Origin of the sequence: Terriglobus roseus DSM 18391 (assembly GCF_000265425.1) — a bacterium.
GTDB classification, from domain to species: domain Bacteria; phylum Acidobacteriota; class Terriglobia; order Terriglobales; family Acidobacteriaceae; genus Terriglobus; species Terriglobus roseus.
In genome coordinates, this window is record NC_018014.1 from 3743911 (window position 1) to 3801581 (window position 57671).

The 57671-nt window shown below is 55.8% G+C and carries 50 protein-coding genes (2 of these 50 only partly in view); 20 read left to right on the top strand and 30 right to left on the bottom strand.

Features of this window, described 5'->3' with window-relative positions:
* The 15 genes from drmD to TERRO_RS15280 form a co-directional block, all read right to left on the bottom strand.
* Positions 1–2514 carry the 5' portion of a DISARM system SNF2-like helicase DrmD gene (gene drmD / locus TERRO_RS15215; protein ID WP_014786587.1) on the bottom strand. Its footprint begins 681 nt before the window's first position, so only the first 2514 of its 3195 coding nucleotides appear in the window; the start codon lies at positions 2512–2514; the stop codon falls past the left edge of the window.
* A 142-nt stretch (positions 2515–2656) separates the two neighbouring features.
* Positions 2657–2902 carry a DUF4113 domain-containing protein gene (locus tag TERRO_RS23970; protein WP_081490652.1) on the bottom strand — a complete coding sequence of 82 codons (246 nt, stop codon included), beginning with the start codon at positions 2900–2902 and terminating at the stop codon, positions 2657–2659.
* 438 nt (positions 2903–3340) lie between these two features.
* Positions 3341–4408: a carbohydrate kinase family protein gene (locus tag TERRO_RS23230; RefSeq protein WP_014786588.1), complete on the bottom strand. Its 1068-nt coding sequence runs from the start codon at positions 4406–4408 to the stop codon at positions 3341–3343.
* Complete coding sequence (locus TERRO_RS15225) at positions 4383–5447, bottom strand: hypothetical protein (RefSeq protein WP_041592633.1); 1065 nt, start codon at positions 5445–5447, stop codon at positions 4383–4385. Before TERRO_RS15225 ends, TERRO_RS23230 begins: the two co-directional genes overlap by 26 nt.
* Positions 5448–5479: 32 nt before the next feature.
* Complete coding sequence (locus tag TERRO_RS15230) at positions 5480–7363, bottom strand: hypothetical protein (protein ID WP_014786590.1); 1884 nt, start codon at positions 7361–7363, stop codon at positions 5480–5482.
* Complete coding sequence (locus tag TERRO_RS15235) at positions 7364–8476, bottom strand: phosphoribosyltransferase-like protein (RefSeq protein ID WP_014786591.1); 1113 nt, start codon at positions 8474–8476, stop codon at positions 7364–7366. It lies immediately after the preceding gene.
* Positions 8473–10131 (bottom strand): hypothetical protein, encoded by a 1659-nt coding sequence (locus TERRO_RS15240; RefSeq protein WP_157178389.1) that lies wholly within the window; start codon positions 10129–10131, stop codon positions 8473–8475. The genes TERRO_RS15235 and TERRO_RS15240 overlap by 4 nt, the downstream gene beginning before the upstream one ends.
* A gap of 891 nt (positions 10132–11022) precedes the next feature.
* Positions 11023–11313 (bottom strand): tyrosine-type recombinase/integrase, encoded by a 291-nt coding sequence (locus TERRO_RS23235; RefSeq protein ID WP_342612451.1) that lies wholly within the window; start codon positions 11311–11313, stop codon positions 11023–11025.
* A gap of 1110 nt (positions 11314–12423) precedes the next feature.
* A complete protein-coding gene (locus TERRO_RS15255) occupies positions 12424–12828 on the bottom strand; it encodes a DUF6334 family protein (RefSeq protein ID WP_014784704.1) in 405 nt (134 codons plus the stop codon).
* 77 nt (positions 12829–12905) lie between these two features.
* Positions 12906–13382 carry a hypothetical protein gene (locus TERRO_RS23240; RefSeq protein ID WP_157178390.1) on the bottom strand — a complete coding sequence of 159 codons (477 nt, stop codon included), beginning with the start codon at positions 13380–13382 and terminating at the stop codon, positions 12906–12908.
* A gap of 240 nt (positions 13383–13622) precedes the next feature.
* On the bottom strand, positions 13623–15194 hold the full coding sequence (locus TERRO_RS22785) for an ISL3 family transposase (protein WP_014786594.1): 1572 nt from the start codon (positions 15192–15194) through the stop codon (positions 13623–13625).
* Between the two features lie 592 nt (positions 15195–15786).
* Positions 15787–16731, bottom strand: coding sequence for an ImmA/IrrE family metallo-endopeptidase (locus TERRO_RS15265; protein WP_041592637.1), 945 nt, complete (start codon positions 16729–16731; stop codon positions 15787–15789).
* A gap of 9 nt (positions 16732–16740) precedes the next feature.
* Positions 16741–17229 carry a helix-turn-helix domain-containing protein gene (locus tag TERRO_RS15270; RefSeq protein WP_014786596.1) on the bottom strand — a complete coding sequence of 163 codons (489 nt, stop codon included), beginning with the start codon at positions 17227–17229 and terminating at the stop codon, positions 16741–16743.
* 8 nt (positions 17230–17237) lie between these two features.
* Positions 17238–17849 carry a hypothetical protein gene (locus TERRO_RS15275; protein ID WP_014786597.1) on the bottom strand — a complete coding sequence of 204 codons (612 nt, stop codon included), beginning with the start codon at positions 17847–17849 and terminating at the stop codon, positions 17238–17240.
* Complete coding sequence (locus TERRO_RS15280) at positions 17846–18052, bottom strand: transcriptional regulator (RefSeq protein ID WP_014786598.1); 207 nt, start codon at positions 18050–18052, stop codon at positions 17846–17848. The genes TERRO_RS15275 and TERRO_RS15280 overlap by 4 nt, the downstream gene beginning before the upstream one ends.
* A gap of 103 nt (positions 18053–18155) precedes the next feature.
* On the opposite strand from TERRO_RS15280, the gene TERRO_RS15285 reads away from it, so the two are divergent.
* Genes TERRO_RS15285 through TERRO_RS15300 form a run of 4 tightly spaced genes read left to right on the top strand, consistent with a single transcriptional unit; the run spans position 18156 to position 22122 of the window.
* Positions 18156–19121: a CBASS oligonucleotide cyclase gene (locus TERRO_RS15285; RefSeq protein WP_014786599.1), complete on the top strand. Its 966-nt coding sequence runs from the start codon at positions 18156–18158 to the stop codon at positions 19119–19121.
* 12 nt (positions 19122–19133) lie between these two features.
* Positions 19134–19652: an HORMA-1 domain-containing protein gene (locus tag TERRO_RS15290; protein ID WP_014786600.1), complete on the top strand. Its 519-nt coding sequence runs from the start codon at positions 19134–19136 to the stop codon at positions 19650–19652.
* A 2-nt stretch (positions 19653–19654) separates the two neighbouring features.
* Positions 19655–20590 (top strand): AAA family ATPase, encoded by a 936-nt coding sequence (locus TERRO_RS15295; protein WP_014786601.1) that lies wholly within the window; start codon positions 19655–19657, stop codon positions 20588–20590.
* Entirely contained in the window at positions 20587–22122 is a 1536-nt protein-coding gene (locus TERRO_RS15300; RefSeq protein WP_014786602.1) for an SAVED domain-containing protein, read from the top strand. Before TERRO_RS15295 ends, TERRO_RS15300 begins: the two co-directional genes overlap by 4 nt.
* Positions 22123–22725: 603 nt before the next feature.
* Here the strand turns inward: TERRO_RS15300 and TERRO_RS15305 are convergent.
* Positions 22726–24411 carry a hypothetical protein gene (locus TERRO_RS15305; protein ID WP_014786604.1) on the bottom strand — a complete coding sequence of 562 codons (1686 nt, stop codon included), beginning with the start codon at positions 24409–24411 and terminating at the stop codon, positions 22726–22728.
* Positions 24412–24486: 75 nt separating this feature from the next.
* A complete protein-coding gene (locus TERRO_RS15310) occupies positions 24487–25425 on the bottom strand; it encodes a tyrosine-type recombinase/integrase (protein ID WP_014786605.1) in 939 nt (312 codons plus the stop codon).
* A gap of 123 nt (positions 25426–25548) precedes the next feature.
* On the opposite strand from TERRO_RS15310, the gene TERRO_RS15315 reads away from it, so the two are divergent.
* Positions 25549–26097, top strand: a complete 549-nt coding sequence (locus TERRO_RS15315) for a hypothetical protein (RefSeq protein ID WP_014786606.1) — start codon at positions 25549–25551, stop codon at positions 26095–26097.
* A 423-nt stretch (positions 26098–26520) separates the two neighbouring features.
* On the opposite strand, the gene TERRO_RS15325 is transcribed toward TERRO_RS15315, so the two are convergent.
* The 3 genes from TERRO_RS15325 to TERRO_RS15335 all read right to left on the bottom strand — a co-directional run bounded on the left by TERRO_RS15325 (position 26521) and on the right by TERRO_RS15335 (position 30179).
* Positions 26521–27219, bottom strand: a complete 699-nt coding sequence (locus tag TERRO_RS15325) for a ParA family protein (RefSeq protein ID WP_014786607.1) — start codon at positions 27217–27219, stop codon at positions 26521–26523.
* A 306-nt stretch (positions 27220–27525) separates the two neighbouring features.
* Positions 27526–29061, bottom strand: a complete 1536-nt coding sequence (locus TERRO_RS15330) for a replication initiator protein A (RefSeq protein ID WP_014786608.1) — start codon at positions 29059–29061, stop codon at positions 27526–27528.
* 881 nt (positions 29062–29942) lie between these two features.
* On the bottom strand, positions 29943–30179 hold the full coding sequence (locus TERRO_RS15335) for a hypothetical protein (protein WP_014786609.1): 237 nt from the start codon (positions 30177–30179) through the stop codon (positions 29943–29945).
* Between the two features lie 963 nt (positions 30180–31142).
* Between TERRO_RS15335 and TERRO_RS15340 the strand changes: the two genes are divergently transcribed.
* Together TERRO_RS15340 and TERRO_RS15345 are read left to right on the top strand one after the other, a co-directional pair.
* Positions 31143–31553 carry a plasmid mobilization protein gene (locus TERRO_RS15340; protein ID WP_014786612.1) on the top strand — a complete coding sequence of 137 codons (411 nt, stop codon included), beginning with the start codon at positions 31143–31145 and terminating at the stop codon, positions 31551–31553.
* Positions 31554–31702: 149 nt separating this feature from the next.
* A complete protein-coding gene (locus TERRO_RS15345) occupies positions 31703–33517 on the top strand; it encodes a type IV secretion system DNA-binding domain-containing protein (protein WP_157178391.1) in 1815 nt (604 codons plus the stop codon).
* 48 nt (positions 33518–33565) lie between these two features.
* On the opposite strand, the gene TERRO_RS23975 is transcribed toward TERRO_RS15345, so the two are convergent.
* From TERRO_RS23975 to TERRO_RS15360, 3 genes are all read right to left on the bottom strand, one after another.
* Positions 33566–34612 (bottom strand): tyrosine-type recombinase/integrase, encoded by a 1047-nt coding sequence (locus TERRO_RS23975; protein WP_081490655.1) that lies wholly within the window; start codon positions 34610–34612, stop codon positions 33566–33568.
* Entirely contained in the window at positions 34537–35415 is an 879-nt protein-coding gene (locus tag TERRO_RS22790) for a site-specific integrase (RefSeq protein WP_157178392.1), read from the bottom strand. The genes TERRO_RS23975 and TERRO_RS22790 overlap by 76 nt, the downstream gene beginning before the upstream one ends.
* 435 nt (positions 35416–35850) lie before the next feature.
* Entirely contained in the window at positions 35851–37725 is a 1875-nt protein-coding gene (locus TERRO_RS15360; RefSeq protein ID WP_014786616.1) for a radical SAM protein, read from the bottom strand.
* Positions 37726–38126: 401 nt separating this feature from the next.
* On the opposite strand from TERRO_RS15360, the gene mobF reads away from it, so the two are divergent.
* Both mobF and TERRO_RS15370 read left to right on the top strand, forming a co-directional pair.
* A complete protein-coding gene (gene mobF, locus TERRO_RS15365; RefSeq protein WP_245536115.1) occupies positions 38127–40874 on the top strand; it encodes a MobF family relaxase in 2748 nt (915 codons plus the stop codon).
* 594 nt (positions 40875–41468) lie between these two features.
* Complete coding sequence (locus TERRO_RS15370; RefSeq protein ID WP_157178393.1) at positions 41469–41771, top strand: hypothetical protein; 303 nt, start codon at positions 41469–41471, stop codon at positions 41769–41771.
* 135 nt (positions 41772–41906) lie between these two features.
* Here TERRO_RS15370 and TERRO_RS15375 read toward each other — a convergent pair whose 3' ends face one another.
* Entirely contained in the window at positions 41907–43418 is a 1512-nt protein-coding gene (locus tag TERRO_RS15375; protein WP_014786620.1) for a UvrD-helicase domain-containing protein, read from the bottom strand.
* 523 nt (positions 43419–43941) lie between these two features.
* Here TERRO_RS15375 and TERRO_RS15380 point away from each other — a divergent pair.
* Together TERRO_RS15380 and TERRO_RS15385 are read left to right on the top strand one after the other, a co-directional pair.
* Positions 43942–44154 (top strand): hypothetical protein, encoded by a 213-nt coding sequence (locus tag TERRO_RS15380; protein ID WP_014786621.1) that lies wholly within the window; start codon positions 43942–43944, stop codon positions 44152–44154.
* Positions 44139–44357: a hypothetical protein gene (locus TERRO_RS15385; protein ID WP_041592639.1), complete on the top strand. Its 219-nt coding sequence runs from the start codon at positions 44139–44141 to the stop codon at positions 44355–44357. Before TERRO_RS15380 ends, TERRO_RS15385 begins: the two co-directional genes overlap by 16 nt.
* Positions 44358–44485: 128 nt before the next feature.
* On the opposite strand, the gene TERRO_RS15390 is transcribed toward TERRO_RS15385, so the two are convergent.
* Complete coding sequence (locus tag TERRO_RS15390; RefSeq protein ID WP_014786622.1) at positions 44486–45469, bottom strand: AraC family transcriptional regulator; 984 nt, start codon at positions 45467–45469, stop codon at positions 44486–44488.
* A 121-nt stretch (positions 45470–45590) separates the two neighbouring features.
* Here TERRO_RS15390 and TERRO_RS15395 point away from each other — a divergent pair, with 121 nt between their 5' ends.
* The 3 genes from TERRO_RS15395 (at position 45591) to TERRO_RS15405 (ending at position 47528) form a co-directional block, all read left to right on the top strand.
* Positions 45591–46340, top strand: coding sequence for a glucose 1-dehydrogenase (locus TERRO_RS15395; RefSeq protein WP_014786623.1), 750 nt, complete (start codon positions 45591–45593; stop codon positions 46338–46340).
* Positions 46340–47032, top strand: coding sequence for an NADPH-dependent F420 reductase (locus TERRO_RS15400; protein ID WP_281047903.1), 693 nt, complete (start codon positions 46340–46342; stop codon positions 47030–47032). Before TERRO_RS15395 ends, TERRO_RS15400 begins: the two co-directional genes overlap by 1 nt.
* 85 nt (positions 47033–47117) lie before the next feature.
* The gene (locus TERRO_RS15405; RefSeq protein ID WP_014786625.1) at positions 47118–47528 is read left to right on the top strand and encodes a nuclear transport factor 2 family protein; all 411 of its coding nucleotides are present in this window, start codon (positions 47118–47120) and stop codon (positions 47526–47528) included.
* Positions 47529–47667: 139 nt separating this feature from the next.
* On the opposite strand, the gene TERRO_RS22215 is transcribed toward TERRO_RS15405, so the two are convergent.
* Positions 47668–48582 (bottom strand): LysR family transcriptional regulator, encoded by a 915-nt coding sequence (locus TERRO_RS22215; protein ID WP_217164370.1) that lies wholly within the window; start codon positions 48580–48582, stop codon positions 47668–47670.
* 97 nt (positions 48583–48679) lie between these two features.
* Here TERRO_RS22215 and TERRO_RS15415 point away from each other — a divergent pair, with 97 nt between their 5' ends.
* On the top strand, positions 48680–49681 hold the full coding sequence (locus TERRO_RS15415; protein WP_014786627.1) for an amidohydrolase family protein: 1002 nt from the start codon (positions 48680–48682) through the stop codon (positions 49679–49681).
* Between the two features lie 417 nt (positions 49682–50098).
* Here the strand turns inward: TERRO_RS15415 and TERRO_RS15420 are convergent, their stop codons facing one another.
* Both TERRO_RS15420 and TERRO_RS15425 read right to left on the bottom strand, forming a co-directional pair.
* Entirely contained in the window at positions 50099–51028 is a 930-nt protein-coding gene (locus TERRO_RS15420; RefSeq protein WP_014786628.1) for a LysR family transcriptional regulator, read from the bottom strand.
* Positions 51028–52110: a sulfite oxidase gene (locus TERRO_RS15425; protein ID WP_014786629.1), complete on the bottom strand. Its 1083-nt coding sequence runs from the start codon at positions 52108–52110 to the stop codon at positions 51028–51030. The genes TERRO_RS15420 and TERRO_RS15425 overlap by 1 nt, the downstream gene beginning before the upstream one ends.
* Before the next feature lie 501 nt (positions 52111–52611).
* Here TERRO_RS15425 and TERRO_RS15430 point away from each other — a divergent pair.
* The gene (locus TERRO_RS15430; RefSeq protein WP_014786631.1) at positions 52612–53316 is read left to right on the top strand and encodes an LVIVD repeat-containing protein; all 705 of its coding nucleotides are present in this window, start codon (positions 52612–52614) and stop codon (positions 53314–53316) included.
* Positions 53317–53428: 112 nt separating this feature from the next.
* Complete coding sequence (locus tag TERRO_RS15435) at positions 53429–53809, top strand: YidH family protein (RefSeq protein ID WP_014786632.1); 381 nt, start codon at positions 53429–53431, stop codon at positions 53807–53809.
* A 452-nt stretch (positions 53810–54261) separates the two neighbouring features.
* Here the strand turns inward: TERRO_RS15435 and TERRO_RS22795 are convergent, their stop codons facing one another.
* Positions 54262–54552, bottom strand: coding sequence for a YXWGXW repeat-containing protein (locus TERRO_RS22795; protein WP_014786633.1), 291 nt, complete (start codon positions 54550–54552; stop codon positions 54262–54264).
* 123 nt (positions 54553–54675) lie between these two features.
* The gene (locus TERRO_RS15440; protein WP_014786557.1) at positions 54676–55032 is read right to left on the bottom strand and encodes a hypothetical protein; all 357 of its coding nucleotides are present in this window, start codon (positions 55030–55032) and stop codon (positions 54676–54678) included.
* A 291-nt stretch (positions 55033–55323) separates the two neighbouring features.
* Here TERRO_RS15440 and TERRO_RS15445 point away from each other — a divergent pair, with 291 nt between their 5' ends.
* The 3 genes from TERRO_RS15445 to TERRO_RS15455 form a co-directional block, all read left to right on the top strand.
* Entirely contained in the window at positions 55324–56742 is a 1419-nt protein-coding gene (locus TERRO_RS15445; protein ID WP_157178394.1) for a sensor histidine kinase, read from the top strand.
* Complete coding sequence (locus TERRO_RS15450; protein WP_014786635.1) at positions 56742–57386, top strand: response regulator; 645 nt, start codon at positions 56742–56744, stop codon at positions 57384–57386. Before TERRO_RS15445 ends, TERRO_RS15450 begins: the two co-directional genes overlap by 1 nt.
* 162 nt (positions 57387–57548) lie before the next feature.
* On the top strand, positions 57549–57671 hold the 5' portion of the coding sequence (locus TERRO_RS15455; RefSeq protein WP_041592640.1) for a hypothetical protein. Its footprint extends 117 nt past the window's final position; 123 of the gene's 240 nt are visible here — the first part of the coding sequence; its start codon is at positions 57549–57551; the stop codon falls past the right edge of the window.

The following is a 57671-nucleotide window of genomic DNA, read 5'->3' on the forward strand; positions in this document are numbered from 1 at the left end:
AAGACGCTGAACCACTCTCTGTTCAAGATGAAGCTGAACGACTTCGTCGGTCACAATCCCCGGATCTTCAAAGACGATGGGACGAATCGGAGAGGTTCGACGCCATTCAAAAAGCCGTTGATCGCGAGGTTTGGGTATGCGGAGGCTATCCATCGTCTCAGCCCAGGAGGATTGGGTATCGTCCAATTTCGGCAAGACGAATTTCCCATTGCCGGTCGCAACCAGCGGCGGTGCGTTCAACAATTCCAGGGCGCAGGATATGGCCGCTCGGAAATGGTCCTCATCGAGACCCACTTCTCTTTGCGAACGCTCCATCATTGACCGGAGTTGGTCGATTGATACCCGCAGCTCGTTTTGGCGTTCCCTGGTTGATTCAAGCTCTTCATTGATGTTCCCCGACTTCTCATCGTCGAGTTGAGCTGATTCGATCTCGCGTTCGAGCTGATCGATTTCTCTGCGCCTTATGCCATGCTTCAGGAGTTCGTCCAACTCGTCATCGATGACCTGCGAGAGACTGCCGAGTTCCTCTCGGATCGTCTTCGTCTTTCGGACGACCGTTTCAAGGATGCGGTCTTCGGGACGCTGCTCGTATACAAAGTAGTAGCAATAGACCTCCGACGCCGGCTGCAACTTGCGGTCGATGCGGCCGTTCCGTTGCTCCATTCTGCTCGGATTCCACGGGACATCGAAGTGAAACAGGTGACTGCAATGTGCCTGGAGGTTCAACCCCTCACGGGCAGCATCGGTAGCGATCAGAATCCGGACCGGGTGAGTGTCGGGGTCCGCATTGAACGCTTTCTTGATTTGATCGCGCTCATCGCTTGGAGTTGAGCCTCGGAAGGTTCTGATACGCGGGAGGGGATCGTCGGTATCTGCGATTGCCGCACGGAGCGATTGCTCTAGGTAACGAAGTGTGTCTTCATACTCGGTGAAGATGATGATTCGTGTTCGGTTCCAAATTCGCCGTGAACACATCTTCGACCTTATCCATTCGATCAGCGTCTTAACTCGGGCGTCTGGAACGAACCTGTGCGCTTCGGCCAACTCTGACATCTGTCTGAGAAGATCTTGTTCGCGCGAGTCCTCCTGAGCCGGGAGAACAGCGGCAGTCGCTTTCTCGAATTGCAACTCCTCTTCAGCCGCGAGATCCGGTCCGTTGACGAGTGCCCTTTCGTCGTCGCTACTGACTCCGCCTTTCAGCAGGTCAAGATCACTCCGCCCAGGGTTTGAGGTCGGCATTAGGTTCTTCCGCTGCTTCTCCACAGTCCGCTGATGGACCTTAAGCGTCCGCGCGAATGCTTCGATAGAGGAGAAAAGTCTTTGCTGCAACCCGCAAATGAGAAGTCCGGACGCTGCTTGCGCCTTCTTGGTGTGATTCACAAGGCGTGCCTCTCGGGCCTCTTGGTATTCCGAAAGGAGAGCTGCGAGTCGGAGTTCTGGAGTATCGAGGGGCAGGTCACGGAGCGTGATTTGATCAACGATCCGCTTTGGAAAGCCTCCTTGGATCTCTCGAAGGTCTTCTTTGATCCTCCTCACCATGACGTCTTCGCGATTCTGCTTTGTGACCTTCACTCCACGGCAAAAACGCTGAGGATCGAGGATCTCCAGAAGTGCCGAGAAACTGTTTGAATGCCCGTTGTGCGGTGTAGCGGAAAGGAACAACCGGTGTTCGAAACACGGCGCGAGAGCCCGAACTGCGTGGGTAGTTTGAGAGTCGATGGCATATTTCTGCCCGCCAGCAGGCGCCGCATGATGCGCTTCGTCAAGTATGAGCATTGTCCCAGGCCGAAAGGTCCCGAGCCAGTCACGGAGGCTTGCCGTGTACGCCTCGTCAATGAGCAGACGGTGGGAAATGAGAAAACGAGAGTGTGTAGACCAGGGATTGACACTGAATCCCCGCTCCCTTCGGACTTTCTGGACATACTCTTTGTCGAGGATCTCGAACTGAAGACCGAACCTGGAGGCCAATTCTTCCTGCCATTGCAGCAGCATCGAAGGGGGACAACTGACGACTATCTCCCTTATTTTCTTTCGCAGAAGCAGTTCACGTGCAATCAGTCCAGCCTCAATCGTCTTGCCGAGTCCCACGTCGTCCGCTATGAATAGGTTGACCCTTGGCAAACGTAGAGCTTTCCGAAGCGGTTCCAATTGGTACGGGTCTAATGTGATCCCGGCCCTAAAGGGGGATTGCAGGAGCCTTGGATCGGTCGAAGTGACGCAGTTCCACCGCAACGTATTAAGGTATGCCGCGAAGCGGGGGGCCGGATCAAAACCTCGATCAGCTATTTGCGACCAGTTCTCAGCACTCCGTATCTCAGCATCTAGTTCGTTCTCCCAGAGGACGTTCAGCAATTGTCCCTGAGCGTCGTCATCAACGCACGACATCTTTACAAGAGTGGCTTCATCTTGTGCTGGCGGGCCGATTACCTGTTCTACAAGATAGAGCCGTTGACGAACATGGACGATTTGCCCGATCTCCGGAAGAGTCTGAGACTGGCTGAAAGGAACATTCATCACGATTGGAGGAAGAGATGGCTTCGGCTGGAAGCGTTGAGACGTTTAGGCGTTAACACTGTTTCTCCTCTGCTCTCGTGCTACAGGGTGGGTACCGGAGTTCATCGCAAACTCCGTTTCTCAACGCTTCAATCGTGTCACATTAACTGTTTCTTCGGCTATGACTCATTTGGCACGGGCTTTTAGAGAGTTCATCCCACCGAGTTGTCCATCTCGGCAAGCGATGCTCCGCTCTGAGCTTCCAGGCCGCCTCCTTTGAAACGGCACCGAGAATGCGGATGGTATTGAGCCCGAGGGTCGCATTGAACCAGTCCGTGGCTCTCCACGCCCGTTCTCGCTTTTCACGGTCCAGCGTCTCCCTCATCGGCTGCCAAGACGTTACCGGCATCGCAAGCTGCCAATTGTAGTTTGAGGAATTCTCTGTCGCGAAATTGAGGTGCTATTTGTCGCTTCCACTGCAGCTTCATGCCTGGCTAACGAGTCCGGCATAGGCTTTGAACGCCTCTGATCACGCATTCACGCGCTCAGCGGCGATCCATTCCCCTTCAGCCTGCGACAGAGAGCGCCACAAACTTCCGACAACCCAGCACCTCACGCTACAGATCTGAAGCAGCGAAGAGTCATCGACCTGCTACCGGATCGTGAGGCCGGGACCGTTGCGCGCTGGTTGGAACAGCATCCTGGAGCAGAGATCGTCAGCAGGGACCGGGCCAGTGCTTACCGGCGAACGGCTGCCGCGTTATCCCATTGGCTATCGGGTGGTCAAGGCGATTCCGTCAGTCTGATGACTTTGGCGCACAGGACGCATACCAGCCGCAGCACGATTTCAGCCTCGTCTACGCACAGAAGCTTCATTCTCGTTGCAGATCCGGCACGCCCGGGTCCCATCTAAATGGGCCCGTGGCATGTCCATCGTCGGCATAGTTAATGTTTGGGACGGAGCTAGTGCCCTGATCTCTCGGAGCAGCTCGGGCTTCGACATTGCATACATGGCCCCTCGAGCACCGGCGAAGCCGCAGTTCCAGCTGCCCAGCTTCTGGGCGAATGCGAGAGCTTCAAGCACTTTTGCTTTCGTCAACGCCTGCAACCCTGACAGCCCGTTCTGGCAGGTGAGTTCAACGAGCCCTGCGGTTGCCCAGTCGCCGGCACCACACGTGTCCACCACAGTGTCGCGCTTTGGGGCATGCAGATGATACCAAGAACTTGGTGAATCCTTCTGCTTGTATCGGAACCGCAGTCCACCACGGCCCAGTGTTTGGAGTTCTAGCATACGAACTGCAGGCCAGTAGGTCTCCTCCAATTCAGGGAAGCGTTCATGGGAGTACTTTACGATATTCGAGACGGCCAGCATCTTGTAGAACAAATGATCGATCTTGCTCGTCGATGGTTCGAAGACCACAATCTTGCCAGCGTCATGGAATCGATTAGCAACTTCTACCGCACCAGGAGATGCTCGATCTACGAACAGAACATCGCTCGTAAGGATCGCTGGCATATGTTCCTGTAATGAAGAAATGGTCACAGGCTGGTACGAAGGCAACCGTTCCCCGCAGAATGGGCAGGCGAACGAAAATGAGTGGAAGGGGATGCCTGCGGAATCTAACCGCAAGCGCTCCACTATGACCGGAGCGGCGGCAGTCGGGCTGATGTTAAGCAACGGAAGCTTGACACCCCAGGCTTGAAGGTCTTTCGCAATGAGATCTGAACTCTCGTCCCGTTGGAGGCGGCCGATCGGTGTTGCATTCCAACCCAACGTGGCCAGAATGGCAAGAACATTACCACAAGTTCCGCCAGCGGACGGACGGGGGTGCTCCTGGCCCTCTGGGACAAGAAGATCAAGCGCTATCAGGCCTATCCCAGCGATCTTCTTAGACTTTCGCGTTCGCGGCGCCATATGCTTCTCCCTCCAGCCAAAGGTGGACGAGCCGATCTCCCGCGAACTCTTGATTCGCGACGCTCGGTGTGAATTTGTAGTTTAGCGCTTCTACGTAAACGACGGGAAAGTCGCGTTCGATTGCCGCCATTAGGGCGCCCAGTGAAAGCAGCTTGCTCCCGATCGGTGAAAGCACAAGCAAAGAGCCGCCCGTCTCCTTGAACACCTGACCTCTCTCATCGTCGATTCGGAGGATGGAACGGTAGAGATCGAGGGGGTTTGATTCCGACGCGAAGACCACGTTCCTCGGATCGACGCCCCAAGTACTTTCCAGCTCCACTGAGTATTCTGTGATCAACAGCTCGGGCTTCCGTAGGTCGCGCGAAGGAAAAGGCAGGATTGGACATATGTCGTGTGGCTTTGGCTCCAAGCTTGAATGAATCTTCGAGAGAGAGTCTTTATGACCTGGCACAAGCTGAGGAAGCCAAAGAACAGCAGAATGCTGGCTGCTTTCGAGTCCTAGCCTACCTCGAAACCCGTGCATCGTAGAAGCGCGCTCCGCTGGCTCCGCTACGATCCCGTCATCAAGGCTTGCGTTATCAATCACGAGTAGGTGAAGGTTCACAGGAGTGCTCGAAATTTCGAGAATCGAACGCACTAGAGGAAAAATAACGCCGCGGGAAAGTGCGCTGCAATCCACGACGATATCTGTAGCATTCTCCCAATCGATAGCTTTAGCGATTTTCGCTGCTTGGCGGCCTCCAACAAGCGCAAGATCGTTGTCAGCAAAAATATCTATGTCCCGAATCTGCAGATTGGGGATCAATTGAAGCAACTCTGCGATGTTTTTCTCAGCTCCGGCAAGAAGATGAGCAGGGGCCAGCGGTCGATGCTCTCTGATAAGAATTCCCGTGATCGCACACTTGGCTAAGTGCTTCAAGAAGCGCGCCACTGCCGTCGAGCGCGGATCGAAACCGGCGCCTCCAATGAAGAATGCTTTCTTCGATTCTGACGAGAACCATTCGCGCAGAAACTGAGGAGCCTGACCGTCGCGATGCATGATGCATCTCGCCCAGCGGGGTGAGGGATAGCTCATGCGAGCCCATCCGAAAACTCAGTGATTGTGCTCTTTATAAACCCACCCCGTTTGAGGGTCAATCCGTAGCTCAGACAAGGGATACCACCCAATTCGATCAGGCACCAGACTTTCCCTTGGCAATCGTAGTTAGGGACGAGTGAAAAGGCGTTATAGGCCATCCCGTACTTCAGCACATTCGAAAGATCTGGATAAGATTTCGTGATCTGATCAAACTCCTCTTGCAAGATCCCAAAAGCGTTGGCGCCGCTCCCAATCCATGCTGTCGGGCGTAACGACTCCAACACGCATCGTGAACCAATCAGTTCGACCAAAGTTCGTACCTGCTGGTAATACGGGAAGCTCCACGACTTCATATATTCCGAAGCACGTTCACGTAGAAGACTCGTTTGTTGCTCACAGCTCAAAGTGGCGCTCTGGTTGCGAATGAGACGAGTTGCAATGGAGTCCACTAGGATCGCCGACAATCTCAGGAACTGCTCCGCGTTCTCAGAGCTTGCGTCGCAGAGATCATTGAATCCGAAGAAGAACGCTCGTCCAAAAGAATGCAGAAGATAGAGGCGCGCCGCTTCCTCCAGCCCTGAGTCCACCTTCAGAGGTCGGTTCGGTTCCGGATCTTCTTCCCCAAAAAGCATTTTCTGGTCGACACGGTGCGCATACCGATTGAGCAGGATCAGCATCAGGGAGAGTTGTTCGTCCGCTGGCAGATTTGGATCGTAGTCCTGGATCAAACGGAGAATCGCTTCGTATCGTTCACCGGAGACATGCAGCCGTTTCGCCTCAGACTGTGTTCGGCTCCGCAGCGCGTCGAGCTTGGATGGCGTGAGCCTTGCTGGGCGATCCGATAGCAGGCTCGAGAAGTCGTCGAGTTTGCGAGTTGCAAACATTGGCATCTGCCTCATGTAGCGATTTGCCATGTCTTTGGCCATCCGCCGAAAAAACGACTTTTGATCCCGCCGTTCACTCTGCAAATTTATGGAGACTACTTCCCTTGAGATAGTGACACCAGGAAGTTCGCTTGAACTCGATTCCTGATGAGCGATCGCGAATGCCTCTTCCGGCCTCAATGCATCCAGCCGGGTTAGCAGCCATCGTCCGACCTTCAGTTCTCTCCTTATTAGCCACCGCTGCAGGAAGGCGAGCTGCAGTGGATGAAGAGTGTTGGCATCGTCACAGATAAGCAGTGGCTGCAGGTGGAATATTCCTTCTGAGTCAAAGTCCACCTCGATATGTGTAAGCGTTTCAAAAGGCCGGTAGTAGTCAGCGTCGATAGACTTAAGTTCTTCTTGAGGCGGAGGAACGAGGGCTCCAATGACCCTGAGTAAAGCCTCTTCGATACGTGCGGCGTTGATAGCCAGCGCTTCGAAGGTGTCGCCGCCCGCAGTCGAGCGCGCCCCCGGAGAGGAAAAATCTTCCGTCAGACGAACCTTGTTAAGGGATACTCCCAATCTGTCTAATTGCCGTTTCCATGCGAGGACAGTGCGGCTTTGGATCAGGGTCGTGAGAAGCGCATTGCGTGTATCTTCGGAATACGGCAGCTCCCAGATCTCTCGATAATCTGACTCCAGTGGAATTCTTGCTGCCAGCAGGACCGGCCGGCCGTTTCGGATCGCCCCACACTCGTTCAACACAGAGTAGATAGGCTTATGTGCCTCTTCGTGTCGTAAGACGGTGCTCACGACGTTCGTTTCAAAGATCCGGGCGATGGTTGTCTTGCCGCTGCCCGGAGTGCCACGTACGATAACGAGTTGGTTGTATAGGCTTTGCTCGGCTCCATACCGGGCCAAATGAACGCGAATCGGTTCTGGGGTGACGACCGCAAGGAACGCTTCGTCATCTCGGAGATACTCGGTAGCGCGGCGTTCGAAAGGATTGAACATTTATGAGTGCCTCTGTCTACGCCGGAATAGTGGTCGCATAGCAGGAGCGGGAGACTCTTTATCTGTCGCATCACACTCTGCCCATAGGAGCGCGACAGAGTTATTTGGGGTGTTATGTTCAAGAACGAGTGGGAGACCGCAACCTCCGTAACCATTGGCGATATTCTCTGCACCGCCAACATCGGTGTGCTTCGTTTGGATCGACGAATTGTAATGATTCTGCATGAGCCGCCAAAATTCGGCATGCGTGGAGGGGGAGATACTTAGGTCATCACCGAGGATCGTGCCGAAGGAGAAATTGATTGCTGGAAGCCAGGAGTTTCCATCCTCGCTTGATCGCCTTTTCTGCTCCGACTGCAACATGTGACGCTGGGCCTGTTCGGTAGCAAGGTAGTGATGAATGTGTAAACGCCATTCGCTCGTGAAGTGAGTATCGAGCTTATCCTTGATGTTCTTCCACAGCTTCTCAAGTCGCCCCTTCCACTGGTCTTTGTCGAATCGAATCAGTGTGCTTCCTGTTCCGGCAAAATCATCAATGAGAAACACCATTTGAAACTTTGCTTCGGGGTCGTCCAAGTCGTCGCGTAGATCTTTTAGCACTTGCTGCCATTTCTCATCGCTAATTTCCAGCGCCAACAAGACCTGTTCATTGGAGATGACGCCAGCATTTGCACGCCGGAACGCGTCGATCCTCGCCCCATCGCTCAATCCGATGAACAAGGACGAGCGCAATAAGCGTGCGTAGGCTCTAGCTGACTGGGAATCTGCCCACACAGCATATGGCTTAATTCCAAGATCGATTGCTGCGGCCGCACGCAAGGCAGGCTGAAAGCGCTCGGGGAAACAGAGTTCAACAAGATGATTGATCTCAGAAGGTGTCAGATAGATCAAATTGGCGTGCACGAACTGATAGGCCGCTGCCCGATCTTCCAGCGCAAACTGCTGAAGCCATTCAGCGAGCTTCTCGATGAAGCGAGCGCCAGCGACAAAATCTCTGTAGCTATCGTACTTGTAGCGCGCGAGAATGCTGAGCCGAGAAAACTCTTCTCGCGCCCGGTCATCATCCCATCCAAGAATCTGGCTCAGCACTCTCAAACCTAGGTCTTGATTCATGAATGGCTGCTCAGTAAGCGCTCCCTGTCGATTCGGAATCCAGAAGAACTATGCCTCAACGAGGCAAGGTAATGCAACGTGGCCTGCGAGTTTCTCCAGCCTGTAGGGGAGATGTGCCAGCAGCGATCGGTCAAGCGAGACATCCTATGGCAACTGAGCGAACCTGGCTGCGAAAGCATTTCGAAGTCGTTTCCGGGCCACTCCCCGCTGTCCCCGATGCATAAAAACTGTGCGCCGCAGTCCGATTGCACAATGGGAGTTCGCTTCGAAGAAACAGGCAAGAGGACGTCCACCGAATGAGCAGACGTGAACACTCTCACCCCCACCACGGGATCGATGGACAAAATGTCGGATACCGTCCGCTGAATCGCATCGGGTGACAGATACGGGCTCGTCGAAATCGATAATTGGCTACGACGCATCTCGACACTGAGAGACTTGAGGGAAGGATGCGCCTCAATCCGAGCCCTAAGCTCATCGAGAATGCTGACTCTCATGAAACTATCATCCAAGACTCCGTCAAATGCTAACGGGCGCAGTTCGGAACCGTTGTAATACGCCACGCGTACATGGTCCCAGAAAAGTTTTGGCAGCGCTCTGCGTAGCGCGTCTCCTACAGATCGCCCCCGACCAGTGATGACGGTGATTGGGGTGCCTCGTTCGATGACCGATACGAGTGCCTCCCGAATTGGTGCAGCAATTCCCACAAATCGATCACGTTGATCACAAATTGTGCCATCGTAATCCAGCGCCAGCCCGCTGTATTCCATGCTCTCAATCGCATCTAGGAAAGCCGATAGATGAGACATCCAAGCCTCGAAGCTTCCATTCCGCCGGAGAGCTGAAATCGAGGCACCGGCTTTCCGTGTGATAGCGACCTCCGGTATTGAATGGCCGGGATTGCGCGAACTCCAAGCGTTGAGTCGATATAGCCGGCTTCCGTAAGGTGGGACGCCCGGTCTTCCTGGGTCAATTCCACGCAACTGCCCATACACCGCGATAAGGCGGATGACGGCGTACATCGCAATCAGTGCGCCAAGTGGACCGACTTCTTCGACGGCGAGCCTGACTACGGGTACTTCATCCGGCAGGAGGCGGAGAGTTCTTGACGCTAGGCGAGAGTCTCCCCCTACCTCGATGGAGATGACGACGGTTTCTTCCAGATGTTTGTCGATCCAATTGTGGCGCCCGTGTGCGAAATTCCGATAGTCCGCAAGCTGAACGCTGGCGATGCCCACCTCGCTGAACTTCGACTCAAGATCGGTGGCGGCAGGCTGACCGTATTCACCGAAAAGGACAATCGCGTGGCGCCTCCGCCCTATCTTCCTCACTGCGCCTTCCAGCCCACTTAACTGACGAGCGACTCCTGGGCTCTTCAGACGCTCCGACACGGATTCACTTAAAACTCCAAAGGCCCGTTCGTAGGCGCGCATCATTACGATCGATTGGGCAAGGATCGAGTTTGTCGCAACGAATCCCTCACCTTTGATTGGCCCCTCAAAACCGAAATAGTCGGTGTACCAGTACTCCTCAGCTCGGGTTGCCAAGGGGGAAATCGAGGCGCTACTTATGACGGTTAAGGCTTCTGGCTCCTTTGACACTATTCTTGCAAAGCATCCCAGAATGTCGGGGTTTGCGCCGCTCGCAGTGAACATTTGGACCGCCTGGCCTTGCAAGTCCCAATCTGCGACCAAGAGAGGCGTAATATCGAGGGCCGAATTACCTGTGTACCGCCGGTGGAGGAGTGCAGACAAGCAAGCTACGCTCTTCGAGCCGCCTGAGCCGACAGCAATTAATGGATGATGTGCCGTCTGACCGATGGACTCCGACAGAGACGTCACGTCCACGTTATCCGCCCATTCGGCTGTTGCAACCAGCCCATCCAAGTCAGTTTGATAGGGTCTTCCCACTTTTTCTCCAGTATGTCCATTTTGGCATATTCGCCTCCTCTTCGCCCCCCACAAAGTCCGCAGGGTTCCGCCTCAACCAACTCCACACCTCAAGATGAGCTTCGCGCTCCCGAAGGCCGGGAGATAGATCCGCCCTCGGATGTTCCCCTGTCTCTGAAGTAGCATTCACCCGCTCCCTCTTGCGTTGAGAAGTCTTGCCAAAGCTGGCTAGTCACGAGGTAGAAGATCGTCGCTGTTCTTACAGCAGTCGAACGAGCTCATGCGGCCCTCCCTGATCGAACTCCTTGCTCCAGCCGCGAGACTACGAAGAGTACCCGTTTCTTTTAGAGCACCCTCTGTTTCTCTTACCCGGGCCGGAGCGCACAACCGAGCGAGCTCCAGGCAGCACGTAGTGATACTGCAAATCCAAGCATGCGGATCGCGAGGCTAGAAGTCGTCGCGATTCTTCCCTCCGGAAATGATCACTAGGCCACAGAGCAAAGGCGATAGCCATCTTCGAAAGCTTTCTGCACCTCTTAACGGTTCATTGGCGCGGCTGAGTGGGCGAGGCACCGCAATGTGGTCACACACCTCAAACCTGAGATTCGCGGCCTCTCGCCCGAAATAGCGTCGCGGCAGCTCACGAATGAATCGTGATCACAACCCCAAACTGTCATTGACCGCAATAGCAATATCCTGCTCTGATCCAAGGTAGCGCTCCGTCGTCTGTATCGACGAATGCCTTAACAAAAACTTGATCTGCTCCAGGTCGCCACCGGCCTTGCGACAAAGCTTCGCGCAGGTACGCCGAAGATCATGAGCACCAGAGCGCTCGATGCCGATCTCCTTCGCGGTTTCCGTACCACGGACCAGTGTCGTTTTGCTAATTATTTGGCGCACTTCTGTGCTGATTATCTGGCACACGTGTGGGGCGGATAATGAAGCCACCCCCGGTGCAAACCACGCTAGATAAACAACTTGGCGTATTGTGCGGCGGGATCGGGTCTACGGCCTAACGGCATTGAGGCCCTGGAAGGATGCCAAAGTGCCAAATAGCGCGACAAAAGTGTGCCACTTAATGCGCAAAGCTACACCTTTTGCCATACCGGATCACGGGCATACTCAGGGCTGTACGGCGTGTCTGCAAGGGAGGGATTGCTTGTCGTTGAGCTGTTTGATCCAGCGCGAGCATCTGGGGATTGCTGTTCTTCCGGAGTTTTGACTTCCAGCTACAGGTGGGCAAACGGAGCTTTCGACTGGTAGGTCCCGTCAAGAGTCAAGCTTTATCGCCACAGAAGGAAGATTCCGACAGGTGAGGAGCAGGGATGAGTTGGTCGCTTCGCGCAAAACGGCGTTTTCGGCAACTCCCGACGCTTCTGTTTCCGAAAACCCGACTTTTGAGGACAGGGCAAAACGGCGTTAAGATGGCTCCGTGCTCCTCAGATTGAGTTCACGTGAGCTCCCAGATGGGCTTGAGTATCGCGTGCAGCATTGTTTCTCGAAGAAACACCTTTGGCTTCGGGGCTTAGCATGGCTGGGCGCGTTCGGGTGCCTGATTCCATTCATCCCAAAATCGCCACTCATCGTTGTACTGATGATGGCGTTCGTTGCTGTCGGCTCCTACGGCGACCTCTCGGGAACAAGCCGAGGTACAGACGTTACGCTTACCGTGACAGCACGGGACGTGATCAGTGCTGGTTTTACGAGAGACGAGTATTTTCCGATCAATCGTTGGAGACTTCAGGCCCCGGATCTTGCGTGGAGAGAAAGAAAGTCTGAAGGTAAGAACGGCCCCATATTCCCGCAAGGCGTCTATTGTGGGAGCGACTGCGTCTTGCCTCTAGTGTCGATGGAGCAGGGCCAGAACATCATCGAGGCAATATACACGCGCTTTCCTGATACCTCTTGCGACTCAAGCTGCGACGAAAAGTTGAGGACGTCCTCAATCACCACCTTGGGCCTGTCGGAACATTGATTCGCACCCATTCCGGAGAAACGGTGTTTGCGAAACCACCCCGGCCCAGGCGCCCTGTTTCCGAAAACCCGACTTTCGAGGAGCTAAGCCCCCTTGTGACTACCAATAGGTTCAGCTGCGCCAATCCGATGTATTTTGATTGAAGATGCCATCACTTCTAACATCACTTGCGGAGTGATTCCGTCGAAACCTAGTAGCACCACATCACGATAGCCCTGTTGATTTGTGGCGACCCAGCTCCAGCCGAACGGCTGACCCACGAAACCTTGCCAGAGATCAGATGAACTAAGGTCCACACACTCATCCGCTTTTAGCGTTGCGCCTGCATTCACGCTGATCGTGTCATCTTCCTCATTCACTTGGATCAGCAAGGTACCCTTTTCGAAGACAAGCCAAATAGCTTCCGGCTCGTCTTGCCCACTGCGCCAAAGAACCTTGGAAAGCCGTTGACCTTCGATGGAGTGAAAGGCGTCTAGATAAGCTTGCATAGCTCATCTTCCCATGCGAGCGTGTCATTTCGAGCAAAACGGTGTTTTGGGAAACTGCTGCAACCGCCTCTTCCCTACTAGCCGTTTGTTCCGCCGAGAAGCTTCTGGCGCATCACAGCTTCCAGGTTCTCCGTGGAAAGCAACTGACTTTGAGGCTGGGTTGCGACAGCTTTGGTCGAGGATTCTGGTGCCATGTAAACCACCACTCCACTTGAGCGAGGTGCAGCAAGCGCTCGTGGTTCAGGAACAAATGCCTTGATCGTGCGACGGTATTCCCGTTTTTGCTTTGGGGGCAATACCGTCACAGTTGCTCTGGGGATGCTTGCGAGCCCGCCGCTTGTTGTCGGTACCAGAGGGAGGCTTCGAAGGGTAGCGGTCTCCATCGGCTTTGCGGCTTGCCGCCGCACTGAAGCGATCTTTTTTGCACATCGCTTCTTTGAGTCGGTGCGAGGAGTGACTGACGACGGCTCAACTGTACCTGCAAGGATCTTTCGTACCTGGAGTAGCTTGTTGAGCTCCGCGTCGATCTCGCGGAGGATTGCTGAATATTGCATAGCTCAAGCATAAAGACTTTAGCTCCTTAGCACCCGTGGGCCGCGGTCACTAGTCTTGTGCCTTACAACCCCAGACTGTCATTCACCGCGATGGCAATGTCCTGTTCAGACCCGAGGTAGCGTTCCGTCGTCTGAATCGACGAATGCCCCAACAGTGTAGTTTGAGAAATTATCTGGGTTCTGGATCACTTTTGGTGAAGCTCGAAGCAGCTGCTGCAGTTGTCTCTCAGCAGCTGCCGACTAGGCCGCGTGAAGGACGCGTTCGCGGAGCAGATGGAAGCCAGCACGGCCGTACATCTGGCGCTTCAAGAGCTTCAGTCTGTGGACCTGACCTTCCACCATTCCGTTGCTCCAAGGCAGCCGCAGAGCCGCAAGCAACGCATCTTTGTCGCGCTCCAGGCGCTTGGCGAACGAGGCCAGCGGAGATCGCCTCGCAGCTTCTATCCACTCGGTCCATCTTCCTGCGTCCCGATTACGGAGCAAGTCGAACAGCGACTTAGCAACGTTCGCGATGGACGCAAGCTCCGGTGAGGATTCAGCGAGGACTGTCAGGTATTTGCTTCTCGACTGATCAACCTTCAACATTAGCCAAGCGACTTGTTTCGGCGAGAGCGGATGGCTTCTCTTCAACATCGTTGAACGACGACGATTTTGCGAGCGGCCGAAGTGCAGTCGTAACCAGTTCCATACGGTCTGCAGTTGCCCTTCGAACCCTTGCTCGCGGATCTCCCGCCATAGCTGCGAGACATTCGTACAGCCTTCGTCCACGCGCCTCGTTAGATAAGCTGTAAACCCATCGACTGAGCTTGGGAAGTCGCGACGCTTACGTTCCGGGAAGGCACCGCAGGCAGTCCAACGCTGGAGGGTGCGAGGGCTTACGCCGAGTCTTCGCGACGCTTCGGATTGACTCACGCCGCTATCCATGAGAGCTTTCGCTTCCTGGTAGAGCTGCAGCCTACTTTCTCGCCTCTGTTGTTTGCGCTCTGCCGCGAGCGTCGGCTTTCCAATCGGCGACATGGCAGGTGAGGCGGACGACAACCTATCGCTCACCGCCCTCATTGCTGGACGATAGCGGTCCAGTGAGCGAGTCAGCACTTCGAAGAGGTTGTTTAAAAGGTGCCAGCGGTCTGCGACTTGAACTGCTCCAGGTGCTCCGCGGCGGATTGCATCCGCGAAGGAACTAGCACGATCTCGGCTGACGACCTCGATTGTTGGATGTTTGGTCAGCCATGCCGCCACAGCCGCAGTATCGCGCGTCGGCAGCAAGTCGACTACTGTGCCGCGTTCAAGGTCGCAAAGGATGGTTCCGTAGCGATGTCCCTTTTTCCATGCCCACTCGTCGATTCCGAGAACACGTGGTGCAGCTGAAGGTGGCTTGGACTGCCGTCGTAGTTGTCGCAGGAGTGTCGCGCCACTGATGAGCAACCCAAGCTTCCGCGCGAGGCGTGAACCGGCTCTTCCTCCTAGCGCGAGCGCCAGCCATCGTAGTGATTCGCTCGACCTTGAGCTCCTACGCGCGTAGCGGTCGACGGTGCCAGGCAGCTGTTCGGTAAAGATCTTGCGCTTGCATCGTTCCTTCACACAGAAGAACTTTCTCGTCCGGAGCAGGATGCGGACCGGCAGACCCTGCCACGGCAGATCGAGTACTTGACGCCTGTACCTGCTGTGAACTCGGCCGGAGGCCATGCCACAGCACGGACATACAGAACCGGCCTGACAGGTCCTCAGCTCCACCTGCACTATTCCGACCTGTTGCCGTAAGCAGACGAGCTTTACTTCCGTGCTGTTGGGGACCAACTCTCCTCTTCGCATATGGAAGGTCTACACCCGACTGCGGAGCATCACCAAATGTGAGCCAGAACCATTATCTGTCGTAGATTTTGAGGTGATATTTGTCGTAAGAACCCCAACTCTCAATGCCGGGGCAATCGCTCACGACCCACCTAACTCTTTGTAGTGAAGGCACTTGGGATTCGATGAAGTGCAATCTAGGACGCTCCCACGCACCAGCCCTACGACAAATATCGGCACAAAATCTACGACAACGAAACACTCACGCTACATTTCTAACTATTTGACCTACTTCTGATCGAATTAATTGGCACACTCCCATTCAGTCTACGATCTGCCGAAGTCGGCGAATCTTAATGAAATCAATCAGATATCTCTCAGAACGCGCTCCACCAGTGGGATTCCCGATCGCATGTGTGCCAAATAAACAGATCAGAAGTGTGCCACATAAAGTGACAAACGACAGTGGAGACCGCCAGAGAGAACCTCGTTATCGTCAGGCGTAAAGCTCGACGCTGGCTAATCCTCATGTCTGCGAATAATTCGATCAGAAGTAGGCCACATAATGAGAAAAGCGACACATCCACTCAAAAGCAATTAAGAGCAAATGCACTCACGCCACTTTATAACCGTTCCCCGTAGAAACGGAGGTTGCGCTTTCTTGCCACACACCTAAGCTCAGTGCTTGATAGCGGTTGAAGAAGGTCTCGCAGCGAAACGTGTGAGGAACGTTGTTTGCGTCTGCAACAACGACCTCAGCCTTGCCAATGTATCCACCTTGTTGCGCTCCACAGTAACCGCTAACGATCTGAAATAGCTCTACGGCGGATCTGGGACCGAATCGTTCCCGGAACGCCGGAGATCGTATGTAATAGCGACAAGGATTAAGTGGGTCAAAGTCCTTTTCTCTGCGAAATGCGTGCGGATGACCAGAGACGAGGGCAAACATCGGCCGACCTGGATGCGCTTCTTCTACATATCGCCACAACGTTGAGGTCGCTGTATTCCCATATGACTTCGCAAGGGATCGCACACGACCCAAATCAGCTGGTGAGCTGCTAGCCTCTTCTTGGAACCGCGATCCCGCGAACAGTAGCCTTCCGGCCACGTAATTAGCTTCCGCTTCCATCTGCTCATGACACATCGGAAGAAGAGTCTGCTTATTGTCCCCGAGCATCATTCCTTCGTGCCACGGGATGATGCTATGCCCAATCTCGTGAGCTTCGTTCCATCGATGTTTGAGCAGAGGCTCCTCTTGATCGAGAAGAATGCGCCGCTGGTCGGGAAGGTACAATGCCTTCAGGCTGAACTTCAAAATTGCGGTCTTTAGCAGACCTGGCCTTGTCAAAATTTGTTGACCTGCAACCTTGAGCCTGCTCACCGTCTCGGCGATCGCTCCATCGTTGGTTGATGAGTAATAGTGCCGATCAAGCTTTAACAACTCGCGCAAGAGCCGCAAGTCCAAAGGTGGTTCGGCACTGCCGAGACCACGGAGGAGCTTCTCCGCTTGCGCGTTAAGATCAGCGATCGTCTTCGGGCGCAACTCTGGATTAAGCACATTCGAAGTTTATGCTCTAGAAGCGATCACCGACACAAATTCATCGAGCGCACGTTGCTCCACCTCGCTAAGCTGCGCAATCGACTGAGATCGAGCTGCAAAGCGGAGCGTGTCTCTCTGGAGCGCGGGATCACGCTCTCTCGACAGCCCCGCCACTTGCAAAAGTCTTGCTTGCGGTAGCTCAAACACTTGGGCAAGCTGATATACCGCCCTTGGTTCAGGCAGAGCCGTGTGATCATCTTCGATCACCACCACGTCCGCTAGGTCAAGATCAGCCTCGCAGGCAAGCCTTTCAACAGTCCAACCTCTACTTCTACGCATCAGCTCGACCAATTTCCCAAAGGCAAAGAGAGAGTCAGGCTTTCCTTCTTGCGAGCTTGCAGACTGCAGGTCAGATGGTGTGAACGGCGGCGCTTCCCTTTCAGGCCCTGCATGAATGGTGTATCCAGCTTCTCTTCCTGCCCGTGCTTTCCACCAGCCCTCGGTTCGTTGCGTCATAAGTGTCCTCACGATATGAATTTGGCTGCTTGTTGCACGGTCATTTCGAAATACCGGAGATCGTCATAGTTCTTATCGGGTCCAAGATCGGTCATGCCGCATACATCTCGGTAGTAGCTCTCCGCTTGTGGCAAGGAATGCAGCGCCGTCCTGCCACCAAAACCTTCCGCTAAACTCAGGTCGACGGCAGCAGTCATGAGTGCTGTCCCAACGCCCCGAAAACGCTGGTCAGCGCAAGCGCCGCGGTTCCAAGGTGCCACTTCTAAGTATTCGACGTAAACAAGGGGCTTGCCGACCTGAACGGCCATCCTGCCCGTGTGGTTAAGCTCTACGCGCATCAACCCCTGCGTCTTGCCCTGTGCCATCACTGCGAACGACTGAAACGCAAGAAGGCCCTGGACACGACGGGTCTTTTGCTCCCAATCCCAGTGTTCTGTTTGCGGAAGGTTAGAGGGATCGGCACCGGCCGCGCGCATACCTCTCACCAAGCTCTGCATGGCCGGCAACCACTCGCATCGCCAATCATTGAGGTTCGCCTGCGTGATCCTGTCCAAGAGATCAGCTGGGACAGACAGCCCCGATCCAACGTCTTCCAGGACAATCGAACCTCCGATGCTCATAGCAGCATTAGCTCAGACTTCTCATGCGTTCCCTCAAGCATGAGCTTGTGACCCTGATCGACGCGCGCGTCGATCGTTTGATACAGACGAAGGGCCTGCCGCAGAACAGCGGTTTTGGACAGATCTTTCTTTACGCAGAGCTCTTCCAAGGCCGTCATTTCGGCCTCGGACAGATTCAGTGTCATGGTCCGTTTGTCGCTCATCAAATTATCCGCCAGACACAGAATACACAAGAGAGGCTATCTTTTCCACAGCCCTTATGTATGTGGTACAGTCTTTTTAGCTAGTTTTAGTGGAGGGTGCAAGATGTCACGAGAACACGTTACGCATCGGGATATTGTCCAGTTCGCTGAAGAGCGCGTGAACCTCAAGCGCGATGACGCTCTGGAACTACGGCGGCAGGCAAATCTGCTCCGCGACCGCCTTCAGACCTACCTTGCGGACCACCCTGACTTCGAACTCCGCAAGATGCTCTTGTCGGGAAGCCTCGCGAAGGGAACGGCCTTGAAGTCAGTCAGTGACATTGATGTAGCTTGTTATGTCTCCTCCGATACTGCCCCGCACAAGGTCTCCGACCTCATCGCATGGCTGGCTTCCCGGCTTGAGAAGGCCTTTCCGAACTTCAAACCGGAGCAGATTCAGCGAAAGACCTACTCCGTCGCGGTGAATTTCATCACCACTGGCAATGAGGTTGACATCGTTCCGATACTTTACAAGGGCGACCCGCAGTGGAAAGGCAGCCTGATCTCACAGGACACGGGCGAAGAACTCATGACAAGTGTTCCAATGCACCTGGAGTTTCTACGCAAGCGGAAGGACGCGAACAAGACCCACTTCGCCCAGGTAGTGCGGCTCATCAAATTCTGGGCCAAACTTCAAAAGCAGGCAGACGAAAACTTTCGGTTCAAGTCGTTTATGACCGAATTGATCGTTGCGCACCTTGCGGACAACGGTATGGCTCTCAACGACTACCCGACCGCGCTCAGCCGCTTCTTCAACTTCCTGGCGTGCGATGGCCTCAAGTCCACGATCACGTTTTCGGATTACTACAAGACAAGCGACTGTGAGGTGACGAGTGATCCCATCCGAATTTGGGACCCCGTCAATTGCCAGAACAATGTCGCCAAGCTCTACAAGGAATCCAACCGTGACCTTTTGATCGAAGCCGCTCTCGATGCTGGCGATGCCGTTGAGGCAGCGCTTCGCGCGACCACAAAAGGTGAAACCGTTCGTTACTGGCAAAAGGTCTTCGGGCCGACATTCTCAGCCTAGGGAGGCAGCAGTATGGGTAGCTATTCCGTCACCGCAACAGTCGCATTCACCATTACTCACGCCCGATACATCGCTTCGAAGGTGGCGACCGATCTGAAACGACTCCAGGGCCTGTATCTGACGTACGATCCTTCCGATTCGGAAATTGACAGCTACGAAGAAGAGCTCACTTATCTACTCAAGCATGACGCCGTAAGTTCCGTCGTTTACGGGTACAAGCGCAACGGCGCCTGGACCGCTGCCTGCGTGCGCTACACAGTCGCAGCAGACGGCTCGATGCAGACAGACGACGACCCCGGCAAGATCCGCCCCGGCCATGACATCGCAGGGGCTACCTTCACCTCGTTCTTGAGCTACAGCAGCTCATGGTGGCAGAAAAGCGAAGAAGAGCGCGAGCGCATCAAGAAGGGCTCGCCACTTACCCGCTCCAGCCAGTCCACGCCAGGTTTGGAACGTGGCTATTGGAGCGATGATCTCTCCTACTCCGCAGGTGGACGCGGCGTGGCCCGCAGCACGGTGAAAGGCAGCTAACCATGAAAACTTCGCTCGATGCTCTCTTTGACCGCCGCCTCAGCTACCCGGATATGGGCGCGGCAAAGCGCCTGAGTCAGCTGGTTGGTCTCGACCAGACTAAGGCCAGCTTGACCAAGACCCTCGGGATTCTTGTGAATACCTCGGGGCCGCAAGAATGGGCTAAGAAATTCCATGGACAAGCGGATGCCCTTCTCAGCTACGTAGCCCGACGTCCGCCACTGGTGATCTTTGCCGGGGATGTGGGCACAGGGAAGACAGAATTGGCCGAATCCATTGGCGACTCGGTCGCTCGACAGGAAGGAATCGACATCACACTGTTTCCGTTGAGTCTTGCAACACGCGGCTCAGGCCGCGTTGGAGAGATGACTCAACTGCTCTCCGAGGCGTTCGATGCGGTGGCAGATCATGCACGACAGCTTAAGGGGAGGGGCAAGAAGGCCCACGGTGCTGCCATCCTGTTCGTGGACGAAGGTGACGCCCTCACACAAAGCCGCGAGAATGCACAGATGCACCACGAAGATCGTGCCGGCGTAAATGCCTTCATCCGGGGCGTCGACCGTCTCGCCGAGGAGAATCTTCCTGCTGTCGTGATTTTGAGCACCAATCGCCTAAATTCAATTGATCCAGCAGTCCAGCGCCGCGCTGCAGACATCGTCACATTCCGACGCCCGAACGATGAGCAACGTGAGGCCGTGCTGCAAAAACCCCTTGAGGAGCTGGGATTCTCTCCAAAGGACATTCTTGAAGTCGTAAAGCACACCGGCCCGCGCAAGCCAGGCGAGGAAGGTTTCACTTTTTCTGACCTCACGCAGAGGCTCTTGCCCGCAATCTTTCTCGACGCCTACCCCAATCAAGCCGTCACCCATGCGCGGACATTGCAAATTGTCGCAGGGATTGCCCCCACGCCACCTTTCAGTCAAGGAGTGGCCCGATGACGCAAGCTGTATCGGTACGGCGTGAAGGTGACACATACCAGGCACGCGTCTTTTGGCAAAACGCGATTCAGATGCTCGATCCTCAATCGTCCATCCAGCGCGTCGGCTTCGAGTTTGGGCCGAAGAGCTTCGACGATGTCTGGGTGGAGCATGCAGGTGGGGCTACGCCGATCGATCATGAAGGCAAACCGCTTCTTCGTGACCATATTCAAAGCAAATGGCACGTCGGCCCTGGACAGTACGGTTTTCGCGACATCATTGACCCGGACTTCATCAATGCAACCTCCCTTTCCTTTTTGGAACGAGCGCGGGCTGCTCAGCTCTTACACGCGCCGGACGGGACTGGCAGCCGCTTTCGGCTCATCACAACCCACCGCATTGACTGCACTGACGCTCTTTGCGGCCTGATCCACGGGCGCGCGCACAACCTGCGACTCGACAAGATGTGGGAAGGAAAAACCGCCAAGAGCGCGACCGGAGAACTGCGGTCTGTCTGGGCGAAACATCTTGGCATCACCGACAAAGCTCTTCGTGTTCTCGCCCGCACCCTTGCATTCACAGAGACAACGGAATCGCTCGATGTCTTCCGGCAAAACCTGGCTGAAAGAATGGGCTGGCACGGGTTGAAGGTGATTCCGGCAAGCGAAAGCGCATTCATCTACGACGAAATCGTCTTCCGGTGGCTTGCGCAGGGACGGAACGTATTCTCCCGGGCTGACTTCTACGCGGCTTGCAAACACGAGGGCCTACTGGCATCGATCAAGCCGGCCCCAGTTGTCTTCGGCGTGAAATCCTTCGAACATGCGACAGACCCGCTTGAGCCACGGTGCGTAAAGACCCTCAACCTCCTACCGGATTTCTACGAGCGCCAAATCCGTCCGGAGTCTGATTGGACCTCCGTCATCTACCCAAAGCTCAAACACTTCTTGCTGGAAGCGGCAAAGGATCATGCCTCGCTTCGGCTCGCCCTTGATGCACATATCACTCTCGGGGTCGCTGCCGGAAGCATTCTGAACGTGAAGTCGGGGCGCACGATCGAGCTTGAGCAAAGAACAAACGGACGCCAAGTCTGGTCTCCGACCGACACAGAGCTGGACCCTTCCTGGGGCGTATGGCAAGCAGTCCAGGAAACGAAAGATCCAGGAGAATCCGATCTCGTTCTATCAGTCGGACTGTCGACCGATCCGTGGCCCATGGTAGACGCATATTTGAAGCGAGCGGAAATGACTTATATCCACAGGCTCTCGCTCACTCCCTCGACGGGGACAGGAGCCGCCAGCGTGCGCTCGGGCCGTCACGCGATCGCTCTGGCCGACGACCTCGTACATCGCGTCTCGCTTCTTCGCGCCAACGGCAGTTTCACAGGTCGTGTCCATCTCTTTATGGCTGTCCCAAATGGATTCTCTTTCTTTCTCGGACAACGCATAAGCCGACTTGGCAGACTGACAGTCTACGAATACGACTTTGAAGGTCTCAAATCGAACAGCTATGAGCCGTCACTCCACTTTCCAGTTCCAGCGATAGCACAGTAAGACAAATCACAGCCTTCCAGTGTAGTTTGAGGAATTATTCGTCGTAGATATTGAGGTCATACCTGTCGTAAGACTGCCGCGCCGGGCGGCTTATAGAAACCAGGCACCGCGTTCTAAACGCCTTTTTCAAGTACTTCATGTCCTGTCGTATGTGCGCAGACGATCTGTCCGTTCGGACTGACGACAAATAGCGGCACAAAAGCTACGACAAACAAATACTCACGCTACACACATGCCCGTCGCAGAAACATCGCTCGGAACCGGCTTGTGTGCCAAATAGCGCCCTAAAGAGTTCGCCACTTAATTAGCAAACAACAGGTATGAGATCGCGTTTACTTGAGCTTCTCTTTCGCTCTGCTGCTGCGATACGACGATGTTGCAGCTGCAAAAAGACGCCGACCTGTCGTCGGCGCCCTTAGTCTGATAATTTCTAGCGACTTCTCGAAGTGCGGCCGCGTTGAGTAGTCGGAGTCTGACGTTTCAGCTGGTCTGCGAGCTCTCGCGCATTACTCTCGAGCCGGTCAGTAAGATTTTTAGGCTGGCTCCCTGCTGCCTGCTTGGAGAGGTGGTTTAAGATCACCGCGTCACGTATTGAGATCGTTGTCATCTTTGTTTCCTCCTTTGGAACCATCCAAACCATCCATCAGATGAGCTATCCGGACGCTTTATTGGATGAAAACCAGACAGAACGGGATATCCACCCGATTTTCCATCTCCGCGACCGTCTGCGGTCCATTCCTCATGGTACTCCGCTGTGACATTTAGCACAATCGCCTCACTGCCGGAAGGACATGAAAGTTCTGTCGTTCCTGTTTTTGCATCCCTCCAGAGGGCAACGACGCCCGAGCGATCCTTTGATGGGTCGGATGCCCGCGACAGCTTGGACATCCCCAGATTCGTGAATGTCAGAACCGAAGATCCCGGATCATCGGCAAACCCGCTTGCGTAACGCCCAGGCCACCGATTACCGATCTGCGGTCCGTCGCACAGGAGGGCAATGATCAGATTGGGCCCCACCGCTCGGACGATATCCCCAACAGGATCTGGCCTTGCAAGGTCTTCACAGATCAGTACGGACATGGTGAGCCAGGACTGGAGCGCAACGAAGGTAATCTGACGATCACCCAATTCGATGTTTTCCCACCAGTTTGCAAGGGGGTGGAGATTGGCTCCCAACCCGTATTGCACGATTTGAGGCTTATCAAGTTTCCAGCGATGATGCTTCTTCTGAACAATTCTGACATGGACGGGGTCGCCAGACTTGTCGATGATGTCCGGATTCACGACTTCAAGCATCGCTTTGTTCTTGCCGGCCTTGACACCTGCCGCCTCTCCTACGCCAGCCACCACAAAAGTGTCTGGTGTTGCGAAGACACGAGCGATCTGGTCAAACTCTGCTTCGCTCATTGCGAGCTCAGGAAACACGATCCCCCCGATAGGGCCGACCTTTCGACGTGCCTCCGAGAGCAAAGACCTAACGTATTCGACGGTGGGACCGCGGCCAGGTTTGTATGTGAAGAGCCCGTACCCTCCTGGACCGACTTTTTCGTCTATCCTCTTCGTTTTTGTGGAGGCGAACTGAGATGGCTCCACAGCCATCGGCCACGGGATAAGCAACAAGTTGACACAATGAGTTGGCACAGACGGAGTCAAGTCGTACCAGTACGGCTGCATGTCTGATCCGGGACAATATCCCAAGTGATGGGACAGCGAGCGGATAGTTAAACCACTCTGGGGAGTGTGCATTTTGGGCAATACTCGAGCCCGACTAGGGTGGATTTCCTTACAAAGCGAGCCGCCCTCTTGACCGGTCATGCTCTTGACGAAGGTCCTATCGGCCTCTGCTTTGAATATCGTTCCATCGCCATCCTGGTGCCGGCGAGAGTTTATGCCAAGTCCGACTGAAGCCTCGTCCGCTAGAGCCAAGAGGTCCAGCAGTGCGCTTCTGCAGCGGCTTAATTCAGGCGTTCCAAGCCGATTCAGTTCCGCCTCCCGTTCCGAATAAATTTCTCCCCAAAGTCTGCCGATCTCGTTCGGAAGCGCTTCCCTTGTCTTTGCCTCGGTCCAAGCCTTCCCGAGACTCCTGAGCTTTTCTGCTCGGGCATCGCTGTCCTCTCCCAGCAGCATCTTTTCGTTATCTTCGAGAACACGTGAGTACGCGCCGGAGTTCTGCAAGATGGCTGCGCAGAGGCAAAACACATCCGGTGGCCAAAATGGCACCTGATTCTCCTTGGAGCTTCCGGGCAGCAGGTATTCCATTTTGCCGGCAATCGTTTCGGGATCAGCCATTGAGCTAGATTAAAGGTTCTACTTGTTTATCTGCGGAATGCATCGCGCCTTGCTGCAGTTTCTCTATAAGCCTTGTCACAATCCGATCGCATCGTTCACCGCGACGGCAATGTCCTGCTCGGACCCTAGGTAGCGTTCCGTCGTCTGGATCGACGAGTGCCCAAGCAGGAACTTGATCTGCTCCAGGTCCCCACCCGCCTTGCGGCAAAGCTTGGCACATGTCCTCCGCAGATCATGAGCACCGAAGCGCTCGATCCCAATCTCCTTAGCGGCTTCCGTGACAACGGACCAGATGGCCCAGTCGCTCAGACTCTCCCCGACTTTGCCGCCCTTCGAAACAGAGCGTAGCAAGGGCCCCTTCTCCACAGAGCCGGCCGCCTGCCAAGCATCGATCCCCTTCGTCACCCAAACCGGTATCGCCACCGTGCGCACCCGCCCGCCCTTGCCGACCAGATCGATGATCACCCAGCGGTTCTCCCGCATCTGGATATCCTCGACGGTGAGCGAGGCCAGTTCCCTTCTCCGCAGGGCGCAACCGACCAGCAGCGCCAGGACTGCGTAATCCCGCTTCCCCTTCACCGTGGAGCGATCGGGCACCGCCAGCAGTTCCCTCGCCTGCTCTTTGGTCAGCCAGTTCCCCAGCCGGGTTCCCTTCTCCTTCACGTTCGGGATGTCGGTGAGGTTGGCGGCGTCCTCGTGAGAGAGCATGCCGTTTTTCCGAGCTTCGGCGACCAGCTTCCGGACCGCGGCCAGACGGACATTGACTGTTGAAGGTGCTAGGTCTTCCATCGAGGTCCGGTACTCCAGGAGGAGCGCACGGGTGAGGGGTCGGCTGGGAGCGAAGGCGAAGAGGAGGTCCAGCGCCTTGGCGTAGTTGCGCCGGGAGTGAGGCGAGGTGACGGCATCGAGCACCATCTGCCGCAGCTGGAGCTGGGCCGGCGACAGGCCTGGCGCCGGTGAAGCAGTTTCCGGCTCTTCGGGCGCCCAAAGCGCGATTTCGGTCGATTCGGTCACTTTCCGAGTTTACCTCCGACAATCTGCATTGTCGTGGGTAATCTTGCGGCTTTCCGAGCCCGATAGATGGCAGGTGTGCCAGTAATCCCGGTATGCTGAAAACACTGTTTAGGAGGCTTTTCGATGGCCAGGCCCGTGAAATGGTCCCGTGACCTCTACCCCATCCGCGAGCGTGCCGCCCACTCCCGCACCGAGACCTGGGCCCGGAAGGACATCGAGCGGCTCTTCGATATCCGCCGTGCCTCCGCCCAGAGCCTCATGAAGGCGATCGGCGAGGTGCAGGCCGTCGGTGGCGCCCACTTCGTGGACCGCACTTCCCTGCTCGCCTTCCTGGACGAAATGATCGCTGCGGATTTGGTGGAGAATGCCCTTCGGCACCGTCTACTAGAAGCCGAGGCTCCGCCGGCGCCGAAGCCGTTGCGTGTCGCCCTGCCTGCGGGCCTGCGCAACGTCATGCTGCGGGATTTGCCAGAAAACATCAAGCTCACTACGGGCCGGCTCGAGATTTCCGCACCGGATACCATCGGCATGCTTGAGAATCTTGCCCTGCTCGCCCAGGCATTGCAAAACGATCTTTTGAGCATTGAAATGGTTCTGGACCGTCCCGTCGCATCGAGGACGACAGACCCTGATCTTGGAGCTTTCCTGGAGCGCTTGAGGTTAGTGGATTAGGACACGTCGCCATCTATCTAGCTAAACCCCAGTATGTCGGGACGGTCTTGAGCACGATCGACGCTTACCGCTCCATCTCATCTAGCAGCTGTGAAAGCGCATCATGGTATGTGAGTTGATACCTATCTGCGTATGCGACGAACCGGTCATATTGCTTCACCGTCAAGCGGATAGCTAGGTGGCGAGTCGGTTCCGGGGAGCCTATGCGCCGACGGCGAATGTTGGTCGGCGAGAGACTGGGTGACGAGGCTGATATAGCTGGCTCGCGGCTTACGAAACCATGCTGGGCAGCTGCAGCGTCCATTGCCTGCACGTCAATCCTATGTCGCGGCGCGGCAGCTGGGAACGAGGCGATGCGCGCGGTAAAGGCCGCTTCATTTGTTATCTCAGGCTCTTCATCTTCGGGTTCTAGGCCAAATTTACTCACTCTGTTTCCTCTTTCTGCAGCCGTGCGAGCGTCTCAATTAGCTCTTCAACTACGAGGTGAACATTTTCGTAGGCTGCTTCTAGATTCCCCACGCGGTGGCTGTGTAGCTCGGGGAGGCTTAGGCGCTCTACAAAGATGGCCTTGAAGGCTAACCTCTCGGCGAGGCTGTTTTTGAACCTTGGAATACCGGCGGCGCTAATTTCCTTTTCAAGCTGCTGCTGCACTGATGAGACCGGCGCGCCCGGCGCCGGAGTGCGGGTCATGAGCACCTTGAAGGGTATACGTCGCTCGGGATTAGATCTCTGCGCCACTCGTTCTTCATCCCTGACGGCGCGAATTGCCTTACTCGCCTGTCGAACATCGACTGCACTTGCTTGCACCGGGATTATCACAAAGTCCGCTAGCGCGATTGAACGTGATACCAGCACACTTGCCGTGCCTTCAAGGTCGATGAAAATGAACTGTTGCTTCTGGGCATCCAATATCTCCATCAGATTGGACTCTCGAACACCCCCGACGACAACGAGCTTAGTAGTCGATGTCCCCTGCGTCTTCCAGTCGTGGATGGGCTGATTGGGATCAGCGTCTAAGATGCAGACACTCGCCCCTTTCTGCGCAAGATAAGAGGCTAAGAGAAGTGTTGTGGTGCTTTTACCCGCTCCACCTTTGGGGTTCGATACTGCTATTACGGGCATGAAGTCCTTTGCAAATTCTGCGATATCTCTGCGTTATTGCGGCATTAAAGCATCGCTATCGCTACGATATCGCAAGATTTATTGCGAGCGGTAGGGTCCACTATCAAGCTTGTTTACTGCAACGATACACCTGCGTTATTGCAGCGATACACTTTGCAGTATAGCATTGATATCGTTTATCGCTACGATATCGCAAATAATATTGCTTGCCGCTCTCAATATCGCATGCTGTATCGCTTATCGCAATTATTAATGAAATATGGCGTCGGGCCGATCTGACGACTCCTTTTCGCCGGGTAGGTCGCTCTAATCGCCGAAGAGCACCCCTTGGCCATTGTCGCGGAGCCACTCGTCGAATGTCGGGAGTTGAAGCTCATCGGCGATTTCCTTCTGGAGCAGTCGTAGCAGATCTCGCCTACATTGTTCTGCCGTCAATCTGTCCAGCACTATCCCTATGCGTCGATCCTTTGACACCTCGACACGGATTTGCCTCAACTTCTTATCGAGATCAATTTGGCCGTAAGCCCTTTCAATAACTTCATCCGCTTGTGTACGTCGCCAGCTCTCATAACGTTCTCTCAGAGTCAGCTCTTGAATTTCCCTACCAATCTGCTCTTCGTGCGAAGCTAACTGTTCCGTCAAAAGGGAACGCCTCTCGTCTCGCTTGCGTGTAGTTTCAAATGTGAGGGGAACTCCCTTGCCGCCATCTATGAAGGCGATGATGAAGCCAGCTGGGTTTTTGATGCGTCGTCCACCATCACGAGCAATCTCGCTGTCCAAGTACTCCAATTGGTCTTTCACGACATCAGGATCGTGCGCCCGACAGATTGCCGCAGCTTTGTCTTCCGCAACGCCCCTGGACACTAACGCGTCGCTTAGCTCAGACTGAGCCCCTACGAGCTCAGTATGGTTCGCTGTTGATACGAGCTGCCGCCTCTGTGCCGTCGCAATGACGTCGAGTATGGCGCGTCCAGGCGACAACACCAACTTGAAGCCCTTCTTTGATGACATTGAGCGGATATCCCATTTTTGTAAGTAGCCAATGCCTACAAGGTCATCCAGAGACAATCCCATAGTCTCCCGGATTTTAGACACATGCTGATAACAGCGGACATTGAGCAACGCACAGAGCTCACCGTAGTCCTTCTCTACCTCTTTTCCGCGACTGGCATAGAACCAGACGTAGAGGTACACAAAGATTCCCTTTGCTGTGGGACGTACAAGTTTCCGGTATTGAGTGAAGTCCTCCGGGACGACGTAGGACTGGTTCAAGTTTTCTAGAAGCCAATCCTCCAATTCGACTGCAAATTGCACGGTCTGGTTTCCGCCATCGTTGTCACTTTCGCCAGTGCGCGTGAAGCTCCGAAAGACGTGCACTGTCTTGTTCATGAACTTACGACGCGACGACGAGTAAATGATCTGCTCTGACGTGATCGTTGTATCGGCCATGCGCATGCCCCACTGATTCAGGTCCTCATAGTTGGCACCTGAGTCACTTAGACCCAAGGCTTTGAGCATGCTGTAGCCAGAAAACCGGATGGGGTTTGTGATCTCGCCTTCCATCATCTTGCGTTCCATAGCGATCTTCATAAACGCCATGTATTTGTCTCGGTCGGAAGTTGATGGCAAACCAAGAGTGGAGCGAAATTCGGCAGACACTCGAATTCGCTTCCCGTCGCGATTCACCCACTGCTCAATCCGCCGGGAGAGATCGGGATCGTTGCTTCTTCTATCATGAGCGCTGAAGAACCCGATCTGAAGAAGGTTTTTTTCGAACCTGATCAGATCGATTGCATCAGGCAATGCAATCGTCTTTTGATTAGCCTCGGGTCGTTTTGCCATCTTTAATCTCGCTGTGAACTTCTTCTAATGACTGTGATTCTGCTATAGAAAAGCAATACTGTGAAGCAGTCTAGAACCTTTAGCGTTCCGGAAGTCGTTACAAGCAAGGGACTTGACGGGAAGAAATTTCCAGCCGGGTCCGGGAAGATTACCAGCCGAGTCCGGGAGGCCTTCCAACAGGGTTCGGACCACAGTTCCAGCGGGGTTCGGAACGTTTTCCAGCCAAGTACGGCAATATTTCCAGCCGGGTCCGGGGCCTCATTTCCAGCCAGGTCCGGGAACAAAAGGGGCTCTCGCTCCGATTAGCGCGCTCATTTCCAGCCAGGTGCGGGACTCGTGGGTCATATGTTGGGATAAGGAGCTCGTTATTTCCAGCCCGGTTCGGCAATTCGCCTCGGAAGGGCGCCTCAGACTCAAGCTTTTCCAGCCGGGTTCGGGTGTTGAGCTTTGATTGCGTGTTGGATACGACTTAACGAGTTCATTCTAGGCGCTGGAGCGTCGTCAAGGCGATCGTTCCACCCGGGTTCGGTACCTACACTGATGGTTTTACCTAGCGCTACAGGGTTTTTCCACTCAGGTCCGGGAGATTTCCACCCAGGTTCGGGCTCTGAACGGATTCCGCTCATTGACCGCGGATGGCGAGGGATAGCTCGCAAGCTAGCCGCACAGGCCTGGATCTTGCCCTTACGCACTGGAGTTCTTCGACCGACGATTGCTGCGGCAGGAGTCACAATAAATTTCAGCATTCCATGCAGAGCGGCGGCGAGTTGGCAGCAAGGTTGTGTCGGGAAATCGACCGCGCAGAAACTGGCCGTGGCCCGGCAGTGGGCCAGCACAGATCATGCATCCAGCGGCCGTTGTAGCCGCCTCCCGCCAACAAGCTAGCTGAGTAAGACCAAACCTTTCTGCTTCGACAGTTCTGCGATGGGCAGACCCCGGCGCATGCACTCGCTCTCCGCAGCATCTGCGAACCGGCTCCAGCCCTTCTCCCAGGCGTCCTGCCTAGAGGCGAGTTCTCTTGCGGTAGCGAGCCAGTAGATCACAAGAACATCGCTGTCCTCGGTGAAGAGTTCGACATGTTCAGATTTGTCCGCTTCCCGCCACGATCTCAGATCCATGTGGCTGAGGCTAGCAGCGCAACGTTGTTCTCCTCATAGCACTTTAGGGTGTCAGGAATGCCACGAAGGCCTTGCAGGGGACCGCCGGCATTTGGATGTAGCGAACTCAAGCGGCTCCGTCCAACTTGGATTCGAACCAGTTGAAACTCTACCTTTTTGCTGGCAGCCTATTGGCATCCTGCGCCAATGAAGCCCATCAACAAACATCTGAGGCGCGCTTGCTCCAGCCTTAAAGGCAGGAGATGAAATCATGACAGGTCACACTCGCAATGCCTATCGCAAAACAATTTCGCTCTTCGGTCTGCTTGCAATCTCTCAGCTTCAGGGCTGCCTGATGGCAGGTCATGCACCCTCGGTGGGGACATGCGTCTGCCCTACGCTGGGGTCCTTGCCGTTGTGCTTGTGGCCATCCTTTGGAGTGTCGTCCGCTTCATGAAGTGACCCAAACCGAACTTCTTCGGAGGTCCGCCGCAGCATGCATTTGAATTTCGCTTTCGTGCAATTGTCGAACGCAATGCGTGGTCCTGCAACGCAACTTCGCATCGTCACGCGCGACAAGCCTGATGGATTGCCACTGCACTTGGAACGCTATGAGCGCGCCCCAAAGACCCACAGAACGGTCGGCGAACAGTAACCCCAACCCTAAGAGACGGTTTACAAGCATCTACGCTGCTTTGCAGCGGGAGAAGAGATGACACATCACCCCCAAATGGGATCTGTGGCGTATACGTACGTATACGAAAGCTTAATCTGCCGTATACGCCCATTAGAGTCAGTAGCTTAGATAGTCTCCGATCAGAAGCCATGCGCGGCCGGTGAATCCGGCAACTCCGCCCCGTAAACGCCAAAGCACTGCTTTCCGTAAACGCGTTCATTGCAGGGGAGTTAGGTCCGCATTGGCGTAAACGGCGCTTGACCGCACTTCTCCTCTCGTCTAGGTTGGTTGCAAGGCGGCCATCCCCCATGACCACTCCCCGTAATTCAGGTTCCGCACCCGAGAACGCTTCGGACAAGCCAGGCTTCCGCACCAAGATCCTTTCGACCCGGATGACGCCGGAGGAGCTTCGGGAGGTCGAAGCAGCCGCCGAACGTGACGGCAAGAAGTCCGCCGAGTGGCTCCGGGACACAGCGCTGAGGAGTGCGCGGCAGCGTCCGGCTGATCCCATGGAAGTGCTTCTGGGTGAGCAGTCGGCGATGCGCTACATGCTCCTGAACCTTTTCTATGCGACGGCCCAGGCAAACGCGGAAGGGAAGCATTTGCTCCCCGAGTCCGTGCTCAAGATTCGCGACCAGGCAAACGCCCGGAAGGTCACCGATATGCGGAAGCTCCTCGAAAGTTTTGCCCAGGAGGGTGGCGTCGGAGGTCAGCCGTGAGCCGGCCGATGGAGTTCCCGAGACGGGGAGGCGGACTGATCTTCGCCCTCGTTCTGCTGCTTGGCGGTCCGATCTTCCTGGTTCTTCCGGCCGCGATGTGGGTGACCTGGGTTCTGTCGCCCCTTCAGCATTTGTACCTTCCGGCATACGTGGCCAGCAGCTTCGCGGAGGACCATCCCCGCAATCTCACCTCCATTCGTTGGGTGATGAAGACGGCACCGAAGCGCAAGCCGGAGGTGCTCCTCCCGGCCGACTCCGAGGCCGACCCGGACAGCAAACTTGCGGTGAAGCTGTCGGCTGTCGCGCGGGTTCGGGGATGGCAGGGCATCGTGCAGGATCCTGTCGAGAAGGTGCGTTCGGCGGAGCTGGCGCCCTACCTTCGGTCACAGATCTTCGAGGGCGAGAGTGCGGGATGGCTGATCGCCCGGCCACTGCTCTATTCGCTTGCCGCGATGATTGCCCTGTACACGGCATGGCAGTACTTCCGGCATGGTTCCGGAAGAGCGCGGGCACATGAAGAACGACACGGCCGTCGCACCAAAGGCCCCGAGCTGGGGTCCGGCCTTGCTCGGTTCCGGCGTTCGGGCGAGGATGGCATCCGGCTCCGGATGCAACGACGAGGCATGCTCCCCGGTGGTAGCTACCGCATCCCGAAGCGGCTGGAGTCGAGCCATATCCTGCTCATGGGCGACACGGGTTCGGGCAAGAGCTCGGCCATCCGGCAGATCCTTCGGCAGGTGCAGGAGCGAGGCGAGAGCGCCATCGTCTACGACCCGGCGATGGACTTCGTGGGCGAGTTCTATAACCCGGAGCGGGGCGACCTCATCCTCAATCCGCTCGACGCCCGCTGCCCCTGGTGGGATCTGCGGGGCGAGGTATCGAGCCCGGAGATCGCCATGACGATCGCCGCCGCGATGTTGCCGGAGAAGGAATACGAGAAAGCATTCTTCACTGATGCGCCGCGCCGGGTACTGGCACGGCTGCTGATGTGGCACCCGAAGACCCGCGACCTGTTGCAGTGGATGAGTGATCCTGAAGAGATCGAGATGCGGGTGAAGGGAACGCCGCAGGCGGCGCTGGTCGATCCTGCCGCCCCGGCGCAGCGAGCCGGTGTGCTCTCCAGCTTGAACATGATCGCTGACAGCCTGGAACTGTTGCCGGAAGATCACACCAAGCCTGGCTTCCGGACCGAGGACTGGAAGTTTCAGCGCACGCGGTGGGTGTTCCTTACTTCCTCCGCCGCGTACCGAGAGAAGCTCTTGCCGCTGCACTCCGTTTGGCTGGACTTGTTCATTCTGCGCATGATGGAACCGTGCGTGAACGAGGGAGCCAAACCCGTCTGGTTCGTGCTCGATGAGCTTGCCAGCCTCAACAAGCTGCCGCAGCTTCATGCCGCCGTGACCGAAAACCGCAAGTACGGCAATCCGGTTGTCATGGGCTTGCAGGGTAAAAGCCAGATGGAGAAGCGCTATGGCCAGGACGCCGAGGCTATGCTCTCCCAGCCGGCGACGAAGATCTTCCTCAAGACCTCTGAGCCGCGTGCGGCCAAGTGGGTTTCCGACGCGATCGGCGAGATCGAGATCGAGCGGCTGAAGGAGTCGCGCAGCATGGAGTTGCTCGGGTCTAAGCAGTCCTACGCCATGGAGATCGCGACGAAGCCGCTCGTCATGGCTTCCGAAATTGCCGGGCTTGCGCCGCTACATGGTTTTATCAAGCAAGAAAACCGTGTCATCCCGACGAATTTTGCGCTGGCCAAGAAGTGCAATAAACAAGCGGATTTTGTAGAGCGGAAGAGAGAAGAGGCACCGCCGACAAAGCCAGCGGAGAAACTGACGGATGCACCAATTCAGAAGCGAGTACCTGCTCCAACGTCGAAGCAGCTGCAGGCCGAACTGCCGCTGGGAAAGCCTCCCGAGGTGAAGCGGGAAGGATTTACGTGGGACAGCAGCAATGAAATCGAGTAAAAACCAACTTGCAGCAAGTACCTTCGGAGCCGAAAGCGGCTAAACGGGTCAAAGACCCTCAATAAATTGCATAAGAGCTGCGTCATCCCGCCAGTGTTTCTTGCTCCTCTTGGGACTGAGCTTATCCAATTGTGTGCGGAAACGTTCTGACGTCATCGTAAGGTAACGTTCGGTAGAGCCAAGTCCTACTAACCCCATGTAGGCCGATAAGGCTGGGATCATTCGGTTGATATCAGCTTTCCTCTTGAACCAAGAGGAAAGCCGGTGTACAGCGAACGTGTGCCGGAAATCATGTAAACGCGGTGCGTAGGGGTATCCGTCCCGTCTCACCACTTGAGCGATCCTTCTCAAACGCTGGAAGCTCTTCGCCAGAGTGGTTTCATTCAACGCGTGCCCGTCCACGTCCGAGAAAAAGTGTTCACTGCTGGTTCCTCTGCGCTGCCTCGAATTGATGTAGGTGCGCAAGATACCGTAGAGATCGGTGCCGATGGGAAGCACTCTAAATCTGCCAAATTGACTACCCCTTATCGTGACTCGTCTGCGCCGGAGATCCAAGTCACACCGTTTAAGGCGACGGGCCTCACCGGTAAGCGCTCCCGTGCCGTATAGAAACAGAAGAAAAGCCCGGAACGTACCAGCGTCAAACTTGCATGCTTTGTCTCTTTGCGAGACCCGCGTCGCTTGCAAAAGCTGCCTCACCTCTGAACGGGAGTAGATATAAGGCGTAAAGACCTGTGGCACTGGTGCTCGTGAGGGAGGGAGAGGCAGTCCGGCGACTTCACCCCGGGCTCGCCAATATAAAAAGAAGTGCTTTAAGAGAAGATGTTTGGAACGCCACGTAACCGTCGACGTTTGTGGACCATTCAGAAAATTTGTAATCTGGCGTTCAGAAATATCTTGAAGATCCATATTTCTGACGTGACGACTGAAGGAGCGCAGAATCTGAGCACCCTTCGCAAAGGCTGCTCCGCCAGCTCTTTTCTGCTCAATGTAGGCGCTTATTGCCTGCTCTAATCGCATCACAGCCCCGCAAGACTGACGTTTGCAACCTTGCGCATCAATTGCAAGTCGAATCGTGCGTAAATGCCGACACATTTAATGTCCTTATGGCCGAGGAAGTCTGCAATCTCTTTTAAAGAGGAACCTTTTTGAAGAAGACGCGTGGCACATGCGTGTCTCAACGCATGTGGCCCAGTATGTTCGAGGTTTATCCCAACTTTACGCATCGCCACATCTACAGTGTGGTACATCGGCGACTGGGAAAGCCTGCCGTAAGGCCGGCGCGCCGACACGAACAGAAGCCGAGATTCGCATTTGGGTCTGCCTCGCTGCAGGTAGTCCAAGATTGCTTCGCCGGCCTCGTATTGGATTGGGTAGTGCTGGATACCACCACGTTTTGCTCGCCGGACTGTAAACGTTTCGCTTCTCCAATCAAAATCGTCCAATCGTAAGCCTGTCACTTCGCTGCTCCGAAGCCCATAGATTGTGAGAAGGGTAAGGATTGCTTTTGACCGCAACGAGACCGGGTCCAGACCCCGAATGGAGCGAACCATTTTTTGCACCTGAGGCCATGAGGGTGCCTTCGGTACATTTTCATACTTGGGTATGCGCGGACTGCGGATCCCTAGAGGAATTCCAGAATCACACCAACCGCGCATCTCGCAAAATCTGAAAAAGCTGCGTAACGCCTGGCATTGGGTGGCAACACCTCTTGGTTTCCACCCTTCAGTGCGTTTAACAGCAATAAATTGATCGACGTGATGTATCGAAACAGCGCCAAAGTCGTTAATTTCCGATGCTAACCAGCGTAGAAACATGTCCGCTCGCGAGCTATAGCCTGTCACTGTGGCAGTCGAAAGGCCGCGGTAGCGAAGATCGACAGCAAAGAGGGCTGCCAAGTCATGGAAAGGAGCGCTAGGAGGACGCGCTAGCTTACCGTGGAAGAGGAACCATGCTTTTGCTACTCGGATAAACACGGTAGACGCCCCAGCAACATGAGGTCGAAGACGATGGGGACCTTCATAGCTTGCCCAGGACTCGCCAGCCCGTAGGATCTCTTCCTCCTGTACTGTCCTAAGTTCCTTAAGTTCGAAAATCCGGACTATATGTAAGAGGTAGTTGGCAGTTGAACGCACCACGTACCGATCAAACCCCTGCTGCAGAAGGTGACTGAGGTATTGTTCGCGTTCTAGCCGTAGAGGTGCGTATTGATGTTTTTCTTGAATGCTCCGATACGGAGAAAGCGCTGAAAACACTGTCTGAATCCTCCGTCAGACGAGCAGGGTCAAGCAACTGAGTCCGCTTTTTGAAAAGCGGACTCACACTAAGGCAAACTAACGCAGTGAAGGTTCACCGTTAACTTCTGGCCGTGAAAAACGTTCAAGAATGTAACCTCCTGAGGAAGGCTCTTCGGCGAAACATCTTTTTAGTGACGAGGTGAGCTCATCGACAGTAACACTGACGCCGTTGGCATAAATTGCGTGGCGACCTTGTGAGCGATGCCAATCGCTCAAGGTAGGCACTGAGGCATGATTCTCAACTATTTGTCGCCAGCCAACCGCATTCTTGAACGAAAAAGAGATCTCAGACGGAGAAAGACCTTCCACACCAAGATCGGCTACGAGGGCGGTGGAGAGTTGGATATTCGGAAGTTCGTAATTGAAGAGATCTTGAAACCACATACCGGAGGCGATGAGTAGGGACCATTTGTCTTGGGAGTAAATTCGCTCTTCGCTGCTTGAATCAAAACGAGCCGCTGAGCGGGAAGCCAATTGCAAGAGGTCAGTAAAACGAAAGTTGATAGGGGCGAGTCGCTGTTCGAAATTTCTCCTAAGTGACGCTAGGATTGAGGCCTTGCTCATCAGCGCACCACGACCACGCTCGAGCACTGCTTCCATGTCGTTGAGGAACCTTTCGACATTGAAGAATGAGGCGAGAGGGGTAGGTTCACCTGTGGTCCTATTTACTATGAGCGGACTCACCACACTTGCATCGGGATGCGCATTTACACATGTTGAGCCCATGGCCCGATGAGGGTTTAATGTGTCGAGAAGTATTGCGAGAGTGTTGTATGTAGCCATAGGGAACCAGTCGCGTCCAGGCATCCAGACGATGCCAGACTGCTGGCTCAGATCATCCGAAAGATCAGACAAGGTATAGCGTTGCTGTTTGCGCCGCGTCTCCGTGATCTGCTCATCTCTTCCTGTGAACATTACTGGTTGGAAGACAACGCCAAGGATTTGGTCAGAACGCTTGGCTGCAAACTCCACTATTTCTGCCAAGCGCGCATTGTTTACGCCGTTGATGACGGTTACCTGAAGGGTCGTATGCAGGCCGGCAGCGCTGATGTTGTCGAGTGCTTTCACTTTCAGATCGAAGAGGTTTCCGATACCACGATGAACGTTGGTGTCATTCGTCACGCCATCCAATTGAAGGTAAACTCCGTGCAGCCCGGCACCCTTTGCTGCAATTGCGAAGCTTGGATCTTCAGCAAACCGCAAGCCGTTCGTCGCGGCATGTAGCCTGTGCAGTCCAATACTCTTTGCATAGGCGACCGCTTCCAAGAAATGAGCCGATATTGTCGGCTCTCCTCCTGAGAAGAGAATATTGATCTCGCGACGAGGTTCCACGGTCAATGCATAGTCGAGCTGTTTGCGGATATCAGAAAGGCTCAGTTCGTGAACGTGGCCGATCTCATTAGCGTTCATGAAGCACGGTTCACACTTCATATTGCAGCGAGTCGTCAGATCGATGATCAGAAACGAACCACGTCCATACTGAACTGTGTGAGAGCCCAGAGAGTCTGCATTCTCCCGTCTCGGGAAGTCGCATCCAGGGAACAGCTTTTCCATGCGCCAGAAAAAGGAAGCGTCGCGAGCTAGTACATCTTCGATTTGCCCATGGCGGGCGCAGTACTTGCGCATGACAACCTGACCATTGACTTCGACGACTTCGGCTTCAATCAACGCTTCGTCGGCGAAAAGAGAAGAGCTTTTCCCCCGGCCTCGGATGATCGCGTCACGTGTCTCTAGCTGGCAAGCTGGGCAAACTGATTGCGTAAAACGTGGGCCAAGCGGTGGGAAATGGCGTTCAGTGCGCTTAAGCAGCCGCGATGTAGACCATGAAGGTGTGGGCAGCTGCCCATCCTTACGACCAACGCTGTTGAGGACAGTCCACGAAGCGTTTGCAAAGCGCGAGATGAGTGACATGAGTTCTCCTGATGTGGATTGTGCTATCTACTTTTCATGTCCATCCTGTAGTGGACATACTCGTCGTAGCATTCAGAGCACGACGAGACATGGCTCAGAACGGAGGTGGATCCTTTGGGAGTGGTCCCCTCGGCAAAAGCCTTTAAGGCAAGTTCATCAGGACAACCGTTTCGTTCCGGGTTTGGAAAGCAGGTGAGAAAAAATTCTTTGAGAAGAGACTCTTCAGCTTCAGTAAAGTACGCCATCGTACCGCCTTGCCGGACAGTTTACGCTCGCCGCGCGTGAGAGTTAAATGGTTCTGTTCAGAATGGCGTGATCAATTGCAAAATTTGAGGTACAAGACCACAGTTGCTAACGTAGCGTCGACTAAACCAGGGCGTCGATAGGTCTCCATGCTCACCATGTCTTCTAAAGCACTTTCAGCCGGCCAGGCACGGACGTACCACGCACGTGAGTTCGCGTCAGAGCGGCAGAACTACTGGAGCCGCGACCAGCAGGGCTTCAGCGAGTGGCAGGGGCGGCTTGCGGAGAATTGGGGTCTCTCCGGTTCCGTAGGCAACGAGCATTTTGCCCGCCTGAGCGAGGGCCAGCACCCGATCACCGAACAGCAGCTGGTGAAGCACCAGGTCTCACGAACCTATGAGGGCAAGGGCGGCAGGGAAGTCACCAGCGTGGAGCATCGCGCCGGATGGGACGCGACGTTCTCCGCTCCGAAGTCTGTTTCGCTGACCTCACTGGTCGGAGGCGATGATCGCGTCAGGGAAGCGCATCGCGAGAGTGTACGTGTGGCCCTGCGGGAGATCGAGCACTACACGCAGGCCCGCATCGGTAATGTGCATGCCCCGGAGACGACGGGCAAGTTTGCGGCGGCGACGTTTGAGCATGACACTGCCAGGCCGGTGGAAGGCTATGCCGCGCCGCAGCTTCATACCCATGCAGTGATCTTCAACGTCACCGAGCGTGAGAACGGGCAGACCCGTTCTGTGCAGTCGCATGAGCTGTACGCTTCGCAGCACTACGGCACGGCAATCTACCGGGCGGAGCTGGCCACGCGGCTGCAAGATCTCGGATATGAGATCGAGCGCGGCAAGGATGGACAGCCAGAGATCAAGGGCTACACCCGCGAGTACCTGGAAGCGTCGAGCCCACGCCGTCAGCAGGTGCAGGATTACAAGCGAGAGCAGGGCATCGACGGCGCGGCCGCTGGACAGATCGCAGCACACCGCACGCGGGATAAGAAGGAACTGCAGACGCCGACGGAGGTGCAGCGAGCCCACCAGGAGATTGCGGCGCAGCACGGCCATCAGGCCGATCGCGTGGTCGCCGAGGCCCTGGAGCGTACGCACAAGGTCCGGCAGGAACAGGCATACTCTCCGGAGATGAAGGCGCAACAGGCCGTCACCTATGCCCGCGATCATCTGTTCGAGCGGCAAGCTGTGCAGGACCGCCGCGCCCTGTACGAGACGGCTCTGGATCGTGGCATGGGCGAGATTACCCATAGTCAGGTTCGGCAGGAGTTCGAACGCCGCATGCAGGCGGGCGAGTTCCGCGAGGCTCCGGCTGATGTGCGGGGACCGCAGATCACGACCGCTGAAATGGTGCGCATGGAGCGCGAGATAGTGTCCGTCATGCGGCAGGGCAACGAACGGAACTTCAGCCATCCTATGCTGCTGGAAGGCCGGGAACGCTTCGACACCATCGACCGGCACCCGGAGCTGAACGCTTCGCAACGCACGACTGCCGAGGAGCTGTTTGCTTCCCGAGAGAAGATCGTCGCCATCGACGGCGTAGCCGGCGCGGGTAAGACGACGACGTTGGCCGTCGTGCGTGAAGGAGCAGAGGCCGAGGGCTATCGCGTGGAGGGTTTTGCGCCCACGTCACGGGCGGCTCAAAAGCTGGGCGAGGCCGGGATCGAGACTTCAACGCTGCAGATGCACCTAGCGCGTGGACAGAAGCCGGACAGCGGAGAGAAGCGGCTCTATGTGCTGGATGAGTCTTCACTTGCTTCCACGAAACAGATGCACGAGTTCGTAACGCGCCTGCATCGGAACGACCGCGTTCTGCTGGTGGGCGACCGCAGGCAGCATGAGGCCGTGGATGCTGGCAAGCCGTTTGCGCAGTTGCAGCAGGCAGGCATGAGGACGATCTCGCTCGATCAGATCGTGCGGCAGAAGGATCCAGAGCTTCGCAATGTGATCGAGCAGCTTTCGCGTGGCGAAGTGGGCGCGGCGGTAAAGAAGCTGGATGACCAAGGGCGGGTGCATGAGTTCCGTGGCCGCGAAGAGCGCATGAATGCGATAGCGAAGGAATACGCGAAGTCGCCGGAGAACACGCTGGTCGTCTCACCCGACAACCGCTCTCGCGCCGAGATCAATGGCCGAATCCGCGCCGAACTACAGGAGCAAGGTCTTGTGAGCAGGGAAGAGCACCGCATCCAGACGCTGGTGCCACGGCAGGATCTCACGGGCGCGGCCCGGACCTGGGCGGAAAAGTACGAGGTTGGCGATGTGCTTCGCTACAGTCGTGCTTCAAAGGAAACCGGCATCGACAAGGGCGAGTACGCGCACGTACTTGACGTGGACGGCAAACAGAACCGCATCACGGTGGAGTTGAACGACCGACGGCAGCAGAGCTACGATCCTCGCCGGCAGTCGGGTGTGTCGGTCTACCGTGAGGAAGAGCGCGCATTCTCTTCGGGAGATCGAATCCAGTTCACGGCGCCGGCGAATGATTTGAAGGTTGCCAATCGCGAGCTGGGGACAGTGGAGGGCATCACGGAAGGACGCATGGCGTTACGCATGGATGATGGCCGTTTCGTGCAGATCGATCCTGTGAAGCATCCGCACTTGGATCATGGCTACGCCGTCACAAGCCATTCCAGTCAGGGGCAGACCGCTGAGCGTGTGCTGGTCCATGTCGATACCGAATTGGGCGCGAAAGATCTGCTCAACAATCGCATGGCTTATGTGGCAGTCTCGCGCGGCGCGCACGATGCGCAGCTCTTCACGAACGATCGGGAAAAGCTGCCCATTGCACTCGGGCATGAGGTTTCGCAGCAGAGCGCCCATGTGCCAGACATGGCCAAGGAACAGCGTGTCGAGATCGCCCCAAAGCATGAACACAGCTATGGCTTCGGTATCAGTGTGTGAGGGATCACGCTTCGGATCAGATATGACGCTCACATGGGTGAACCCCCTTGAATGGTGCGGATCGAGCGGGGATGGAGAGTTCCTCTTTTATCGTCTCGCTTGCTTGCGCAGGATTGCCGCCTGCATAGTCATTCTGCTCCGCTGCTGTCTAGTCTGCGCGAGAGCTGCATTAGTAGCGCCCGGGTGAGAGGTCGGCTGGCAGCAGGCAGGCGAAAAGCAGATCGAGCACCATTCGAATAGCTCGGCGCGATTATGCGAGCTGACCGAAATGAGAAGATCCGTCAGCCGGAGCTGTAGCTGTGTCGGAGCCACAGCGAGCATTCTCTGGCGTGATCCGCGTCCTGACGTTTTCCGATCAATCTCCGCTATACGGTCAGACATAAGTTTCCCCTGAAACGACGACGATGATGATGCGATGGGCAAAGATGAGGGAGAGTAGGTGCTCGGTGTTACGCGCTGTACAGCCCAAATCCTTTACTCATAGAACTTTAGTTTCTTCCTATGTTGTCAAGCAGTATTGGGCTTGCGCTGTACAGCTTGTGTGCTCAAAGTTGACCGACCTTGCAGCTTGTGTCGCATATGTATGATCAAGGCATGAAGAGCGCGGTCGACATTGCGAAAGACTTTACGGAGTTGGTCTTGAACTCAATCCGTCTCGACGAGACCAACCCGATGAAGCCTAAAAAGCAGGACCTGCTGACCCTTTCGGTCCGCCTGCCGCGCACAGAGAAGCATCGCTTCGAGCGCCTGGCCCGCCGCTACGGTGTCGAGCAGACTCAAGTGGTGCGGAAGGCTGTCACAGCAATCCTGGATCACCTTGAGGATCAGGAAAGACAGATACAGCAGCTACCGCGGCATGCACAGGCGCCGCTGTTTTCTGAGTCAGCAGGGAAGTAGCACGCAGCTAGCTGTTGTTGCTTTGCCGTGGTTCGGCAAATAGGCAGCCGGCGTGAAGGCGTCTTCGGACAATCACTGGTCCTCGCATCTCCACCGGGACTGCTCCCGGTCGCCGCTGATGGAGCTGACCTCGTGCTATCCAGCAGAACGTCCGAGCAGCTCGTTCGTGGTGCTACGGATCCCGAATCGCTTTGCAGTCTCGCGAGGCAAGTGCACGCCGAGTTTCGCACGAGTCAGTGCAACGTACAGTAAGCGTGCTTCGGAGGCTGTGGCCCTACTGACCTCAGCGGGAGGAAGCTGAGTGGCGCGGACGAAGCCTGCTTCGAAGTCCCTATCGAGGTGCACGTAGTTCCATTCGCGTCCCTTGGAACGGTGCGCCGTGGAGCAGATGACCTGCGCGGTGGCCTCGCTCGACTCACAGACAGAGAGAGCCCGGAGCATACGGGCCTCACCATGCTCCTGGACCAGGTTGACCAGCGGCCGGAGTCCTCCGCCTTCTGGCTGGGCACTGAAGCTCATCACATCTCTCCAGTTTTGAAACCCCAGGAGCTCGGGCGACTGTGCCACCTGACCTTGTTTCACGCGCTGCACGTCCGAGAGAACACGTTCCAGTTCCTTGGTACCGCCACTCACCGCGCAGCGCAGGTTCTGAGCAAGGCAACGGAGAACGTTTGCGATCACCCCCGCGTTGCTGCGAGCCAGGATCGCGTCCGGTCGAACCCGTCCGATGTGTGAGTCGATAGCAGCAGACCCTCGCAACGATTCTCGTGCGCCGAGTGTGCGGAGAACGATGCTTGCTGCCGCGGCGATTGCCGGTCCAAATCGGAATGATTGTGAGAGGAGGCAGCGGTGCTGTGTATGAACCTGTTGCATCGCATTCACGGCCCCACGCCACTCGTAGATCTGTTGGTATGGATCCCCCACATAGACGATCTGGCATGCCGACTGGTTGAGCACATCCAGCAGGACCGGGCTCAGGTCCTGAGCCTCATCGACCATAATGTAGTCGACTTCGGCACGGGGCTCCGATAAGGCCCATAGTTTCAGATAACCGTCATGGCCAAGTGGTAGGCCTCGTTCTCGATCAAGCATCGCCATCCAGAGATAACTGAGGTGCTCAGCAGCCTGTGTAGCGAAACTGTCGAACTGCCCTGAGCTCAGCGTTTCAAGCATGCCGTACCGGGGAATGTGGGCTGATCCCGGCGCCTTGTCACTGCTCTGCAGAAATGCCTTCATCCCGTCACGGAGGATCGCTGCATAAGATCTCTGTTCCAACACCACACCGCTATGGAACGACACCGTCTGAGGGAGACGGAACGCTTCGAGGATCAAATTGGGAGTGAGTGACTCGGTGAGCTTCCACTGCGGATAGCCGAGCTTTCGGCGTACACCCCGGTACGCCACAGAGTGTGTCGTGGCGCACTTCACGTGAGAAGGGAAGCGTTGCTGCGCTTCGACTGCGATGGCACGATTAAAGGCGAGGTACAGCCCTCTACCGGGCTTGCTGCCGGCCAGCAGTCTCAAGGTGGTGGTCTTACCTGTCCCAGCGTAGGCGTCGATCCGAAGATTGCCTCCAGCAAGGAAGAGATCGACTGCCCGTTGCTGCGCAATGACGGGCTGAACAGTAGACGTGCCTGATTCCAACATCTTCGTTCATTCTAGTTGTCTAGTGGTGCCACTTCGCTTCTCTGATGCTTCAGGAAAGAAGGCACAGAAACCACACGGTCACCATTGACCACTCCTACATCACGGCCGTTCAATTGTTCTTTCATACGTCACTTGGGACGCCTTCGTGCGAAGACAGGGTGCATACACCCCGTCGCATGGCGGAAACTGACTCGCTAATCATGGGCTGGGGATTCGACGTCGCCCAGAAGACGGGATGACCTAACCAGCTCAGCTTGCAAAGCACACCATAAGGCCTGCTCAAGCCTAAGGTCCCTGCAGAAGTGTGCAGATGCAGTTGCTTCCATTTCGCTCGTCTTCAGGCTATTGGCAGCAGCTTGAAAGCACCTTAGGCAGATCCAATCTTCGGACCCGTCGGGGTTTACACGGCAAACGAAGAAGGATTGAAGGGGCATGACTCTAGGAGACTTCAAAACCCGCTGAGTGTCCGTCTGGAACTGTGCATTGTGCAGATTAAGCCTGAACAAGATTTGACTATGTTGATATGCATTCACAGCATGACGTCGGCTGCAAGCGCAGCCTCGAGCTGGACATGTTCACGCGCTCCTACGCCACCTTTGGCAGGCAGAACAACGAGTACCGCGTTGTGCTCGAGCGTAACCGTGGCGTTGTGCTTGGGGGTCGAAGGGGCGTGTCGTCCTGGTGGGCGATGCTGGCTACTGCCCATCGCCAGCCGCAGGCATGGGTGGTTCCGTAGCGATCCTCGGCGCCGCAGCACTCGCCGATGCGCTCGCGCAACACCCGACCGATATCCAGGCGGCCTTCCGGCTCTACGACGAAAGCTTCCGGCCCACCGTGGAAGCCATCCAGACGCAAGCAGTCGAATTTCGCCTGGAGATGTTTCTGCCTAGATCAGAGGAGGCGTTACAGGACAGAAACGCGCGGCTCAGCATTCGCTGATCAAATCACAGCCCAGATGAAAGCTCGCCCTCTCAAACGACGATCGTCGCAGGGGAGCCGAAATCCGATGTTGATGAGTGCATTAGTGATTTGTCGCTCATGGAGATCACAGCTGACGAGAACGGTGCCTATTGGGCCTGCCTGTGGTCTTCCAATCCACGTTTGAGGTACTCCCCTGGACTGGCTCCAACCACTCGCTTGAAGGCCTTACTGAATGCCGCATCGGACTCGTAACCGACTAATCGAGCAACGTCGACGTGCTTCTTATCACGCTGTTCGAGTAGCTGCATCGCCTTCTGCATTCGCCATTCGGTTACGTATTCCAAAGGTGTCTGTCCGAGCAGATCTTTGAAACGCAGTGCAAATGCGGATCGAGACATGCCCGCTGCTGCGGACAGAGACTCGACTGTCCATGGCGCGCCCACTTGATCGTGAAAGGCGGTCAGGGCAGTGCCGATGGGAGGATCGAATACCGCCCGAAGCCATCCTTGTTTGCGTTCCGGTTCCGTCGCGATATACGCCCGGAGTACCTGTATAAAGAGAACCTCGGCGAGGCGGGTCGCGACGATTTCAGACCCTGGCACCTGGTCTGCCATCTCCGACGCTAGAGACTGCATGGTGTTGTGGAGAGCGAACGTGCGTGCCTGATCGGCCTTGATCAGAATGAAGTTTGGTAATAACTGAGTGACGGGTTTCAGGCTGGCACGGTCGAAGCTGAGAGACCCGCAGACGATGGTCGTTGGTGCGCCGCCGCCTCCGCAATGAGCTACGTTGCTCTTGGCCTTGGCGGCGGCCTCACGAAATGTCGATTTCGGTGATGTGCGAGGGCTGTCGCGCATGACGATTGAAGTGTCACGGGCAAGCAAGATGAAATCGCCTCCGGTGAGTGGAATCGCCTCCTTGATGCCTTCGACGTTGAGCCAGCAATTGCCACGCGAGAGCATGGCGAAGTGCGCCAACTCTGCCGGTGGCCGATGCTTGCCGGTATTCGGCGGTTTCTCTTCGTTCTCCGCCCCTCCCCCCCTGAGTCCCCACGGGGCGGTGGCTTCGAGCCTGTGCTGACCGAATGCGGTTACGTGCAGCGTACGAAAGACATCTGTTATCGGATCCACTCTCAGCCTCTCTGTTTGGACGAATAGACAAAATGTCTGGACTCCTGGGCAGTTCCCGTCCGTCTCATGAGGAATCTACTCCCATGTATCGGATGTTATGCGATTACGAAAAGGAGCAAGTATGGGAAAGCTTGAAGGAAAAGTTGCAGTTATCACAGGCGGAAACAGCGGGATTGGGTTAGCCACAGCTAAGCGCTTCGTTGAAGAAGGCGCGCACGTTGTAATCACCGGTCGACGCGAGAAAGAGCTGAAAGAGGCTGCAGCCTTTATCGGGAGAAACGTCACGACGATCACGGGCGACATTACGCGCCTAGAGGATTTGGACCGGCTCTATGCCGTCGTGAAAGAGAAACACGGGCACATCGACGCACTCTTCGCAAATGCCGGCTGGGGTGAAGTCGCACCGCTGGAAGCCGTTAGTGAAGCTCACTTCGACACGACCTTCGATTTGAATGCGAAGGGCACATTCTTTACCGTGCAGAAGGCCGTTCCGCTCTTCAACGATGGAGGCTCGATCATCCTGAACACTTCGGTCGCAAACGTAATGGGATTGCCGACCTTTGCTGTGTATGCCGCGGCTAAGGCGGCTGTGCGCAGTTTCTTGCGTGCCTGGACCTTGGAACTGAAAGACCGCAAAATCCGCGTGAATGCGGTAAGCCCGGGACCTATCGAAACCCAGGCACTTGAGAAAGCGGGCATCCCCCCTGAAATGCTCGAACAAGCGATAGCAGGATTCGCTTCACAAGTCCCGCTCGGCCGCAGAGGCAAGCCAGAAGAAATCGCGGCAGCAGTTGCATTCTTTGCCTCTGATGAGAGTTCTTACATTACCGGCGTCGAGCTCGCCGTCGCTGGCGGCATGGCGCAGGTCTAATCGCGCGTCCTGCGGCGGGCTTTCCAGCACGGCAAGTCGCGGGACGACACTTTCAAACTTTCGTTCTCACACCAGATCGGAGAAACAGCATGAGCTACGCAATTGTTGGATTCGGCAAGATCGGCCAGGCGCTGGCCCAAGCGTTTGCGCGTAAGGACATTGATGTGATCGTCGCGAGCCGCCGCCCGCCTGCAGAGCTGGAACCACAGGCTCGTGCAATTGGGCCGAAGGTTGTTACCAAGTCGCTGGAGGAAGCGCTCAAGGCGGACACGATCTTCCTGGCCGTTCCGTTTGGGGAACATCGAGAGGTTGCGAAGGCGCTGCCGAGTTGGGACGGCAAGACGATCATCGACGCGATGAATTCATTTCCCCTCCCCCCTGAGGAACTCGACGGTCTCCCGTCGTCAGCGTTCGCAGCGAAGTCGTTCGCCGGCGCCAAATTCGTGAAGGGCTTCAATCACCTGGGTGCGGCCAGGCTGGCGACCGATCCGCAGGTCGATGGAGGATACCGGGTGGTGTTTTTGTCGAGCGACGATGACGATGCTGTCGCTACCGTGGAGGAGGTCGCTAAAGAACTAGGGTTCGCACCCGTGAAACTGGGCAAGCTGAACGAGGGCGGATGGCTTGTGCACGCACGCGGCGCAACTTGGGGGCACCTGATCTTTCAGGATGTGTTCAAGAAGCAGCAGTAATCGGTTTGCGATTGCGGGCGAGTGGGATTATTTGTGAACGGTTCCGTTCATACGGACGCACTTGACGAAGGAGAGGAGAGAATCGATGAGCAACGAAGAAGAGAACGTGCAGGTTGTGAAGAATTTCTTTGCAGCGATAGGAAGCGGCGACGAGCAAGCACTGCTGGCGCTGATTGACGAAGGCATGGAGTGGAACATCCCAGGCGAGGATTGGCCGTTGGCTGGCACGCATCGTGGGCACGCGGGTGTGGCGGCTGTGCTGCGCAAGGCGGCTGAAGAGATAGAGACGACATACCCGAAGCCTCCGGAATTCGTGGCGCAGGGAGGCCGGGTTTTGGTTGTTGGAGTCGCTATTGGGAAGATCAAGGCCACCAATAAGACGTTCAAGGATCATTGGGTCTTCGACATCACCGTTCGAAATGGCAAACTGACAAAAATCCGGGAGTACATCGACACACAAGCCTTAGCGAAGGCTTCGGCAGGAGGAGTGCAGTGAGATCGTAGAGATTGTCGCTCGTTATCTGCTGGGGATCATCTTCACCGTATTTGGGCTGAACGGCTTATTAAACTACAGGCGATTTGGCAATAGTTGAATGCTTTGCTGGGCAAGCATAGTAAGGAGGAGCCCGTCTCTGTTATTTGAGAAGCCGGTACATCTGGGCTCTCAACCATCCCAAGCCTTCGTCCTTTTGCGTTCGCTCGTGCCAGATTAGGCGGTAAGCAAATGGTGTTTCGCCGCGCAGGGGAATCTGCGAAAGCGGTGCCGAGTCAGCCAGCACGCGTCCCAGGCGTGAGGGGAGGATGATGAAGTGATCCGTATGCGTGAGCATCATTGGAGCGGAAGCGAAATAGGGCGTTCGCAACGCAATCCTTGGTGACGGATGACCGAAGCGAGCAAGTGGATCGTCTCCCTCCAACCGGTCGCCAACGGGATACAGGAGTACGATCTGCGGATAAGCGGATGCCAATGCGGGGTCGAGGCTTCCATCTTTCCTTCGCCCGTCAAGCAGCGGATGCCCCTGCCGAACAAGACAGACGGATCTCTCTCGATAGAGGGTACGAGCATGAAAGTTCTCGGGTAGGCGGCTTTCGGAGTCTAGGGCAAGGTCAAGCCAGCCTGTCTCCAGTTCGTGGAGGGTCTGTGCACTCCATGGGGTGACCTCCAACGTGATGCCTGGCGCGAATGTGCCGAGCATTTCAATTAACGGTGACAGAACTACGGTCGCACCGTGGTCCGTCGTCGCGATCCGCACGATCAGTTTTGCTGTGGACGGCGCAAAGACCTCTCGTTCGAAAAGAACTGATATAGACCTCAGCGCTTCCGCTACCGCCGGTCGAAGTTCCTCACCCCTTGGCGTCAACGTGTTGCCCTGACGACCCCGAACCAGAAGTGGATCACCGAGCGTAAGGCGCAATCGCGATAGCACCCGACTTGCAGCGGGCTGGCTGAGTTCTAAAGCTTCGCCGGCCTTAGTGACGCTTTTCAAATCGAGGAGTTGTTTCAACATGCGCAGTGAGCGAAGGTCGAGGTTATCGAAGGAAGCATTCATTTGCTGCATATGGGGTATGCCCTTTCAGCCATTGGCTGCATGTGGCGTTCTCGTAATACTAAATACGCCGTGATAGCAGCACCCGAGAAGGGAATCAATGAAGATCATCAGCATTGAAGAACATATACTTCCTCAGCGAATCCACGCCGCGTGGAACGCGTCACCGATTGGTGCGGAAGGTACGGACCATTTAGACCAAGGCGAGATGGGTCGAATGCTTGAAGACTTGGGTGATGGCCGTTTGGCACTTATGGATGAGAGTGGAATTGACGTTCAGGTTCTCTCCGTCACGACCCCCGCACTTCATAACCTGGAACCAATAGAGAGCATTAATCTCGCGAAAGATACCAATGATTTGATCGCCGCGACCATTGCAAAGTACCCAACCAGGTTTCAGGGGTTCGCGGTCCTTCCCATGGCTGCGCCGCCGGAAGCAGCCTTGGAACTGCAGCGTACCGTGGAGGACCTCGGGTTTCGCGGTGCGATGGTATGTGGTCGTGTACGCGATAAGAACCTGGATCACCCTGACTTCATTCCATTGCTGCGCACAGCGGCAGAGCGGCGTGTACCGCTGTTCATCCATCCTCAAGTCCCGCAAGCTTCTGTTCGAGCAGACCTCTATTCAGGATTCGGCGAGACGGTTGATCTAGCCTTCGCGACGTTTGGCCTGGGCTGGCACTATGAGGCCGGTATCCAGTTTGTACGGCTGATTCTGGCGGGCGTGTTCGACCGTTTTCCTGATCTTCAGATCATTCTCGGTCATTGGGGCGAGGTCGTGCTCTTCTACCTTGAGCGGCTCAAGTCGCTTGCGCGAGTGGCAAAGCTCGGGCGCCCCATTGAGGACTACTTCCGGCAGAACCTGTACGTTACCCCCAGCGGGATGTGGAGTCAGGAGTACCTGAAACGAGCCGTAGATGTTGTGGGGCAGGGACGGATTCTGTTTTCCAGCGACTATCCCTACCAGTACCGGCCCGGGCAGCCGGGGCGTTCATTCCTGCTCAGCGCCGAGCTATCGCAGGAAGCTAAGGAAGCGTTTGCACATGGCAACTGGGAAAAGCTCACGAACGCTGGGCTTGCCCACCCTAAGAGTTTCGCCTGATAGTCGGCTTGTGTTTATCAAGGCCGAACGTCAATTGACGAGAACAGGCCGACTCATCATTGAGCTTCAGCTTGAGCCGAATCAGCTGTCATCTAATAGGCCGAGAAGGTGGTCCGAGAGTATTGCGCTCTTGCCGCTATACTGAATAAGTCCTTGAGGTCCAATAACTTACCTTCGATAACCATCATTCTGTATAGTCGCTACAATTCAGCGTGATGAGCGAAGAGCAACTCCACAATTTGATCTCGATATGGACAACTGAGAGCGACGGTTTCAAGGCTGAGGCACGTCGATTGGAGTCCTCCGACCAGAGCCGCCTTGCAACTTCGATCGCGATGCTCGAGACTCGGGCTCAGACAATTGATCGATGCATCCTTGGGCTTGAAACCTTGTCTAAGTTGGCATCTCCAGCAGAGGCTAGCGACCGCTCGGCTTACTCGTGCGCTTGATGGGCTTCAGCGATTGAGCAAGCAGGAAGCCGCGGAAGGCACCCACGTTCCCGACAGGTTCTGGGCCAGCGGGGTAAGCCATGGAAAAGCTCCGTGAAAACTTCAGCCCTTTGACCCTGGAGAGCTTGAGCGTTCCCAGAGCAAGCTGATTGCGTACGGCCCATCGAGAAACGAAGGTATAGCCCAGCCCGGCTTCGACGGCATTGAGCAGGCCTTCATTGGAATCAAGCTCCATGCCCGGCGTCAGTTCCTTCATCTTCAGGCCCGCCTTCGCCAGGCAGCTTTCTATGATTCGACGCGTGCCAGAGCCGAACTCGCGCATCAGCAAGGGCTCCGTCCGGAGATCTTCAAGCGTTATCTCCTGCTCTGCCCATCCGTGATTTGCCGGAACAACCAATACCAGTTGGTCTTCCATGAACGCTTCGATGTGCACGTCTCTGCGCTGCTCCGGACCTTCGATCAACGCAATTTGGATGTCACCAGCGACCAGAGCCTCCAGCATCTGATCTGTGTTGCCGCTCCGAGCTGTGACATGGATCTTCGGATGGGTCTTCACAAATGCGGCCACGAATCTAGGCAGCAGATATTGCCCAATGGTCTGCGAGGCTCCAATCGACAACTCTCCCGCATGTCCTCCGTATGCACCTGCAACAGCCACGAGAGCCTCACTTTCGAGATTTTTCATCTGCTCTGCAAATGGCAGTAATGCCGTACCTCCTGGGGTCAGAACGATCCTCCCGCCTCCGCGATCGAAGAGCGAGACGCCGATCTGGTCTTCGAGCGCCTTGATCTGCTGGGTGACTGCAGGCTGCGTGAGGAGAAGCTCTTCCGCAGCCCTGCTGAAGTTGAGGTGGTGCGCTACCGTTCGGAAAACCCGGATTCGAAAGTTCTCGATCATCAGCGAACGACCACTTCGATCCCAAACGTATGGTGAATCACATAGGTGCCGAACTTCTTATCGTGGTGGTCAGGCTGAACGTTACCCTGGCTATCCGTCGCTCTCGACTTCAGGATGTAAGTTCCCTTCTCTACTGGAACTTTCCAATCGAACTCCCAGCGACGCCAGACGAACGGGACTGCTTCATCGAGGAATGTCACGGGTTCCCATGTCTCTCCGTCATCCGTTGAGAGTTCCACCTGCTCAACGACTGTGTCGCTTCCCCAGGCAGCGCCGAAGACACGGTAGCTCTCTCCTGCCGGGATGAATTCGCGAGTACGTGGCCGGGCAATCGCCGATTTCAACGCCATCTGCCCCAGCGCTCGCCGCATCGGATTGTTGTTTTCGTCGTAATCCCAGTAGCCGTAGTCAGAGGTCTGCCAGTAGCCTTTGAAGGGCTCCGTCAGGATGCGGATGCCGGTGAGCCATTTAACGGAAGCCATACCGTAGTGGCCCGGCACGATGGCCCGCAGCGGAAAGCCATGGTCGATCGGGATCTCTTCGCCGTTCATCTGGTACGCGATGATCACGTCCTCGGCCTTCGCCATCGCAAGGCTGCGAGCGTACTGTGTCTCGCCCGGGGGTACCGGCTCTTCCCGTGGGGTTCCTTTATCGCAAGCCTCAAACAGGATTTCGCAGGCTTCAGGGCTCACTCCGGCGCGCTCCAGCAGCGCAGACAGGGGCACTCCGGTCCAGTTGGCCGTGCTAACGGCGCCAAGCTGCCACTGCGCACCCTTCACCTGGGGAACGAGGAAGATGCGGCCATTCCCCGCGCATTCCAGGGTCGCGGGGCGCGTAACGCTCGGCAGAGCGAGCAACTCCTCGTAGGGGATCTTGAACGGTTTCGCGACCGCGCCATAAACCGCTAGTTCGTAAGAATCGCGATCCAGAACTGGAGCTTTAAAGTGACTGCGGATATAGAAGAGATCGTTCGGCGTGAGAAATTCGTCGAGCTCATCGAAGGGATACTCAAGGTTCAGGGGATCGCGTTCGCGAATGATAAGACCGATGTTTGGCTCGGCGGCAACTGATGCTGTGCTCATGGATTCTCCTCGTACCGGTCACGACGACGGAACTTCAGTTGAGATGCGTGAAACAAACCAGGTCTGCAGTCACCAAGCCAATACGCTAGCGTTCGCATCCGTCATCGTCAGGTAAAGTGACGTGATTGTAGAGTCGTGATGCATCGCTCTGCTAAAGATGGATTCTGACAAGAGTTTCGCAAAAGCTACCGCTTGCGGGGCTCAAGGATAACGACACGTGCAGCGAACATTCTGTCGGCGGAGGTGATAGGCGGTGAGAGCGCCACTGACGCCTCCACCGACGCTATCGATTGTGCTGGCCGTGCCGTTCGTGTTCTGTCCTGTCGTCATCCTGATTTCCTCTATCGCTAACGTTAGGAGATAGAGACGTGGAAAGGAATTCGCAAATGCTTATGGGGTATAAGGGGTGCCCTTGTCCCGGCGCTTATACCCCATAACGATTACTGCTTGGACGGGTGAACCTCCCCAGCTCGACACTGGATTTCGACAAGGAGAAACACCATGAACAAGATCTTCGCCCGTACCCTGATCGCCGGCCTCGCCGTAGTCTCCGCAGCGATTGCGCCCCTGGTTTGCCAGGCACAGATCCGGTCGAAGTCGGGCGAACTGGTTGTGATCGAACCGCGCAGCCTCCCGGAGCAGGCTCAACTGGGCGGCAACTCCTTCTTCCTGCACAGCGATGATGCTGGCAGCACCTATCTCTATGTGGAACAGCAGGAAGGTGCACGGCTTACTGTCTTCGAAGTCACTGACCCGAGCCGCATCAAAATGGTCTCAACGACGCCCTTGACCGTGGACGGTCCTTTCGACTTCGTTCGCGCCCTCGACGGGAACGCAGAGCTCGTCCGTTTCCGCGACGGCAAAACCGTTGCGCTCCTTGATCTGCGCAACGCAAAGAATCCGAGACTCCACGTCGTCTCTGGACTTCTGGATCCAGGACCGACAGAACCGCTCGGAAAGACAGGTTTTCTCGGAGTCAACAAGCCTTACTACTATGTGTTCGCTTTGCCTCGCGACTATCAGGTAGTCGACATCTCAACACCTGAGAAGCCTGTTCTGCTCACTACGATCAAAGAGGTGAAGCATCGTGTGGTGAACGAAGATACAGGAACGACCTTCCTGCTCGGGACTGATGGATTGACCGTCATTCGACGGATCAGCGTTGAAACTGACTACAAAATGCACCAGATGCAACTGGCGAATTAAAGGGCTCTTGCGGGAAGAGGCTTGCACCCCTGAGGCAAGTCTGGAAGACTGTAGGGCTCTTCATCAAAAACAGAAAGCACCTTCATTACGAAGGCACTGAGGCAAAGGCGACGTGACTCCTACTCCCGAAAAAGATCCTCGCGTCTACTTCGCTGCGGAACGCACCTTCCTAGCCTGGATCAGAACCGGTCTGGGCCTGATGGGCGTCGGCTTTGCGGTGGCTCGATTTGGGTTATTCCTGAGGCAAATGCGAGCGAGCGAGACTCACTCCGTAGTGCGTAGCTCTGGTCTTTCCCTCTGGTCGGGAGTCGCGATCGTCTTCCTTGGTGTTGTCGTTCTCATCTCGTCTGTCACACAGCACTTGGCCCTGATCCGAGAGCTTAGCACCGGATCATGGGTGCCCGGCCGTGTGTCCAGGAACGCGGTAATCCTGGCTTTGCTGCTAGCCCTGGTCGGGTTGGGTATGAGTATTTATCTGCTTGTTCTCAGATGAGTCGTCAGGGAAACAATCAGCGTCACCTTCGCGACTCTTCTATGAGGAGTCCGACGCCATGTCGGCAAGATCATTGCATGGAGCTATCTCCGGCGGGGTGACAGCGAGGCAGATAAGAGGCCATGCCCGCAAAGAGACTGTGGCGTCTCAAGCTCTCCTAAACGCGAAGACAAGCCTAAGGACGGCCCTCGTCTACCAAGGGGATCCTTCCAAGGAAAGGCGTGTTGCCCTTGGCCGACGCCTACAACTGAAGCATTGGTCGGCTGCAAGAGAGAGGGCCCTTCCGACGATCTATGATGAGCAGAAGTTGAGGGGCAGGTATCGCTCGCAAGAGAGTTGCTTTCTTGGCGGGTCCATTTTGGCTAGAAGGTTTCGAAGATCTTATTGATAGACCCGATTGAAGATGGCCGCCAGTCCACCAGGCGGCCCTCCTCAGTATGCTCGCGCTCTTGCTAGCGCCAGTACCCGCGATGTAAGTAGTAGCCATCACCTCGGTGATCGTAGTCACCCGGAACCCAAGTTGCCCCCGGCCGTGGTGGACGCCCCCAATGCCCTGCAGCCCACACATAACGACGCCCATTCCAGCGATGGTAGCCGCTTTGCCAGACGTAGCCGGGACGGGGAGGAGGACCGTAACGCTCCACGATGGGTGCCGGCGGCCCGATGCGTATCGCAACCTGAGCCTCAGCGGCGGCCGAACCGATCAATAACAGAAGTGCGAGTGGGACTGTCTTCTTCAGCATAACGATATTCTCCAAAGCGGCTGTCCGCCAGGCCCGCGCCGTTTGAACGAACGACGACGGTTGATGTGAAGTTGCGAGTGCAGATGGAGAGTTGGGAAGCACTCTCCGATCGTTTGAGGCGGATTATCTTGGCAATACACCGGGATCGGTTGCGGCATTGTGGTTGCGGTTGTAGATCCCTCGAGAGGTGCGGTCCTGCTCGCGAGCGAGCTTGTGACGATCGCTGGCAGTGAGACGGCCTCCATCGGCCGCACGCATACTGTTCTCACGTGAAGCCAACTTCGCCTGATTCGCTTCTGCGTGGGCCGCGCCGCCTGGGGTGATCTGCCCATCCTGAACGCCACGCGCGATGCGGGCCTGTTGACGATCCTGACGTGCATTGATCGAGTGGCGCTGGTGATAGGTCGTACGTTGCGCGAAAGCGCTCGAAGCAGGAATGATCAGGAGCGATGCTGCGACGACTAAGGATTTCAGATACATTGTGATGCTCCTTCTAAAGAGAACTGGGTTGAGGCATTCAGTGAGTTCGAATGCCGGGTGTGCCGATCCAATCTTGCTGCCCGGGGCGCGACATGAGTCGTCTCGCGATCTGTATGTAGGAACGCATATCGGGGCAGCGTCCCCCTCCCGTCGGGAGGGTATTCTTCTTGACCTCTGGACGGGAGGCAGGACCGGCAGGGAATCTGGGATTCTCCGTTCTGCTTAGGTTTCGTGCGTATCCTTCCTCATGCTTTCTCCCATCTGGGCCTGTATCGAAGACGTCGTACCGGGATGTCGGACAAAGAGAGGAAAGGCGGGGATATCCTCTGTTCAGGAGGCGAAGCAGTGGCTTTGGTGAGCACAGGAAAACCCAATATTGCGAAACAGCACCTTTCGGGAATGAAGGTCCTGTGGGTTGGCTGCGCCTTCATCCTGGCAGTGATGTGTGTCAGCACGGCGGATATCATCTACTCCCTCCGCAAGACTTCAATCAGAAGCGATGCCGTGATATCAGCTTTCCGAGAAAGAACGCATTTGCTGGATACACTTCGAGCGCTAATGCTTCGGTCGGCCCTGTCACCGAACAATGCCGGTGAGCGTGCGATGGACGAGAGTCAATTGCCCACTACACATCTGCAGGCAAGCAAGGCGCTTGAAGACTTCGGGAGGTCACTAGAGGCAAGCGGCGATGATGCCACACAGCAGAGGTTGGCCGACCTCAAGACTTCTATCGATCGCTACTGGGAATCTCTTCCTGACATTCGGCAGCAGAATGGCAAGCTGAGAGATTCGATACAGCCACGAGCCGGATCGCCCGAACGAAGACAGATCAGACGCATTACACGACAAATCAATGCACTAAACAGAGAACAGCAGGACCGTACGGAAGCAAAGCTCCATGAAGAGCATCAACGTTTACAGGGCGAGCTTCTCCTCGCCTCTTTGCTTTCTTTGGCTGCGGTCATTGCATTGGTGACCGGGATGTCATACCGACTCAGAGCGTCTGAAGGTCAAGCCGAATCCCAATATCAGGCTGTAGTGCAGGCGCGTAACGAGCTGCGAAATCTTACCGCGCGCCTTGAGCAAGCGCAGGAAGAAGAGAGACGCACGTTGTCACGCGAGCTCCATGACGAATTTGGCCAGACCATGGCGGCAGCCCTTGTCGAACTTAGTCGCATAGAGGATGAAATGATTCATGATGGCGGAACAAGAGCCCAGCTCGCGAGAGTCAAATTAGCACTCGAACAGAGTATGCGTTCCATTCGCGATATAGCTCTGGCCCTACGTCCCTCCATGCTCGATGACCTGGGACTGGTTCCTGCTCTTCGCTGGCAAGGACGGGAGGTAGCACGTCGACATGGGCTGGCTGTGAGCGTGGATGCTGATGACAATGCGGGCTTTCTTCCTGACGCGTATCGAACCTGCATCTTCCGTGTTGTTCAGGAGGCTCTTCACAACACCGTAAAGCACGCGTCGGCCAAGTCCGCTCGTGTTGTTTTCCAAAGGACAGATGATGCGATGACACTAAAGATTGAAGATGATGGCAAAGGGTTTCGCCCCGATTTGGAAAAAGGATTGGGTCTGCTCGGTATTGAAGAGCGAGTCAGTAGACTCTCCGGGCAGGTGCACGTGACATCTACCGTGAATAATGGAACGTCAGTTTTTGTCACGCTCCCACAACCCGCAACCTTAGAAGACGAGATAGCTTGATGGTTCGGATAGTTCTTGCAGATGATCACACCGTTCTGCGCGCAGGTTTGAAATCCCTGCTGGAGCGTCAGCGTGACTTTGAGGTGGTCGGCGAAGCCGGCGACGGTCGTGAGTTGCTCCGCGTAGTCGATGAGCAACGCCCCGATGTGGTGATCTCCGACATCAGTATGCCGAAGCTGAACGGGGTAGAAGGGACTTCGCAGATCGTGGCAAAGCATCCGAAGACACACGTCATCGTGCTCAGTATGCATACCGACGAAGCTTACGTACTCCGAGCCCTGAAGGCCGGCGCTCGAGGGTACTTAGTAAAAGAATCGGCTGAGGCCGATTTGATGATGGCGATCCGGACGGTACATGCTGGAAAGGCGTTCTTCAGTCCATCCGTGAGCGCGCTGCTGGTCGAAGATTACGTACGGCAAATGCGCGACCGTGGGGTGGAAGACAGCTATGAGCTGCTCTCATCGAGAGAGCGGGAGGTCTTGCAGCTGGTCGCCGAAGGACAAAGCAACAAAGACATCGCGCAGCAACTCGGTCTGAGCGTCTATACGATCGAGACGCACCGCGGAAACTTATTGCAAAAGCTGAATCTCCACAGTGTCCCGGAACTAATCCTCTACGCGGTGCGAAAAGGAGTCATCTGCTGAAGTTGGTGTAAAGAGCGTTGCTCTTGCCTGTCACCGCGCCAAGACCATCGATTTCCATCGCTACTTTTGGCGTGATTGGTGGTTCACTCATCGCTTAGTCATGTCGGGCAGACGGAAGACTCGGGAACTACCGTCGCCGAAGATCTCAGAGAAGGTAGGGACATGGCAAACGAGATCAAACACGCGGACGTACTTTCCGAAGAGCTCTTGCTCACTGTAGACGATGGGAGTGTTGCCATCGTCAAACATCAAGACGTGATCGAGTGCGCACAGAAGACCGCTGGC

Bases quoted from the DNA above. Each gene is read 5' to 3' on its own strand.
- TERRO_RS15360 (WP_014786616.1), bottom strand. From the start codon at position 37,725: ATGTCACTCATCTCGCGCTTTGCAAACGCTTCGTGGACTGTCCTCAAC.
- TERRO_RS15325 (WP_014786607.1), bottom strand. From the start codon at position 27,219: ATGCCCGTAATAGCAGTATCGAACCCCAAAGGTGGAGCGGGTAAAAGC.
- TERRO_RS15305 (WP_014786604.1), bottom strand. From the start codon at position 24,411: ATGGCTGATCCCGAAACGATTGCCGGCAAAATGGAATACCTGCTGCCC.
- TERRO_RS22795 (WP_014786633.1), bottom strand. From the start codon at position 54,552: ATGCTGAAGAAGACAGTCCCACTCGCACTTCTGTTATTGATCGGTTCG.
- TERRO_RS15415 (WP_014786627.1), top strand. From the start codon at position 48,680: ATGAAGATCATCAGCATTGAAGAACATATACTTCCTCAGCGAATCCAC.
- TERRO_RS15430 (WP_014786631.1), top strand. From the start codon at position 52,612: ATGAACAAGATCTTCGCCCGTACCCTGATCGCCGGCCTCGCCGTAGTC.
- TERRO_RS15255 (WP_014784704.1), bottom strand. From the start codon at position 12,828: ATGCAAGCTTATCTAGACGCCTTTCACTCCATCGAAGGTCAACGGCTT.
- TERRO_RS23240 (WP_157178390.1), bottom strand. From the start codon at position 13,382: ATGCAATATTCAGCAATCCTCCGCGAGATCGACGCGGAGCTCAACAAG.
- TERRO_RS15230 (WP_014786590.1), bottom strand. From the start codon at position 7,363: ATGTTCAATCCTTTCGAACGCCGCGCTACCGAGTATCTCCGAGATGAC.
- TERRO_RS23970 (WP_081490652.1), bottom strand. From the start codon at position 2,902: ATGCCGGTAACGTCTTGGCAGCCGATGAGGGAGACGCTGGACCGTGAA.
- TERRO_RS23230 (WP_014786588.1), bottom strand. From the start codon at position 4,408: ATGGCGCCGCGAACGCGAAAGTCTAAGAAGATCGCTGGGATAGGCCTG.
- TERRO_RS15235 (WP_014786591.1), bottom strand. From the start codon at position 8,476: ATGAATCAAGACCTAGGTTTGAGAGTGCTGAGCCAGATTCTTGGATGG.
- TERRO_RS15445 (WP_157178394.1), top strand. From the start codon at position 55,324: ATGTCGGACAAAGAGAGGAAAGGCGGGGATATCCTCTGTTCAGGAGGC.
- TERRO_RS15405 (WP_014786625.1), top strand. From the start codon at position 47,118: ATGAGCAACGAAGAAGAGAACGTGCAGGTTGTGAAGAATTTCTTTGCA.
- TERRO_RS23975 (WP_081490655.1), bottom strand. From the start codon at position 34,612: ATGTGTCGGCATTTACGCACGATTCGACTTGCAATTGATGCGCAAGGT.
- TERRO_RS15420 (WP_014786628.1), bottom strand. From the start codon at position 51,028: ATGATCGAGAACTTTCGAATCCGGGTTTTCCGAACGGTAGCGCACCAC.
- TERRO_RS15425 (WP_014786629.1), bottom strand. From the start codon at position 52,110: ATGAGCACAGCATCAGTTGCCGCCGAGCCAAACATCGGTCTTATCATT.
- TERRO_RS15370 (WP_157178393.1), top strand. From the start codon at position 41,469: ATGAAGAGCGCGGTCGACATTGCGAAAGACTTTACGGAGTTGGTCTTG.
- TERRO_RS22215 (WP_217164370.1), bottom strand. From the start codon at position 48,582: ATGAATGCTTCCTTCGATAACCTCGACCTTCGCTCACTGCGCATGTTG.
- TERRO_RS15330 (WP_014786608.1), bottom strand. From the start codon at position 29,061: ATGGCAAAACGACCCGAGGCTAATCAAAAGACGATTGCATTGCCTGAT.
- TERRO_RS15315 (WP_014786606.1), top strand. From the start codon at position 25,549: ATGGCCAGGCCCGTGAAATGGTCCCGTGACCTCTACCCCATCCGCGAG.
- TERRO_RS15240 (WP_157178389.1), bottom strand. From the start codon at position 10,131: ATGTTCACTGCGAGCGGCGCAAACCCCGACATTCTGGGATGCTTTGCA.
- TERRO_RS15335 (WP_014786609.1), bottom strand. From the start codon at position 30,179: ATGGATCTGAGATCGTGGCGGGAAGCGGACAAATCTGAACATGTCGAA.
- TERRO_RS15275 (WP_014786597.1), bottom strand. From the start codon at position 17,849: ATGAGCATCGGAGGTTCGATTGTCCTGGAAGACGTTGGATCGGGGCTG.
- TERRO_RS15440 (WP_014786557.1), bottom strand. From the start codon at position 55,032: ATGTATCTGAAATCCTTAGTCGTCGCAGCATCGCTCCTGATCATTCCT.
- TERRO_RS15295 (WP_014786601.1), top strand. From the start codon at position 19,655: ATGAAAACTTCGCTCGATGCTCTCTTTGACCGCCGCCTCAGCTACCCG.
- TERRO_RS22785 (WP_014786594.1), bottom strand. From the start codon at position 15,194: ATGCGAAGAGGAGAGTTGGTCCCCAACAGCACGGAAGTAAAGCTCGTC.
- TERRO_RS15340 (WP_014786612.1), top strand. From the start codon at position 31,143: ATGACCACTCCCCGTAATTCAGGTTCCGCACCCGAGAACGCTTCGGAC.
- TERRO_RS15380 (WP_014786621.1), top strand. From the start codon at position 43,942: ATGCATTCACAGCATGACGTCGGCTGCAAGCGCAGCCTCGAGCTGGAC.
- TERRO_RS15280 (WP_014786598.1), bottom strand. From the start codon at position 18,052: ATGAGCGACAAACGGACCATGACACTGAATCTGTCCGAGGCCGAAATG.
- TERRO_RS15385 (WP_041592639.1), top strand. From the start codon at position 44,139: ATGGGTGGTTCCGTAGCGATCCTCGGCGCCGCAGCACTCGCCGATGCG.
- TERRO_RS15375 (WP_014786620.1), bottom strand. From the start codon at position 43,418: ATGTTGGAATCAGGCACGTCTACTGTTCAGCCCGTCATTGCGCAGCAA.
- TERRO_RS15450 (WP_014786635.1), top strand. From the start codon at position 56,742: ATGGTTCGGATAGTTCTTGCAGATGATCACACCGTTCTGCGCGCAGGT.
- TERRO_RS15395 (WP_014786623.1), top strand. From the start codon at position 45,591: ATGGGAAAGCTTGAAGGAAAAGTTGCAGTTATCACAGGCGGAAACAGC.
- TERRO_RS15270 (WP_014786596.1), bottom strand. From the start codon at position 17,229: ATGACGCAACGAACCGAGGGCTGGTGGAAAGCACGGGCAGGAAGAGAA.
- TERRO_RS15300 (WP_014786602.1), top strand. From the start codon at position 20,587: ATGACGCAAGCTGTATCGGTACGGCGTGAAGGTGACACATACCAGGCA.
- TERRO_RS15285 (WP_014786599.1), top strand. From the start codon at position 18,156: ATGTCACGAGAACACGTTACGCATCGGGATATTGTCCAGTTCGCTGAA.
- mobF (WP_245536115.1), top strand. From the start codon at position 38,127: ATGTCTTCTAAAGCACTTTCAGCCGGCCAGGCACGGACGTACCACGCA.
- TERRO_RS15225 (WP_041592633.1), bottom strand. From the start codon at position 5,447: ATGCATCGCGACGGTCAGGCTCCTCAGTTTCTGCGCGAATGGTTCTCG.
- TERRO_RS15290 (WP_014786600.1), top strand. From the start codon at position 19,134: ATGGGTAGCTATTCCGTCACCGCAACAGTCGCATTCACCATTACTCAC.